The organism is Dermacoccus sp. 147Ba, assembly GCF_004151355.1.
Lineage (GTDB): Bacteria > Actinomycetota > Actinomycetes > Actinomycetales > Dermatophilaceae > Dermacoccus > Dermacoccus abyssi.
Genome location: NZ_SEHL01000004.1, coordinates 172,033 through 229,703 on the forward strand (window position 1 = coordinate 172,033; position 57,671 = coordinate 229,703).

A 57,671-nucleotide genomic window follows, 5' to 3' on the forward strand; every position below is an offset into this window, starting at 1 on the left:
GCGATGGAAACAACCCGCTTCACGGGGCACTCCTTGGGTTAAGCGGCGCGAGGGCCGTCGAGCAGATCGGGCGTCGCAGTCACGACTGCCAACCCACCAAGCGTACCCGCGAGTCACAGGGACAATAAGGGCGGATGACGAGTGGTGACCTAACCGTTATCCACCGCCCGGATTCCTTCGTGTGATAAGTGCTCAGCGACGCACCGGAAGAGGTGGGTCGGCCACGATGAGCAGCGGCGCGGAAGCGTGCGGAACTCCGTCGTCCGACCCCTCCCCCGCAATCGGCCGCCCGGCCTCGAGGTCGTCGCGATGGATGGCAGCGCCCACGCGCTCGTCGAGAACCTCGACGAGCGGCTCGACGAGCGGCTCGGGAATGCGCCACAACCCGCGCAGGCGCAGGACGACGCCGGGCGCTTCGGGGGCCAGATCCGCGAGGCAGTCCGCGAGCGCGTCCCAGTTGTGCCCGAAGTGATCGGGAAGGCCGAGCTGTTCGGCGAGGGTGCGCATCAGCCCCTTCTTGTCGACGACGCCGTTCAACGTCACCTCGGCGAACGCCCACCCGGAGTCGGCGCAGATCGTTCGCAGTTCGTCGGCCGTCGGGCCCACGAGACCGCGCGGCACCCAGCCGCCACGCCCCGCCGTCACGAGGTCTCGCACCGCTGCGGTCGTCATCGCACGACCCTCCTGAACGTCTCGTAATGATCGTCCGTGTAATACATCGTGCCGTCCTTGCCCGTGACGATCCTGCGCGCCCCGCGGTCGGACGAGCCCGGGGTGCTCACCGTGTACTCGTGATACCAGCCGGACGCCTGGCGCGGAAGGATCCGTTCGCGATTGCCGAAGACGACGCCGTCACGGCGGTAGGGGTAGGGCCCACCGTCGTCGATGAGCGCCACCGTCTCTCGAGCCTGACGCGGCAGTTGCGACAGACGCACGGTGGCGAGGCCGTCCTCCCCACCCCTCGCCTGCGACGACGAGGGTGAAGAACTCGAGCCGTCCGACCCGCCCGAGGCGGAAGTGTCGCTGCCGTAGCTCTGCGCTGTGAACGGCGAGGGCGCGGGCCCGGACGATCGGCCGTCATCCGAGCCACGCGAGAGCAACGCGATGGCGGCAATGAGGGCAAGCAGCAACAACGCGATGGTCGCGATGCGCTGACCGAGCCCTGCCTGTGGCAGTTTCGGGCGACTCAGCGCCACCATCTCCTCGTGTCGTCGAACGAGCGGATCAGCACCGGCTCAGAACACATCCTGCGGGACGTACTTGCCCCAGACCTCGCGCAGAGCATCGCTGACCTCGCCACCCGTGGCGCCGGCGACGTGGGCGTCACGCATGGGCCACAGGACGTTGTCGTTGCCCTGCGCGGCCTTCTGCATCTTCTCGAGGGCTGCGTCGACGACGCTCTGGTCACGGTTCTTGCGCAGCTGCGCAAGCCGCTCGCACTGCTCGGCTTCGATGGCCGGGTCGACGCGAAGGGGCTCGTAGGGCTCCTCCTCGTCGAGCTGGTAGCGGTTGACGCCGACGACGACGCGCTCGCCGTGGTCGATCTGCAGCGCCACGTCGTAGGCGCTCTTCTCGATCTCGGTCTTCTGGAAGCCCTCTTCGATGGCCTTGACGGCGCCGCCCTTGTCCTCGACGGCCTGGATGAGCGCGAGCGCCTCCTCCTCGAGGTCGTTCGTCATCGACTCGACGACGTAACTGCCTGCGAACGGGTCGACGGTCTTCGTCACGTCGGTCTCGAACGCAAGGATCTGCTGGGTGCGCAGGGCGAGGCGGGCCGCCTTGGCCGTGGGCAGAGCGATGGCCTCGTCGTAGGAGTTGGTGTGCAGGCTCTGCGTACCGCCGAGCACGGCGCCGAGGCCCTGCAGCGCGACGCGCACGAGGTTGACCTCGGGCTGCTGCGCGGTGAGCTGCACGCCTGCTGTTTGGGTGTGGAAGCGCAGCATCTGCGACTTCGGGTTCTTCGAACCGAACTCCTCGCGCATGATGCGCGCCCACAGGCGCCTGGCCGCGCGGAACTTGGCGACCTCCTCGAGCAGCGTCGTGCGGGCGACGAAGAAGAACGACAGGCGCGGGGCGAAGTCGTCGACGTCGAGGCCGGCCGCGAGCGCGGCGCGCACGTACTCCTTGGCGTTGGCCAGGGTGAAGGCGATCTCCTGCGCGGGCGTCGCTCCCGCCTCGGCCATGTGGTAGCCCGAGATGGAGATCGTGTTCCAGCGCGGAATCTCCTTGTGGCAGTACTCGAAGATGTTCGAGATGAGGCGCAGGGATTCGGCCGGCGGGTAGATGTACGTGCCGCGCGCGATGTACTCCTTGAGCACGTCGTTCTGGATCGTTCCGGTGAGCTTGGCTCCCGGGATGCCCTGACGTTCCGCGGCGAGCTGGTACATGAGCAGCAGGCTCGAGGCGGGCGCGTTGATCGTCATCGAGGTGGAGACCTCGTCGAGCGGCAGGCCGTCGAAGAGAACGAGCATGTCGTCGAGCGAGTCGATGGCGACGCCGACCTTGCCGACCTCACCGTGCGCGAGGGCGGCGTCCGAGTCGTAGCCCATCTGGGTCGGCAGGTCGAAGGCGACGGAGAGGCCGCCGGTGCCGTTGGCGACGAGCTCGTGGTAGCGCTGGTTGCTCTCCCGGGCGGTGCCGAAGCCGGCGTACTGGCGCATCGTCCAGGGGCGACCGGTGTACATCGAGGGGTACACGCCGCGGGTGAACGGGTACTCCCCCGGATTGCCGAGTCGTTCGTCGGCGTTGAACCCCGAAAGATCGTTCGCCGTGTACACGGGCTTGAGCCCGAGCCCCGACTCCGTCATCCGACTGCGATCCGTTGCGCCACTCATAGCCGCACCTTATCCGGCGGACCGGGCGCGAGGGGCCGAAGCTATTGGCCCTGTGGAAGGTTCAGCCGCGGCGGGCTCGCGTGCGCAGGGCTTCGTTGAGATCACGCACGAGGCCCGGCCCCTTGTAGATGAAGCCGCTGTAGACCTGGAGCAGGTCGGCACCGGAGTCCATGAGCGCGAGACCGTCGTCGGCGGACATGATGCCGCCGACCCCGATGATGGGCAGCTGAGTGCGGCTCGCGAGGAACCCGACGACCTCGCGGGCGCGACGCGTCAGCGGGGCGCCCGAGAGACCGCCGGCCTCGGACGCAAGGGTGAGGTCGGCGCGGGCGAGGCCGTCACGCGCGAGCGTCGTGTTCGTGGCGATCAGGCCGGAGACACCCGAGCCGTGGGCCACCTCGAGCACGTCCTCGAGGGCGTCCTCGGTGAGGTCGGGGGCGATCTTGACGAAGACGGGCGTGGGACGCGCGCCGCGTTCGGCCGCGAGGTTGCGCTCGCGTGCGGTGATCGACTGGAGCAGTTCGAGAAGCGGCGCCTTGTCCTGCAGGGTCCGCAGGCCGGGCGTGTTGGGGCTGGAGACGTTGACGGCGAAGTAGTCAGCCAGGCCGCTGAGACGCCCGAGCGACGTGAGGTAGTCGCGTGTGGCTTCCTCGACGGGCGTCGTCTTCGTCTTGCCGAGGCTGACGCCGACGGGAATGGAGAGGTTGCCGCTCGACCGTGCGCGACGCAGTGTGGCCGCGAGCGCCTGGGAGCCGTCGTTGTTGAACCCCATGCGGTTGATGAGGCCGTGACTGGCCTTGAGGCGGAACAGGCGCGGCTGCGGGTTGCCTGGTTGCGCCTCGGCGGTGACGGTGCCGACCTCGACGTGGCCGAAGCCCAGCGCGCCCCAGGAGGTGACGGCGACGCCGTCCTTGTCGACGCCGGCGGCGAGGCCGACGCGGCCCGGGAAGCGGATCCCCGCGATCGTCACTGCGTCGTCGGGTGCGCCGAGGGCTGCTCCGACGACGTCGGCGATGAGCCCGGCGGCGGGCAGCGAACCGAACTGCGCCATCGCCTGGAGGGTCGCGTGGTGTGCGGCCTCGGCGTCTCCCCCGCCGATGCGGAACAGGGCCGGGCGCATGGCGCGCTCGTACCCGTGGGTGAGGGTCGCTCGGCGGACGGCGTCGAGATCGAAGTTCATACGTTCATTGTCCCCGAACGGCCGCGTGTGGCTCCACTCGGTGGATCAGGTGAGGTCTTCGCGGCCCGTCAGTTTGAGCTGTTCGACGACCTGCTTGACGTCCTGCGCCCGCTCGCGGGTGGTGACGAGCACGGCGTCGACGGTGTCGACGACGACGACGTCCTCGAGGCCCATGGCGACGACGGTTCGACCGGAGCGTGGAGCCACGACGCCCGTCGCGTCCTGCATGACGACGAGTTCGCTCTCACCGAGCACCTTGACGCCGGGCGCATCCGCCGATTCGACGAGCAGCGACGCGAGGGACGCGAAGTCGCCGACATCGTCCCAGGAGAAATCTCCCGGAACGGTGGCAACGCGACCGTCGACGGCGGCGGGCTCGGCGATGGCGTTGTCGATGGCGATCTTCGTCAGGCGCGGCCACAGCTCGGCGAGACGGAAGGGGTTGGCGGCGATGATCCGCAGGTACTCGGCCAGGCGGGGCTGGTAATCCTCGATCATCTGCATGAGCGTTGCGGCCTTAACGACGAACATGCCGGCGTTCCAGGAGTACTCGCCGACGGCGACGTACGCCTGCGCCGTGGGGCCGTCGGGCTTCTCGACGAAGGCCTTGACGATCGTCGCGTCGGGGGCGCCTTCGATGCGCAGGTTCGCGCCCGCCCGGATGTAGCCGAATCCGGTGGACGGGTAGGTGGGCTTGATGGCGACGGTGACGAGGTAGTCGTGGCGCGCCACCTCGACGGCTTGGCGCACGGTGGCCTCGAAGATGTCGGTGCCGCCGACGACCTGGTCGGCGGCGAACGAGCCGAGAACCGCGTCGGGGTCGCGCTGGGCGAGGATGGCCGCGGCGAGCCCGATGGCGGGCATCGATTCGCGCGGGCTGGGCTCGACGAGCAGGTCGTCGTCACCGAGTTCGCTGAGTTGCTCGCGCACGGCCTCGGCGTGCGCCGCACCGGTCACGATGAGCAGGTTGTTGCCGCACAGCGGCTTGAGGCGGTCGACCGTGCCCTGAAGGAGCGAGCGACCCGAGCCCGTGAGGTCGTGCAGGAACTTGGGCGAGTTGGCCCGCGAGAGCGGCCACAGGCGCGTGCCGGAGCCCCCGGCAGGAATGACGCCCCAGAAACCTGGAATCGGACCGTGCTGCGCTTCGTGCATGGGCCTAACGGTAATGGACTCGGCATAGAACCCCGCTTCAGGCCTACCGATGAGCTCAGGCGGGTTCACGTGCCGATCACCTTCCGGTGCGCTCATCGTTCATCCCTTCGCCAAGCACGCGCCACGTCACAGGGCTGTCATGAGCATGTGCGCATCGCCATCGTGACCGAGTCGTTCCTTCCCACCCTCAACGGCGTCACCACGAGTGTCTGCCGGGTGCTCGACTGCCTCGCTGCTCAGGGTGGCCACGAGGTGCTCGTCGTGTGCCCCGGCCCTGCGCCGTCGAACTATCTCGGGTTCGCCGTGAAGACGGTGCCGAGCGTCACCGTCCGCGCGTTCCGCGTGGGCTTGCCGACGAAGCAACTCGAGCAGATCCTGCTGCAGTTCGCACCTGATGTCGTTCACGCCGCCTCGCCGTTCGGGCTCGGCGCCCGCGCGCTCGCCGCTGCACGCAACCTCGCGATCCCGAGTGTGGCGATCTACCAGACGGACATGCCGAGCTACGTCGCCCAGCACGGTGGCGTGCTGGGCGACTTCGCGCACCGCACGTCGTGGCGCTGGGTGCGTCACCTCCACTCGTTGGCGGATCTGACGCTCGCGCCGAGCAGCGCAGCCACTGCCGAGTTGGCAGAACACGGCGTACCGCGCGTTGCCCTGTGGGGTCGCGGGGTCGACACGGCGCAGTTCGACGCCACGCTCAAGACCGACCCCCAGGTGCTCGCCCTGCGTGAACGACTCGCGCCCAACGGCGAGGTGATCGTGGGTTACGTGGGTCGACTCGCACCGGAGAAGGAACTGCACCGTCTCGAGGAGATCGCCGGCCTGCCGGGCATCAGCATCGCCATCGTCGGTGAGGGCCCTGATCGCGACGACCTCGAACGGCTCCTGCCAGGTGCCCACTTCCTCGGTCGCCAGGAGGGTGCGACTCTGGCGCGCAGCTATGCGAGCTTCGACGTCTTCGTCCACACCGGCACGAAGGAAACCTTCGGTCAGACGCTGCAGGAGGCGATGGCGAGCGGGCTGCCCGTCGTGGCGCCAGCGGCCGGCGGGCCGCTCGACATCGTCAAGCCCGGCGTGACCGGCCTACTCTTCGACCCGAGCACGCCCGGCGCGCTGCGCCGCAGCGTCGGCTCGCTCGTCGCCGACGAGGCGATGCGCGAGCGCATGGGCGCCTCCGCAGTCCGCAAGATGGCCGACCGCTCCTGGGCTGGCATGACGAACAAGCTGCTCGACTACTACGGCCACGTCACCCGCCCCGCGTGGGCCCGCGCGGCCTGACCTCGCGCCGAGTTTCCGCGGCCCCACCACCGACGCCGAAGGGCGCGACGAGACGTGTCGCCCCGCGCGCCCTTCGGCAGTCATGGAGTCGGGCGTCAGGCGTCCGGCTCGCCGACCTCGAACAGGATGCCTGCGAAGATGACGGCCGAGTTCTCGGGCGTCAACAGGTCGTCGGCGTGCGGGTCACGAATCTGCTTGTCGCTGGCCATGGGTTCCTCCTTGGCTGTCGGCTTTCGCGGTCGCGAAGGCGCTGAATCGGGCGGATCGAGCCGGCCCACGGGGCGGGCCCAACGCCGAAAGCAACGTATCGAGGTCCGCGGCGAGAATGCATCGACACACCAACTGTCACCACCCCGAACGACCTACCAGGCAGAGAGAGCGCCAACCCGCTCGCCGATCACCGGCCGCTCGGGCGCGAATCACACGCCGGTAGGCACGGCAGCTGTTGCGGGCACACCCCACCCGCCGGGGATGTCCTCCACGAGGTGCCAGTGGGGCCGGTGATGGTAGGAACGGCCGCCGTTCGTGCCACGGCTGAACAGCCAGGGCGTCACGACTTCTCGACCAGGATTCAGAGCGTCACCGATGTAGCCGCCCCAGTAAGAGAACGTCGAGTTCGTGATGAGCAGACGGGGAGCGTGAACGATCGCGCGCAGGTCCTGCTGGACGTCACCACCGCCGGCCGTGGTGGGGGCGATGTCCGCCAAGGCACTCAGGTGCGTGGAGCACCAGTCGACATCGTCCGACACGAAGACGAAGCGATCAGGGGCACCGAAGCGCTCGATGGATTCCGTCACCGCCTGCAGGACGTAGCTCCTCGTGTCCATACCGAACTCTCGGCGATGAGCTTCGACCGAGAAGTAGTCACCGCGCCGCACGTTGACGACGAAGTCCCCCGCAGACAGACCCCGCGGCCGGGCGTCGAGACCCGATCCGGGCATCAGGTGGTCGCGGATGTAGGGGGCCAGTGCATCGTCGTCGAAGTGCGGAGGTTGGGTCTTCGGTGCGGGCCACCAGGGCGTCACGCGCTGGTCCGTGAACCGCACGTCCTTCTCACCGATGAAGTACGCGTCGCGCAATGCAGGGAAGAGATCGAGCGCGGGACGACGCGATTCGTGCAGGAGTACGTGCCGGTCCTCCCCCGCAGCCGGCCCCTTGGACGCCCACAGCCCGACGAACAGCAGGTTTCCCAGATTCATCCAGTCCGGCACCCAGGCCACGGGGCGCCCCCTCCGAACGGTCTTGAGCGCTTTGGCCCGGATGCGGTCTCCCATGTGGCAACCCCCACAATCATGTCGGCGACGTCCTGACCGCGCCGCTATCTTGGACGTGATACCCAAACACGTTGCGGCGCAAGAAGATACGTTAGACGAAACACTCGATCACCTAAAGTTGACCGGCGCGCACTAGCCCGCTTCGTCCTTCACGCCGCCGCTCGCCAGACGAACTAGACTGGTCGGCCTGCACCCCAGCCGCTCACACCCAGTGGAGCACCGACCGTTTGGAGCCCCGATGCACTTCGACTCCCGATGGAAAGGGGCCTTCGGAATCGGCCGGTACGCCCATGAAACGAGATCTCGGTTCGCCCAGCCGGTCGAGGACATGAGCGCACCGGGGGACCCCGTCAGCGCTACCGGAATCGCGGCCTGGGAAGCGCGGACCGCGTGCTCCGGCCTGCGACGCAGAGACGAGTTCCTGCTGTCACCGAGCTTCACCCCGTCCGTTTCCTGGCGGGGGCCTCAGGCTGTGACCGTTCACGACCTCATTCACCTGGACATCGCCGAAGAATCCAGCAGCGCCAAGAGGGCGTACTACGAGTACATCGTGAAGCCGACTGTGCGCCGCAACGCTGTCACCTTCACCGTTTCGCACTTCTCCAAGGAGCGGCTCGTGGAGTGGAGCGGTGTTGACCCTGAACGCGTAGTGGTGACCGGGAACGCCGTCGCGGACGCCTTCAGCAGGAAGGGTCCGACACACTCAGCCGGGCACCCCTACGTCCTCTACGTGCGCAACTCGAAGCCCCACAAGAATTCGCCCCGGCTTGTCGAGGCCCTCGCACGCATGCAAGAGCGGGACGTTCACCTGTACCTCAGCGGGGAGGCCGACGAAGCTACGGTGCGCGCAGCCGTCGCGTTCGGCGTCACTGATCGTGTGCTGTTCACCGGAGGTATCCAGGACGAGGAACTGGCGTCCTACTACCGTGGCGCTCTAGTGGCGGTCTTGCCGTCCCTCTACGAGGGGTTCGGGATTCCTGCCATCGAAGCGATGGCCTGTGGCACCGCGGTGGTGGCGTCGGAGACTACCTCGCTCCCCGAGGTAGTGGGCGACGCGGGGCTCCTCGTTGACCCGTTGGACCCCGAAGCAATTGCTGCCGCCCTCGACAAGGTGGTCCGCGACAAGAGCCTTCACCACCGCTTGGTGAGCGCTGGCCTCGAACGGTCGAAGAAGTTCTCCTGGGACGACATCACCCGGCGAATCGAGACTGCGCTCGCGCAGGCTCGGTAGTTACCCGACGTCCTACTAGGACGGCCGATCGTCTGATGGGTCGAGCAAACGTGGTTGCGGCACCTCGCCGTCGCGCACCCATGCCACATGGGCCGCAACGCGCCCCACGCGATTGACCAGTTCCCGAACCAGTGCGCGTGGCGCCGGAAGCTCGCCTCGTCGTGCCAGAGCGATGTGCTCAGGGACGAACAGTGCGAGCTCACGCATCAGATTCCGCAACGGCAGACGCTCAGCGAAGTCTTCTGGGAATCGGTACCAGACGAGGAGTTCAGCCATGGCCGACCGATACATCTTCCGCAGCTGATCCCGCGCGTTTTCCGTCTCGCGGAAGTACAGGAGCATCCCCGGCGCCGAACCTACGCACGCGCCGCTTCTCGCGGCACGGTAGCTGAATTCGATGTCGTCCATTCCGTACGCGGGTAGCGCTTCGTCGAAACCTCCGCATCCGAAGTACGTACGGCGTGTGACACCGAAGTTGCACCCTCGGATGGCCAGGCCCAGCTGACTCGGATAGGTGCCCGTAGCACTGACGAATGCTGAATCTTCCCTGAAGGGGTCATCCAAGCGACGGGTCGGACCTCCCACCAGATCGAACGACTGAAGACCGTCGAAGGCGCCTTGGAGCCAGTTCGGGCCGACAACATCGTCGCAGTCGCAGAAGGCGATCAGCCGACCGCGGCTGGCGATGACTCCGAGGTTACGCGCGCCGGGAAGTCCGCGCCGCGCTCCGGAGTCAACCACCCTTAGCGGAGCGGGGAAACCCTCGGTGCGCGCTTCGACCAGCGAACGAGTGCGGTCCGTGGAGCCGTTGTCCGACACCACGACTTCCCACGCGAAATCGACTACCTGCTGCGCCAGAGCGTCCAACTGCGCCTCGATCGTTGCGGCACCGTTGTAGACGCACATGACGACAGTGAGTTCCACGGGAACCTCGTGCGAACTGTGGGACACAGTTTCCTCCAAGATCAGTCCTCAGCCCTACATCGAGGCACGTGAGCGCTATTTGCCTTCGTCGGCGCCACAGGGAAAGAAGTCGGCCCTGCGCCCACCGATGCGGGCGCAGGGCCGAGGATTCCTACGACTAGGTCAGTGGCGAACCTTGGCCGAACGGAAGTCCTTGTTCAGCTGGCTGATGACGTCGAGCGGAATCTCCTTCGGGCACGCCGCGGCGCACTCTCCGATGTTCGTGCAACCGCCGAAGCCCTCGTGGTCGTGCTGGTTGACCATCGACACGACGCGGGCGTCGCGCTCGGGCTGGCCCTGCGGCAGCTCGCCCAGGTGCGTGATCTTGGCACCCATGAAGAGCATTCCCGATGCGTTCGGGCAGGCCGCGACGCACGCGCCACAGCCGATGCACTTCGCGGTGTCGAACGCGCGGTCCGCCTGCGGCTTCGGCACGGGCACCGAGTGCGCCTCGGGGGCAGCACCGGTGTTGACCGAGATGTAGCCACCGGCCTGAATGATGCGGTCGAAGGCGCTGCGGTCGACGACGAGGTCACGCACGACCGGGAACGCGTCGGCGCGCCACGGCTCGATGGTGATTTCCTCGCCGTCGCTGAACGAGCGCATGTGCAACTGGCACGTCGTGGTGACCTCGGGGCCGTGGGCCATACCCGAGATCATCATTCCGCACATGCCACAGATGCCTTCGCGGCAGTCGGAGTCGAACGCGATCGGCTCCGTGCCCTCGGCCTGCAGCTGCTCGTTGAGCACGTCGAGCATCTCGAGGAACGACATGTCCTCGCTGATGTCCGAAACCTTGTAGGTCTCGAAACGCCCGGCGGTAGCTGCGTTGTCCTGACGCCAGATCTTGAGAGTGAGGTTCACTTGTAGCTCCGCTGCTTCAGTTCGATGAACTTGTAGACGAGGTCTTCCTTGTGCAGCACGGGGTGCTGGGGGGCTCCGTCGGAGTCTTCCCCGTCCATACCCGCGTACTCCCAGGCCGCGACGTAGGCGAACTCGTCGTCGTGACGCAGTGCCTCTCCGTCCTCGGTCTGGCTCTCGGCGCGGAAGTGACCACCACAGGATTCGCGGCGGTGCAGCGCGTCGATGCACATGAGTTCGCCCAGCTCGAGGAAGTCGGCCACGCGGCCGGCCTTCTCGAGCGACTGGTTGAGGGTGTCGGCCGTGCCGAGCACCTTGACGTTGCTCCAGAACTCCTTCTTGAGGTCGCGGATGAGGCCGATGGCCTTCGTCAGACCCTCCTCCGTGCGCTCCATGCCGCAGTACTCCCACATGATGCGACCGAGCTCCTTGTGGAAGCTGTCGACCGTGCGCTCACCGTTGATGGAGAGGAACTTCTGGATGCGGTCCTCGACGGCGCGACGGGCCTCGAGCACGGCCGGGTCGTCGTCCGTGATCGGCTCGAACGGGCCGTCGGCGAGGTAGTTGCGGATCGTGTTCGGCAGGACGAAGTAGCCGTCCGCGAGGCACTGCATGAGCGAGCTCGCACCGAGACGGTTGGCACCGTGGTCGGAGAAGTTAGCCTCACCCGTGCAGTACAGGCCGGTGATCGACGTCTGCAGGTCGTAGTCGACCCACAGGCCACCCATCGTGTAGTGCACGGCCGGGTAGATACGCATCGGCGTCTTGTACGGGTCCTCACCCGTGATCCGCGCGTACATGTCGAACAGGTTGCCGTACTTCTCCTTGACGGCGGCCTCGCCCATGCGCTCCATGGCAGCCGTGAAGTCGAGGTACACACCGCGTCGCATCTGGCGCTTGTTGCCGTGCTCGTCGACCTCGTCGACGAGCGGGCCGACGCCGCGGCCCTCGTCGCACATGTTCTTCGCCTGACGCGACGCGATGTCACGCGGCACGAGGTTTCCGAAGGCCGGGTAGATGCGCTCGAGGTAGTAGTCGCGCGCGTCCTCGGGGATGTCGCGCGGGTCCTTGTCGCAGTCGGCTTCGTTCTTCGGCACCCAGATGCGACCGTCGTTACGCAGCGACTCCGACATCAGCGTCAGCTTCGACTGGTGGTCGCCGGAGACGGGGATGCAGGTGGGGTGGATCTGCGTGTAGCAGGGGTTGCCGAAGTAGGCGCCCTTGCGGTGCGCGCGCCACGGAGCCGTGATGTTGCAGCCCATCGCGTTGGTCGACAGGAAGAAGACGTTGCCGTAGCCGCCCGTGGCGAGCACGACGACGTCGGCCAGGTGCGTCTCGATCTCACCGGTGACCATGTCGCGCGCCACGATGCCGCGCGCACGACCGTCCTTGATGATGACCTCGAGCATCTCGTGGCGCTTGTACTCCTTGACCGTGCCCTTGGCCACCTGGCGCTCCATGGCCTGGTAGGCACCGATGAGCAGCTGCTGGCCGGTCTGGCCCGCGGCGTAGAACGTACGCGCCACCTGCACACCACCGAACGAACGGTTGTCGAGCAGACCGCCGTACTCGCGGGCGAACGGAACACCCTGGGCGACGCACTGGTCGATGATGTTCGTGCTCACCTCGGCGAGGCGGTAGACGTTGGTCTCGCGGCTACGGTAGTCGCCACCCTTGACCGTGTCGTAGAAGAGGCGGTACGTGGAGTCACCGTCGTCGTTGTAGTTCTTCGCGGCGTTGATGCCCCCCTGCGCGGCGATGGAGTGCGCGCGACGGGCCGAGTCCTGGTAGAAGAACGTCTTGATGTTGTAGCCGGCCTCACCCATCGTGGCGGCGGCCGACGCACCGGCGAGGCCGGTGCCGACGATGATGACGTTCAGCTTGCGGCGGTTGGCCGGGTTGACCAGCTTGTTCGTGAACTTGTGCTGGGTCCACATCTGCGCGATGTCGACGTCCGGCGCCTTGGTGTCGCGGATCGGCGCGCCCTCGGTGAAGAAGGCGGAAGCGTCGTTGCGCTTGGCCGAAGTGGTGGTCTGCTCATCCATGGGAGTACTCATGTTTCTCGTGTCTCTCCTAGCTCAGATGATGCCGAAGAGGATGGCAAGCGGCGGAATCAGGAAGCCGATGACGACGATCGCCGCAACGGCGTGCGACACGAGCTTCGCGTTCTTGCGAGCCGACGGGGTGCCCGTGAGGCCCAGCGTCTGCGAGGCGCTCCAGATGCCGTGCATGAGGTGCATGCCGAGGGCCACCATCGCGAGGACGTAGATGAGGGCGACCCACCACAGCTGGAAGCTGTCGTGCACGAGTCGGTAGGGGTTCTCGGTCGTGCCACCGTCGAAGTTCACCTTGGGGAGGGTGAACTGGATGAGGTGGAAGACCACGAACAGCAGGAGGAAGAGCCCGCCCCAGCGCATCGTCGGCGCGGAGATGCCCTCGATGCCGCCCACGCCGGGCTTCTTCACGGCGTACCGCTGCGAACGGGCCTTGCCCGAGCGCTGCCAGAGCTTGACAGCCGAGTACACGTGCGCGACGAGCGCGAGCACGAGGAGCACCTCGGCGAGGATGAGTGCGCCACGGTGCGGGAGCATCGGCTCACCGATCGTGCGCAGGTGATGGGCGTATTCGTTGAACGCGCTCTCGCCCACGAGGAGCTTGAGGTTGCCGTACATATGCCCGAGGACGAAGAGCACAAAGAAGATTCCCGAACCCGCCATGAGGGTCTTCAGGAAGATGGTGCTCCCAGCCTTGCCGGTCCGCTTCGCGGGGAGAGTATTCGTTGCCACGCAGGGCACTTTACGCCCCTGAAACACGCCGGGGACGGCCGGGGTTCCCACCGCAAGCAAATTGTGACCCATTCCACTGATCGGTGAGTGAGCCACGAAGAGGCTGAAAGAGCCCTGGGAGTGGATCAGCCCTCGAGGGCGAATCGCTCCACCGGGGCCCACACGCCGTCCTCGTCCTGCAGGTAGAGGTGGAAAGCGTCGACGACGAAGCTCGCTTCGAAGTGCTTGTTCTCCTCGAACGCCCGGTCCAGGGCGTCCTCGTCGAGGTGGTGGGCGATCGTGACGTGCGGGTGGTAGCGGAACTCGAGTGGACGCTCGACAGGGCCGCTGCGCACTGCGGCTTCGAGCAGCTCGCAACTGCTGACGCCCTGCGCGAGTTGGACGAAGACCACCGGGGAGACGGGCCGGAACGTGCCCGTGCCACGAAGGATCATCTCGAACGGCTCGGTGCGCGCAGCCACGTCACGCAGGTGGGCCGAGAGCGCCTCGAGGGTCGTTTCGCCCTGCTCCCCCAGGTCCGTCGGGGGCATGAGCGTGACGTGCGGCGGGACTGCGTCGGCCTGCGGGTCGCCAACGTCCCGGCGCATCTGCTGCAGCGCCGAGAAGTAGGGCTCCGGGACGGCGATCGAGACGCCGACGGTCTTCACGACCTCGCTCCTCAGCGGGCTGCCGGGACGAGCCCGACTGCGTCGTACGCCCTGGCGAGCGTGGCCGAGGCAACCTCACGTGCGCGCTCGGCGCCCTGCGCGAGCACACGGTCGAGCTCCGCGCGGTCATCCATGTACGTGAGGTAACGCTCGCGGAACGGGCCCTGCACCGACGTGACCACGTCGGCGACCTCACCCTTGAGTGCGCCGTACTTGTTCTCACCGGCGAAGCGCTCGACGAGGACGTCGATGCTCTCGCCCGAGAGCGCCGAGTGGATGCGCAGGAGGTTGGCGATGCCCGGCTTGTTCTCCGGGTCGAACGCCACGTTGTTGTCGAGGTCGGTCACCGCGGACTTGATCTTCTTGAGGTTGACCTTCGGCTCGTCGAGCATGCTGATCGAGGCCTTGGGGTCCTCGTCCGACTTGCTCATCTTCTTCGTCGGATCCTGCAGCGACATCACCTTGGCCGTGCCCTCGGGGATGTACGGCTCCGGCACGACGAAGGTCTCACCGAAGCGCGAGTTGAAGCGCTGCGCCAGGTTGCGCGTGAGCTCGAGGTGCTGACGCTGGTCCTCCCCCACCGGCACGGCCTGCGCGTCGTAGAGCAGGATGTCGGCGGCCATGAGCACGGGGTAGGTGAACAGGCCGACGCTCGTGTTCTCCTGGCCGCGCTTGCCGGCCTTGTCCTTGAACTGCGTCATGCGCCCGGCTTCGCCGAAGCCGGTGATGCAGTTGAGCACCCAGGCGAGCTCTGCGTGCTCACGGACGTGGCTCTGGACGAAGACGGCGGAACGTTCGGGGTCGATTCCACCGGCGAGGTACTGCGCCGCCGTCGCGTAGGTGCGCTCACGCAGCTGCGTCGGATCGGGGTTGACCGTGAGGGCGTGAAGGTCGACGACACAGAAGTACGGAGTGTAGTTCTGCTGCAACGTCACCCAGTTGACCTGCGCCCCGAGGTAGTTACCGAGGTGCAGCGAATCTGACGTGGGCTGCATTCCGGACAGGATGTGCGGGCGCTCCTGGCCCGCCACGAGGGGCGAGGTGTTCTCGGACATGGCGCCATTCTGACACTCGCCGTGAGCGCTGTCGCATCCGAGCAGTGTCGGCAACGGTGTGCGGGCGGATCGCCGGGCGTTCGACTATGTTGGGATCTGTTGGGTCACCCCCGGTTCCAGGGGCACGAGGAGGTCGCATGCTGGCACGCCAACGCCAAGAAGCCATCCTGCGCGGCATTGAGGACGACGGTGGCGTCCGCGTCAGTGAACTCGTCGAGAAGCTCGGCGTCTCCGACATGACGGTGCGCCGCGACATCGAGTTCCTCGCCGGCAAGGGCCTCGTCCTCAAGGTGCACGGCGGCGCCACCGCGATCGGTGACCACACGATCGACGAACCGGGCTTCTCCGTGAAGTCGGCGATGAATCCCGTCCAGAAGTCCGAGATCGCCCGCACTGCGGCGAGCCTCATCGGCCACGGGCAGACCGTCGCGGTGAGCGCCGGAACGACCGCCTATGCCGTCGCCGTCGAGCTGCGCCCGGTCAAACGACTCACCGTCGTGACGAACTCGCCTCGGGTCGCCGAGCTCCTCTACGACCCCTCGCGTGAGGACCAGACCGTCGTTCTCACCGGCGGTGTGCGTACTCCCTCGGATGCTCTCGCCGGCCCCGTGGCCAACCGAGTGCTGGCGGACATGCACGTCGACACCCTCATCCTCGGCATCCACGGCATCGATCTCGACGCCGGCCTCACCACCCCGAACCTCCTCGAAGCCGAGACGAACCGCCTGCTCATCGCGGCGGCCAAGCGCATCATCGTCGTGGCCGACCACTCGAAGTGGGGCGTGATCGGCCTGTGCACCGTCGGTTCGCTCGACCAGGTGGACGTCCTCGTCACGGACGCCGAGTTGGACGTCGAGGCTCGTCGTCTCGTGAGCGACAAGGTCGGGCAACTCATCGTCGCCCAGTGATCCGCTACGTGGCGCCGCACTTCGTGCGGCTGGACGGCGGCCTCAGCGGCGGTTCAACCCGTTTATCCTGAGCGGGTATGTATGACTCTTCACCTCGCCGGCGGCAGCGCCCGCGGCACCAGGAGCTCGTGTGACTGCCCTTGATCTCGTGCGCATCATGCGCGCCAACCTCAAACTGCTCGCTCTCGCTGCCTTGATCGGCACGCTGCTCGCTGCGGGTTACACCCTGACGCGCCCGACGCTCTATTCCGCCAGCTCAACGGCACAGGTCATCGCGGGAAACTCGATCGACGCCAATTCCGCCGTGCTGTCGCAGCAGCTGTCGACGGGCCGCGCCGGCTACTACGCACAGCTCGCGAGCAGTTCGGGTGTGGCGAACCGTATCGCCGAGGAGTCGAAGGGCAGCCTGCGCGCCGGCGAGTTCTCGGTGGTCGGAGCCTCCAGCGAGGGGTCTGCGACCCTCACCTTGACCGCGTCCGCGGCGACGCCCGCCAAGGCTCAACGCGCCGCTGACCTGGCCCGCACAGCGCTCGCCGACGAGGCCAAGTACCTCGAGACGGTCGGCACGGAGGCCAAGACATCGGTCTACCGTGTCTTCCCCCTGACGGCGGCTGCTCGCCCGTCTGCACCGTCGTCACCGAACTGGATGCGCAACCTCATGGCAGGCGCTGCCATCGGTCTGCTTGCCGGGATCGTCCTCGTCGTTCTGCGTAAGCAACTCGACTCGCGCATCCGCCACACGAGCGAGGTCGAAAAGCTCACGGGCTCCGGTGTGCTCGGCGTCATCCCGAAGGCGCCGACGCTCCAGTCGAGGCGTCGTGGTGGGCTCGGTGAACTCGGTACGACGGCCGAGGCATTCCGCATGCTGCGCACGAACCTGCGGTACATCTCCACCGAACGGCCACCGCGCTCACTCGTCATCACATCGGCCATGCAGAGCGAAGGTAAATCGACGGTCGCGGCCAACCTGGCACGTGTGCTCTCCGCAGCCGGCCAGAGCGTGGTGCTCGTCGACACCGACCTTCGTCGTCCCACCGTCCACGAGACGTTCGACCTCGAGAACCTGGTCGGTCTCACCGAAGTGCTCACCGGCCAGGCGCCGCTCGCATCGGCGATCCAGCAGGGCGACCACAAGAACCTCGCCGTGATCACCTCCGGCCGCGTGCCCCCGAACCCCTCGGAACTGCTCGGTTCGCGCCGTATGAGCGCGGTCATCGAAGCCCTGGGCGAGGAGTACTTCGTCGTGCTCGATGCTCCCCCGCTACTACCCGTCACCGACGCCGGCCTCCTCGCCGTCGCCGCCGACGGTGCCGCCGTCGTGTACCAGCACGGCCGCACGCACCGCGAGCAGGTCGGACTGTGCGCCAAGATTCTCGAGCAGGTCGGCGCGCACTACTACGGCTCCATCCTCAACATGACCCCGCCCAAGCAGATGGGCAGCACGATCTACGGCTACGGCGCCGGCAACTACGGCGGCGCCACTTACGGTTACGGCTACGGCAGCAGCGAGGATCCTTCGGCGGCCACGGCGCCCACCCCGTCCCCCGAGGTTCGCGACCTGACTCTGACGGAGGGACGATCGTCCGCGGATCTGCCGGGCAAGGAGGACGCTGCACGTCTGAGGCAGCCTGCTCCTCAGGCCCCGACGCCACCTGAGCCCGCGACTGCGGTTCGCGCTCCGAGCGCCCCTTCCCGAGCGGGAGCCTCCGAGGCGTCCGGGCCGAATGTCGCTCCGCATGGTCGGCAGTCCGGGGAGGCACCCAGCCCCCAGGGGCCCCGCACCCGCCGCGCCCGACGTCGAGCGGATCTCGGCGAGTGACCAGTTCTGCGCCGAGCGTCATCATGAATTGAGGGAGCGGACACCGAACCGGTGTCCGCTCCTTCAGTTTCAGGGCCCCTGTTGTCGGCCCCACCGTGCCGGCTCGGGATGTTGGTCTCAGCTCGTGCCTTACCCGCGTTCGTTCATCATCTCGTCGATGACGGCGTCGAGCTTCGCGTGGAAGTGCGCCTCACCGAAGCTGGCCGCATGGTCGATGATCTCGTCGGCGTCCCAGTCGTGGGCCTCGATCTCGTTGAGCGCTCTGGCGATGTCGGCCGCACGCGCTTCGTCGAAGAACACCCCGGATCGTCCTTCGACGACGCTGTCGAGGTAGCCGCCGGCGCGGAGCGCCGCGACGGGCTTACCGAAGACCCCGGCTTCGAGGGGCGTGAGCCCGAAGTCCTCGAAGGACGGCGCGATAACCGCGCGCGCGTGCCGGTAGGCCCAGCGCAGCTGACGGTCTCCCACGTTGGAGACGATGCGGACGTTGTCGGGGGCCTGCGCCTGCAACTGCGCGTCGAGCGGCCCGGCGCCGACGATGAGGAGTTTGTGGTCACGTTCGCGTACGGCCTCGATGGCCTGGTCGACGTTCTTGTAGGGCATGAGGCGCGAGACAACCAGGTAATACCCGTCGGCCACCCACTCCTCGATGTCAGGAAGCGGCTCCAGCAGCCCGTCCGGGCTCACGCCGAAGGGCGGGAAGACCACCTCGGCGTCGAAGCCGTAGGCATTCTTGATTCGCTCCGCGATGACCGTCGAGTTCGCCAGGTACCGATCAGCGCCGGCAGCGGCGCGCTTGTCCCAACGCGACAGCGCCGGGGTGAGAGCCGCGAGGATCCACCCGATGAGGGAGCGATGGGCGTCGGCACCGAGGTAGTCGTCGCGGCGGTAGAGCCAACGGGCCGGCGAGTGGCAGTAAACGAGCTTCTGCCCCGTGGTCCGGAAGCCGTGCGCCCAACCGCTCGAGGAGGCCACGAGGACGTCCGCGTCGACGCGGACGCGACTCGATGCCCACGCGAGCAACGGCAGCGCCGCGCGGTGGTGAGTGCGCAGGAACCGGATGCGGTTCAGGGGCGACGTGACGATCGTGACGTCACGAAACTCCGGATACGTCGTCTCGGCGTTGTAGAGCGTCGTGTAAAGAACCGCATCGGGGAACATCCGCGTGAGAGCGAGCACGACACGCTCCGCTCCCCCGCGCTGGGTGATGTAGTCGTGCGCGATCGCTATACGAGGGTTGGTCATACGGCCTCCAAGGCTGCAGCCACGGCAGCCGCCGGCTGCACCTTCGGCTGCTGCCAGCCTGTCGTCGGTGGTTCCCCCCACTCTGCAAGGTCATATCGTGCCCAGCAGTCACGCACCCACGTCGGTGGGTTCGGGTGCGTCACCCAGGCGGGGAGGCCGCGCGTGGCGGCCTCGAGAGTGCCCGTCGAGAAGATCGAGACGACCGGGCGGCGCATCTCGACGAGCGGGAGCCCACTCGTCTCGAACGTCACGCCGCGCTGGCGCATGACGCGATGGAGCGCTCGCGAGACGAGGTCCTTCTCGTTCGGGTGCGGGCGGTAGTCGCTCTCGACCTCGCGGGCGAAGCGAAGGTAGGTGGCGAGGGCCTCACGCCGCCCCAACTCGGTGCCGTGCAGCTGGCCCAGGACGACGGGACGTTCGTCCACGACATCAAGGGTCGGTGCGGCCGCTGCCTGCCAGAGCAGTTCGGAGCCGACGACGTCGACGGTCACGTCGGGGCGCCGATGGGTCCACACCTCGGCGTCGGCGTCGCACCACGCCAGAACCCGAGCGCCCGTAGAGGCTGGTGGCGACCAGGGCGTGAGCAGGCCGTGCTGAACGAGGAAGAACGGGACATCTCGCTCGAGCGCCCAGGTCTGGATCTGCTCGCTGAGGGGCAGGTACGCACCGAGGGAGGCCACGGCTCGAATCGTTTTTGGCAGCATGTCCGCAGTCGTGAAGTCGAGGTCCTCACCCGCGTAGGCCGCAGGGATCTCGATGCCCGCGGGGGCCAGACATGCCGTCGTGCTGGGATCGAGGAAACGCAACGGCTCTCGAATTGCGGGGTCATAACTCGGGGTCGACCTGTCGAGGACGACGAGAACGCGCGGATCATCGGGGAGATACAGGCGCGCCGCGAGACCACCCGAAGAGTTGGATGGCCGTGCCGTATTTTTCAGACGTCGCATTCCGCGTTCGGCGCGGCGCTGAGAATCGGACCACCTGCGCCACTCGTGCAGGTCCTCGTGTTGCAGGGTCACCCGGGCATTTTAAGCCCCAACGGACGTCGGCACTACCGCCCAGTTCGGACGTGACGCGGACCGCACCCGCATACTGAACGCGTGATTCTGCCGCCGTCGCGCCCAGGCGTCCTCCTCGAGGCCCCGACGCTCGTTCTTTCGCCGCACCTCGACGATGCCCTTCTCAGCGCGAGCACCTTCGTGCTCGGCCCCCCGTGCGACGTGTGGACGGTGTTCGCCGGTCGCCCCAATCCGCCGCGCACGACGGATTGGGACGTAGCGTGCGGCTTCCCCGACTCGGACGCCACGATGGCCGCCAGGCTTGCGGAGGACATCGCAGCGTTTGCGGGAACGCCCGCGCGCGTTCGCCGGCTCGACGCCTGGGACGGCGCGTATGTCGAGCGCGACGTGCGAGCCAGGCAGCTGGGCGAGGTTCGAGCCCAGATCGAGGAATGGCTGGACACGCAGGCGCGGGACGCGGTCCTCCTGGCGCCTGCCGGCGCCGGCGTCGAGGTGCCCGATGCTCCGTGGGCTGGTCTGCAGCGACGCGTCGGCCGCAGACGCTTGAGTGTCGCCGCCCCGGTCGGCAGCAACGGCAACGGCGAGGAGAACCCACGCCTCGAGCCGACGACGGCGGGGACGGCACAGGCACGCGGCGCCGGCGCGACGCGCCCCGTGAGGTCAGCGGCGCGGACGGTTGGCCGATTGCCTCTCGCCCTGGCGGGACGGGCTCTGCACGCCGAGTACACGCTCCGTCGTCGCCGCGCGACCGCGGGGGGCCGCCTGGCGCCGAACCCCGACCATCTCGCGCTGCGCGACCTCGCCCTGGCCCTCGCGGCGGAGCGCCCCGACACGCAGGTCGTGCTCTACGAGGAGCTGCCGTACCTGTGGCACGGCTCCGCGGACGACGCCGTTGCAGAACTCTGCGACAGTCGCGACCTCGTCGCCACGCCCTGGAGCGAGCAGGTCGACACCGACGCCAAGTTCGCCCGCCTGCGCGCATACACGTCCCAGATGCCGGTGATGGACACCGCCGGCCGTCTGCTCGCCGCGAGGCATCTCCCGACACGAGAGCGTTACTGGCTGCTCACGCCGTCGTCGAGGCCGACGCCGAGCTGAGGCGTGACCGGTCGGCGGAGCACGCGAAAGGTCAGCATGCCGACGGCCTGGCCGAGACGCAGCCCGGTGCGGGAGGCCACCGCGCGTCGGACCTCACCGTCGGTTCCCGGCAGTGCAGCCCTGGCGGCGAGGGCCGGCATCTTCGAGAGGTCGATGAACCAGTTGGGGTCGCGCAGATGTGGCGACGCCGACCACAGCGCGTGGCGCGCGCACAGCGCGATGTGCATGCGCCCGGCGTCGTAGGCACGCTTGAACGCGGCGCCGTCGGAGGCCCGTCGCCGCTCGGCCAGAGCCATGCCGGAGTGGCGCGCGATCGCGCGACCACTGCGGACGATGCGAAGTGCGAGGTCGTTGTCCTCAGCGCCGGGGAAGAACGTCTGGTCGAACCCCTCCAGCTCGAGGAAGACCTGGCGGGTCATCGCACACGCACCGCCCATGAGAATCGGGTAGTCGTGATCGGCGGCATCGATCGTCAGGGCCGGGTCGGAGCCAGCGTCCAAGAGATGCCACAGGTGTTCTCGTCCCCGGTCGAACTCGGCAGCGGGAACAGGACGCACGACACCGTCGACGACCGGGACGGTGTGCAGTGCGTCGACGGCCGAACGAAGGAAGTGCGGCCCGACGCAGTCGTCGGCGTCGACGAAGACGATCACGTCACCCCCAGTGGCCGAGACCCCGACGTTGCGCGCATAGGAGGTGCCCTGCGCACGATGCGCCTCGACGACGCGCACATCGAGGCCATTGCGACGCCATTCGGCCACGATCGACTCGGGCGACCGGCTCGAGCGGTTGTCGACGACGACGACGTCGAAGGCCGGAGCCTCCACCTGAGCGCACAGGGCCTCCAGCTGGAGAGGCAAGGTCGCGTGAGCCTCGTGGAAGGCGATGACGACCGAGAGGCGGGGTGGTTGCGCGCGTTCGGTCGGGCGTGACATGCGCCTAACTTATCCTTGCCGAATGCCTGAGTTCACCCCCGCAGTGATCCCCGCACGGGGCGGATCCAAGGGCGTCCTGCGCAAGAACGTCAAGCCGCTGCAGGGCAAGCCGCTCATCGCCTGGACGATCGAGCAGGCCCTCGCGACGCCCGGTGTCGTGCCCTACGTCTCCACCGAGGATGACGAGATCGCTGCGGTCTCCCGGGCGGCTGGGGCGCGCATCATCGAGCGTCCCGATGAGCTGGCACAGGACGACACCGCCTCCGAGCCCGTCATCGAGCACGCCATCGACGTCGTGACGCGCGAGGAGGGGCGCAAGCCGGAACAGGTGATGTTCCTCCAGGCCACCTCTCCCCTGCGTCTGGCCGGAACGTTGGAGCGCTGCCTGACGGAGTTCGCGGCCTCAGGCGCCGACTCGATGGTGGGCGTCGTTCCGGCGGAGATCTTCCTGTGGAGCGGCGCGCCGGCAGTGCGGGCGCATTATCCGTACGAGGCTCGCCCCCGGCGTCAGGACATCACGCCGGAGCAGATGCGGTACCGCGAAACGGGCTCGCTCTATCTCACACGGACAGAGATCTACGAGCGCCACCACAACCGTCTCGGCGGCCGCATCGAGTTGTTCGTCATGGATCCGCTCGAAGGTATCGACATCGATGCTGAGGAGGACTTCGTCGTCGCCGAGCACCTCCTCCGCCGCGCAGCGGAAGAACGAAGCGTTCCCGAACTCTGAACGGCGCGAAGCCGATTCGGCTCCCCGCCGTCGTGGTCATGCAGCGCTAGGACGCTCGGTAGAATGCACCTCGGGATGCTCGCGGATCAATGTCGCGCATCGCGCGCAGGAAACCCGACGCTTGGAGAAGTATGACGACGATCGACCGCCTCACCGGGCCCTTCGTGGTGGCGGGCCAGGAAACCATCCTGGCGTCGCTCAACAAGATCGGCGAGAACAAGGCGGGCATCGCCTTCTGTGTCGACAGCCGAGGCATCCTCATCGGCTCCTTCTCCGACGGTGACTTCCGCCGGTGGGTGACACAGGCCTCCCCCATCGACCTTCAGCGTCCTGTGTCGGACGCCATGAACCCCGACTGCGTCAAGGTCGCCTACGGTTCCGAAGCCGATCACATCGCTGCGGCCTTCCGGCCGGGCGTCGAGATCGTTCCCCTGGTCGACGAGCGCGGTCATGTCATTGGGGTGGCGCGTGAGGACGCCGGCCCGATGCGTATCGGGCGGCACGTCGTGGGCGAGGGTCACCCTTCGCTCGTCATCGCCGAGATCGGCAACAACCACCAGGGCGACGTGGACCTGGCGAAGCGACTCGTCGACCTCGCCAAGGAATCCGGTGCCGACGCGGTGAAGTTCCAACTGCGTGACCTCTCCACGCTCTATCGCCAGGGAGACGTCGCCTCCAGCGCCGGCGAGGATCTCGGCCCGCAGTACACGATGAACCTGCTGGCCAAGTACTCCCTCACGCCCGAGCAGATGATCGAGGTGCTCGATCACTGCAAGAGCGTCGACATCGATGCGTTCTGCACGCCTTGGGACGAGCCGTCGCTCGAGGTGCTCGCCGACTACGGTCTGCCGGCACTCAAGATCGCGAGCGCCGACCTCACGAACCACACCTTGCTCCGCGCCTGCGCGGCGAAGCATCTGCCTTTGCTGGTGTCCACAGGCATGTCGACCGAGGACGAGATCGCCGCGAGCGTCTCAGTGCTGCAGCGCGCGGGCGCGCAGTTCGTGCTCCTGCAGTGCCAGTCGACCTACCCGGCGCCGTACAAGGACGTCCACCTGCGCTACATGGATCGCCTCGCCGAACTCGGTGAGTGCCCGGTCGGGTACTCGGGTCACGAGCGCGGCATCCACGTGCCGATCGCGGCGGTGGCGCGCGGCGCACACGTCATCGAGAAGCACTTCACGATCGACAAGACGCTCGAGGGCAACGACCACCAGGTCTCGCTGCTTCCCGAGGAGTTCGCCGAGATGGTGGCCCGCATCCGCGAGGTGGAACTCGCGCTCGGTAACGGCGAGACGCGCGCCGTCTCGACGGGCGAGCTAATGAACCGCGCGAACCTCGCGAAGTCGCTCGTCGCCACGCGCCCGCTGTCGGCCGGCGAACAGATCACGCGTGACGCGGTGAGCATCAAGGCGCCGGGGCGCGGATTGCAGCCCAACCGCCTCGAGGAGCTCGTCGGGCGCACCCTGCGTCGTCCGATCGAAGAAGGCGACTTCTTCTACGCCACGGATCTGACGGACGCCGTCGCCGAGGGGCGGGCGTACTCGTTCAACCGCCCGTGGGGCCTGCCTGTGCGCTACCACGACGCGCGCAAGCTGCTCGGCACTGGCGAGCGCGCGACGAACCCGGACTTCCTCGAGTTCCACCTGTCCTACCGCGACGTCGAGATGGACGAGCGGGCCATCGGCGAACTGTTCGGCTCGAAGTTCACGGGCATGTTCCACACCGTCCACTGCCCCGACCTGTACGCAGGCGACTTCATCATCGACCTCGCGAGCAGCGACGATCAGGTGTGGGAGCGCTCGATCCACGAGGTGCAGAAGGTCGTCGGGATCACCCGCGACCTCGGTCGCTGGTTCGACGGCACGGACGAGCCGGTCGTCATCTGCACGATGGGCGGCTTCACGCGGGACGCCTTCGACGCTCCCGAGGCACGCACGGCGAAGTACGAACGCATCGCGCAGGCGCTCGAGCGCATCGACGACGACGGCGTGCGCCTCACCGCGCAGACCTTGCCGCCGTACCCGTGGCTCATGGGCGGCCAGCAGCACCACAACCTGTTCATGGACGTCGACGACACCGTGTGGTTCTGCGAGCAGTTCGGCCGACGCCTCACGTTCGACCTGTCGCACTCGAAGCTCGCGGCGAACTTCACGCGCAAGCCGTTCAGCGAGTACCTCGAGAAGCTCGCGCCCCTGACGGAGCACCTGCACATCGTCGACGCCGAGGGCGTTGACGGCGAAGGCCCCCAGATCGGTGACGGCGAGATCGACTGGCCCACCACGGCGCAGCAGCTGGACCGCCTCGCGCCGGGCGTGCCGTTCATCCCCGAGATCTGGCAGGGTCACGTCAACAACGGCGAAGGCTTCTGGACGGCGCTCGAGCGCCTGGAGACGTGGTTCTGAATGACTGACGGCCCTCCCCCCACGGCCAGCGGCCACGTGGAACCGTTGGCGCTGTGGATCGCCCCGGTCTCCAACCTCGCCGGGGTGGCCAGGCACATCATCGACACCGCTCGCGCTGGATTGCCGGGATGGCGGCTCGTCGTCGCAGCGCCGGAGGGGCCTTTGCTCGATGAGTTGCGCGCGCTCGGCTGCCCTGTCGTGCCGTTCGAGGTCGACCAGCCGGTTAACCGGGCCGTGGCTGACCTGCGCGACATCATCGGCAAGCTTTCGCCGACGATCGTGCACTCGCACCTGGCCAAGGCGGACTTCCTTTCCGCCATGGCGACTGTCGGCATGCCGGTGACTCTCGTGTCGACCGAGCACCACATTCCCGAGGACCCTTCGGCCCTTCACAGTTCGCGAACGAAGGCCGTCACCCGCCAGATGGCGCACCACGCGCGTATCCGACGCTTCACCCACCTTCTCGCGGTGAGCGACTCGACGAAGCGTGACATGCTGCGCTACTGGAAGCCGAGCGTGCCCATCACGGTCGTCAAAAACGGCGTCGACCGGCCTGACGCCGTGCTCGAGCGCCGACCCGGCCTGCGGCTGCTGTCGCTCACTCGGCTCGACCGTGAGAAGAACCTCGAGATGACGCTGCGTGTCTTCGCCGGCGTCCTCGCGAAGCACCCCGAAGCGACGCTGACGATCGGCGGTACCGGGCCCCTCGAGAACGAGCTTCGCGCTTGCGCCCGCAAGCTGGGCGTCGACCACGCCACGACCTTCGCCGGATTCATCGACGCGAACCGTGCGATGGCGGAGCACGACGTTCTGCTCCAGCCTTCGCGAGCCGACAATCTCTCCTACACGCTGCTCGACGCCGTGGCCGCAGGCATGGGCGTCGTGGCGAGCAACATCGGTGGCAATCCCGAGATCCTCCCCGGGCACGCGCTCGCTTCCCTCGATGACGACACGGCGATGGTCGATGCCGTCGTCGAGCAGGGTCTCGATCTGTCGCGGCGTCCCTGTCTTCCGGAATCCATCCCGACGGTCCGAGAGATGGCGGATCAGGTTCTGCAGGTCTACGCGGGCCTTCAGAGCAAGAAACTTCCGAGCGATCCCCCTCCCGGCGGGCGCCGCATCGCGCTGCTGTCCAACCAGGGCGAAATCGGCGGTGGCGAAGTCATGCTCCTCGCCATCGCGGAAGCCGCCCGAGAGTTGGGTCACGACGTCACCGTCGCCGCACCCGCGACTCCGTCCAAGGTCGCCGACACGGCCCGCGCGGCCGGCTTCGTGGTCGAGCCCATCAGGGGCGAGGGCGCCCGCTCGTACGCCCAAAATCTTCGTTCGTGGGCGCGTCAGCATGACGCGAACCTCCTCTGGTGCAACGGCCTTCGACCGGCGTTCGCCACGGCCGGCCTCCCCCGCCGTGTGGTCCACCTTCACCAACTGCCCGCAGGGAAGACAGCGTTGGCTGCCCGTGCCGCGCGGCACGGAGCACTCGCGACAATCGTGCCGTCCCACTTCGTGGCCGAACGGCTGCCAGGCTCGAAGGTCCTCGAGAACTGGGTCGCGCCAGTTGAGGTGGTCCGTACAACGCCACCCCGGGTTCCTCGCGTCATCGGCTACCTCGGGCGCCTGTCCGATGACAAGGGCGTGGGCGTGCTCGCCGAAGCGGTCGAAAAGGTGATCGCTGACGGCCATGATGTCCGGCTACTCGTCGCCGGGGAGGCGCGCTTCGTGGACAGAGCAACGGCAGCACGCATCGAAGCCAGCCTCAACCGACTCGGTGACCGCGTCGAACGACGCGGCTGGATGGATCGGGCAACGTTCTTCAGTGAGGTCGACTTGGCCGTATTCCCCTCGGTTTGGGAAGAGACGTTCGGTCTCGTCGCTGCGGAAGCCATGGCCGCGCGGTGCCCGTTCGTCGTCTCCGACGCGGGCGCCCTGCCTGAGGTTGTCGGCGCCGACTACCCGTTCGTCGCCCGCGCCGGGAACCCCGATGCACTGGCGGATGCACTCGTTCGCGCGTTGGGAACAGATGGAACGTCGGTGACCGAAAGCTCTTACGTTCGGTGGTTTGAGCGCTACTCACCCGAAGCCGGGCGAACACGCCTCTCCGTGCTCTTGGACTCCGTTCTCGGGGAGGTGCAGCGCTCATGACCAGCGCCTCCCTCGTCATCCCCACACGCGGTGGCGCCCAGCGGCTACCCATCCTCTTCGACGCCCTTCGCCACCAGACCCACACCGATTGGGAGGCCCTCGTCGTCATCGACGGCGACATCGACGACTCGGCGGCCGTCGTCGAGCGTTACGGCGACCTGCCGCTGCGTGCCGTCGTGCTTCCGGAGAACCGGGGACGCGTTTCCGCGCTCAACGCCGGCTTCGAGGCAGCCGAAGGTGATGTGCTCATCCGGTGTGACGACGATTTCGAGCCGGCCCCCGGCCATGTCGCAGCCCACGTGGCTGCCCACGAAGCACACGTCTGTGGTGCCATCGGCCTGCCCCTCAACATCGCGCCCGAGAATGCGTACATGCGTGTCTACGGACGTGACGCCGACGAGCGCAGCCGACGCGACGCCTATGCCACCGCGCCGGACGAGCGCTGGAAACTGTGGGGCGGTAACACGTCCGTGCGGCGCGAGACCTTTGCCGAGCTCGGCGGTTTCGACACGCGCTATCGGGGATACGGTTGGGAGGACGTGGATTTCGGTTACCGGCTCCACAGTCTCGGGCTTCCGATCGAACTGGTGCCCGACGCAGAAGTGCGTCACCACATGGCGTCGGTGAACACCGTCGCTCGCGCGAACCGTGCTCTGATGTCGGGCAAAGCCCGCCACACCTTCGACCGCCTTCACGGGCAAGGGTCGTCCGGCTCGTCCCTGCGGGCACTCTCCTCGCCGTGGAACGCGGCCGTCGTCGCTGCGTCGCGAACGATGACACCCACCACCACGCCCGTCATCGCCGAGGCTGTCGACCGCCTCATCGGCCCGCTGCCGAACAGCATCGGCCGCAAGCTGGTCGCCCTGACGGTCGAGGCTGCCGGGGCGTCCGGCTACCGCTCGGGTCAGGACCGAACATGACCTCGGCAACAGGCCCGGCAACCCCGGCAAAGCGCTCGATGATCCAGGACGTTCGCTACCTCCTCGGCACGTTCACCCCTGCCGATCGACGACGCTTCGTCCTCACCGGCCTCGTACAGTTCGTGCTCGCAGCGATGGACCTCCTCGGCGTCGCGGCGATCCTCCCACTCATGCAGATCATGATGGGAGCGCCCCTCGACGAAGGAACCCTCGGCGCCCTGCATTCGCTGCTCGGCAAGCCTTCCCAGCACACCTTCGTGCTCCTCCTGGCCGGCGGGATGATCGCGACCTTCGTCCTGAAGGCCGTGCTGGCCCTCTGGCTCACGTGGTGGAGCGCGCGGTACGTGGCCCGGCTGCAGACACAGACTGCTCGTCGGCTTCTCGGTGCCTACATGTCGGAAAGCTTCCTCACGCACCGTCGCCGCAACACGGGTGAGCTCATCCGGAACGTCGGGACCGCCGTCACCGACGCTCACGCGCGTGTTCTCGGCGGGTTCCTGTCCGCCCTGAGCTCGTTGCTGTCCATCGTCCTCATCGTGGTGCTCTTGCTCGTGGTCTCCCCTGTGCCGACGCTGGTCGCCGTGCTCTACTTCGGTACCGCGGTTCTCCTCCTTCAGCGTCTTCTCGGACCCGCGAACCGCAGAGCGGGCAAGGAAGCCCAGCACACCTCCTGGGTGAGCAGCCACGCTCTCGTCGATGCGATGCACGGCTTCCGCGAGGCTGTTCTCCACAACGCCCGCGGGTACTTCGTCGACAAGTTCGACGTCGCGAACCGCCGAACCGCAGAGGCATCGATGCGGGCCAACTACTACTCGACGCTGCCGAAGTACGTCCTCGAACTCGTGACGATGGTGGGACTCACAACCTTCATCGTGGTCACGATCCTCACCGGTTCTGCGGATCAGGCGATGCCGACGATGAGTCTCTTCGTCGCGGCGACGGTCAAGATGTTGCCGCTCATGGTCGCTCTGACCGCGACTTTCGGCTTCATCCGTGTGGGCAGAGAGGGTCTCGCCATCACCGTCGACTCGCTGCGGAGCCTCGACGACGGCGTCGCGCGGGCTCCCCGACGTCAAGGCTCTGCCCCGGCCATGGCCCGGGGAGGTGGAGCCATCGCGGTGCATGACGTGAGCTTCCGCTACCCCGACGGTGACGCCGATGTCCTTTCCCACATCTCGTTGCGAGTGCCTTCCGGCTCGTCCCTCGCCCTGTGCGGTATCAGTGGTTCGGGCAAGACGACTCTCGTCGACATCATCCTCGGCCTCATCACCCCCACCTCGGGGACGGTGACGTTCAACGACGTGCCGACCGACACGGCAGGTGACGCGTGGCACGACATCGTCGCTTATGTCCCTCAGGACGTCTACATCACCGATTCGACGTTGGCGGGCAACGTGGCCTTCGGCCTTACGGCGGAGGAACGTGACGAGGCGAAGGTGCGCGAGTGTCTCGAGCGTGCGGCCCTCGGTGGCCTGCTCGACAGCTTGCCCGAGGGCTTGGAGACGCTCGTCGGCGAACGCGGTACGCGCCTCTCGGGCGGTCAGCGCCAGCGCATCGGCATCGCCCGTGCCTTGTACCGTGACCCGCAGGTCCTCGTGCTCGACGAAGCCACCTCCGCTCTCGACAACGAAACGGAACACCAGATCACGGCCACGCTTTCCGCTCTGCACGGACACATCACCACGATCCTCGTGGCGCACCGCCTGTCGACGGTGCGCGATGTCGATGCCCTGGCCTTCCTCAGCGAGGGGCGGGTCGCCGCGCTCGGAACCTTCCGGGAGGTCGTGGAGGCCTCGCCCGAGTTCGCGCGACTCGTCGCTCTGGGCAATCTCGACGGTAACGGCGCGCGCGACGACAGCGCCTCCACCTCGTAGGACTACGCCGAGGCCACGTCGCGAGTCGCCTGTAGGTACGCGTGCCCGAACTCGTTCGACGGCTCGAGCACTGCGCCCTCGGCCCACTCGTTCCACGCGTTGATGAAGACAATGCGCTCGTGGACGGTCCGCTCTGACACCGCCTCGGCCGCAGCGAGGAGCCACCGTCGGTAGAGGTAGGGGTTCGCGCCGACCCACAGGTGTGCCGACTCCTGGCGGCGAGGTGTGTTGTCCCACGCCGTCATGACCCCGGGGAAATGGTGATCCGCAATGTCCGGAAGCCGCCGGATGTCGTGTCTCACCATGCCCCAGTACGACAGGAGTTGCCCGGTGAATCGTCGGGAGACCTTCGCGCTGACGCCGCGGGCGCCCACGTATTCCTTCGAGTGCGGTGGGAACGACATGGTGCCGTCCAGGCATTCACGCGTCGGCCCTTCGAGCGCACCGTACTCGACCCCGACAACGAAGAGCTCCAGCCCGTGCTCACGCGCCGTCGCACGCCACTGCTTGAGCACCGACACGAAGTTCGGGATCGAATCAGGTCGGTAGACGCTGACGAGCTTCTTGCCCTGGACCGTCATGTAGTCGTTGTGCAAGAGATACGGCAGAGCATCCTCGACGAAGCGTTCAGCGGGCACGTTCGCGTAGTCCTGTTCCAGGAGAACAGACCGGGTGTCCCCGTCCCACGATCGTGTCCAGTTCTCGTTGGCCCACATGATGCTGAACGGCTGCTCGAGCTCACCCGCCTTGATGTGCAGGTCCAGCGGGAGATCGAGAACGCGACGCCCCGAGAACCAGTAGTGGTAGTACATGAATGCTTCGACGCCCGCTTCCTTGGCCAAGCGCGACTGAGCGGATCGCGTGCCGTCGAGGCGGAGATCGTAGAAGCCGAGGTCCTCCGGCAGCTTGGGCTGAAAATGCCCCGGATAATTGGGAACCGCAGATGCGACGTTCGTCCACTCGGTGAAGCCCGGACCCCACCACTCGTCGTTCTCGGGAGTGATGTGGAACTGCGGCAGGTAGAAAGCGACCAACCGAGGGTGAAGTCGTTTCTGGGGTGCGGATCGGACCTCGCACGACTCGACGATCGGAGCGTCACCCGCTTGCGCCAAAGTGGCCAGCAAGGTGAGGAAATGGAATTCGTCCGGGACGAGCTCCGGCGACATGCCCAGCCCGCGCAACCCCTGGAGCAGGAAAGCTCGACACGTTAGGTTCAACGACTCAGGCCGACGCTCCGCGATGCCCGACGTTTCCCACTGGCGATCGCGAAGCACGCTCCGCACCCAACGCCGGTGGGCGGACGACGAACTGACGAGGGCACGAGTCACGCCTCCGACGTGCGGATCGGCGCACGCCTCCAGAGCGTGGGCAGCCTCGCCCTTGGCGGCGTCGAGAACGACTGTGGCTGTCTCGTATCCGTTCAACAGCCCCGAGTTGGCTGCGGCCAGCAGGATCTGGGTAGGCGACCAGCCGTCGGGCGTGAAGCGTGCCCAAGGTGAGGACGAGGTCACGAGGTCCACCACGTCCACATCGCCACGCTCGGCTGGCGCCGGCATGCCGCGGTCGAGCCAGATGATGACGTGGGCGTGCCGAGGCGTCCGCTTCACCGTCCGCCATCCGGCAGGAGCCAAGGACGAGCTCCGCCGCTGAGGAACAAACATCAGACGGCTCGCCGAGCGCCCCCGGAGGGCCAATAGCTTCGCCCTGCGGGCGGCCGCGTTCCGGGTTGCGCGCTCGTTCCGCGGGTTTACAGCGTCACGAATCAGCCCAAGGCTCTCGCGTACACTACCCATGGGTTCTCCGTCCCCTCGAGGAGTTGTCAGTCACCACAAACTTTCCAGCTGCTTCGCACGGTGGGTGAGTGTGTGCTCGGCGAGGGTGCGACGACGTGCCGCTTCCCTCAATGCAACGAAGCCTTCCGGTCTTGCCTCCGCTCGGCGGGCGATCTCAACGAGTTCCTCGGCGTTCTCGAACACCAACACTTCCTCGCCAGTAACGTAAACCTCGCTGACGTCGGCTCGGTCCACGAGCTGCACGCCGCCGCTGCCGGCAGCCTCGAACGTGCGCATCGTGAATCCGTCCTGGTCGCCGTGAATGTTGAGCGTGGCAATCGAGTTCCGCATGATCGCGTGTGCGACGGGTCCCGGCGTGTCACGACCGTTCGGCAAACCACTGGAGGAAAGGCGCCACGTACGAGCACGATCGAAGGGATGGTCCGACCACCCGCGTCCCCACGCACGCACCGGGATTCCTGCCTCGTGCAGGGCAAGAAGCGCGCCGTGACGCTTGGGAGATGGCGCGCCGAGAAAGCTCACGACACCGATTCCCTCGGTGCTCGCATTGGGCTCGGCCGTGTCGTCATAGCCGAGCGGAACGTGGAGTGCCTCGATCCCCTCGGCCACCAAAGCCTGCACGTCGAGTGGGCTGTAGCTCGCGATGCGCGCGTACTTCGAAACGAGCGAAGCATCGAACGCCGTCCTCCGCATCTCGTCGTACATCCACACGACCACGGGTCGCCCACCTGCGGACGCGACCTGCCAGAACTCCTCCGTGAGCGTGTCGCCGCGAACGACGAGGACGACGTCCGGCGCCACGTCGCGGACGCGCTCGGCCGCCCGCCGTGAAGAGGTGTCCGCGGATTGGTGCGCGTCGCCCCCGACGAGCTTGGTCGGCAGCTCGTAGCGCAGCTTGTTCCAGACCTTCTCGGCCGTCGAGTCAACCGCGTCGTAGCAGTACGTCACGGCGTCGTAACCGAGCTTCTCGAACGCTCGCGCGATCGCTGCGTGGTAGCCGTGGAAGCTCGGCGACACGATGAGCATTCGCCGCGTCATGCGGTCACTCCCAATTCACGCGCGGGCACTCCCCCGACAACAGCGCCCGCAGCAACGTCACTAATCACCACGGCACCAGCGGCGACCGTGGCCCCGTCCCCGATCGAGACACCGCCCAGCACGACGACGTTCTGGCCCAGGAACACGTCGTCACCAATGGTGATCGGTCCCGTCCCGTGAACCTGGTGTCGGTCGCGGCGGTCGTGGTCGGTCGTCGAGACCATGACGTTGTCGGCGAAGACGCAGCCGCGTCCGATGACCACGGGGTCGATCGAATGCAGGTGTGCGCGGTGTCCGATGTAAGTGTCGTCTCCGATCCGCAAGGCCGAGACCTCGTTCTCCGTGGCAAGCCACGCACCGTCACGCACCAGCACGTCGTCGCCGAGGTGGATGCGATCAACGCCCCGGAGATACAGGGGTGCCATGATCACGCTCCCCGCACCGAGCCCGCCGAATGCTCGACGCAGAATCGGCGCCCGGAGTTGGGCCCGGCGATAGCGCAGGCCGGCGCCCTTCTCCACGAGAAGTTGTGCCACGTTCATCGACGGTTCCTCCAGGCATGACGGACAAGAGAGATCTGACGCTCGTAGCCGCCGCGGGCGTCCACGTGGCGCCCAGCGAGCGCACGCGCCGAGTTCCACGCAAGGTTGACCACGGCCGCGGAGCCGAGCCCGAGGGCGAGGCCGGGCCCGCCGTGCCACTTCTCGTGGTAGCGCAGACGCGCGTCCATGAGCCACTGCGAGCGCCGAGCAGAATCGGACGATCCGCCACCGATGTGGCGAATGAGTGGGGCGGGCAGAATGACGGTTGGGAGGCCGCGACGATGCAGGCGGCGCTGGAGGTCGACTTCTTCACAGTTCATGAAGAAGTCCTCGTCGAAGCCACCGACTGCGCGGAAGGCATCCGCCGGCATGAACAGGCAAATGCCCGTTGCCCAGTCCGTCGGCATGGCCACTGGCGCGTCCCACGAACTGAGGTCGTTACCGAGTTGCTTCTCGAACCACGGCCGACCGTGGAAGCGCGCAAGCGGCTCGAGGTTCTCGAGGACGACGTGGCGTGGGCGCGGCCAGAGCCGTCCGACGCAGCGCGAACCGAACGGCTCCTCCACGCGGGTGGCGACGACGGCCGGCATCCATGGCTCCGCGCCGTCGACCAGCTCGGCGAGGAAGCTCTCCTCGATCGTGATGTCGCTGTTGAGTACGAGCAGGAGATCGTGCTCGGCAACCGCGACGCCGGAGTTGACCGCCGAGCCGAAACCCCCGTTGCGGTCGCGACGAACGACGTCGCACCCGTCGGCTGTGAAGGGCTCAGGGGACGCGTCATCACTGACGATCACCTGAACGGCTCCTTCGTAACGCTGTGCGGCGAGCTGCGCGAGGAGATCACGCGTCGGTTCCGGGGCGCCGTAGTGCGGCACGACGATGCTGAGCGCCGGTCTCACAGTGTGGCTCCTCGGCTCGGTGACGGCTGGTGCTTCTTGGGTGAGGTCTGCTCCGGATCGACGAACTCGAGATGCTGCCAGGCCCACACGTCGTCACGCTCGATCGGTGTGCCGAGGCGGTACGCGACGGCGATGCCGAGGATGAGGAAGGCAGCAGGCGTCATGAGGGTCTCACCGAGCTTCCACGCGCAGACCATCATGGCGATCGTCGCGCCCTCGGCGACGAGCAACTCGCGACTGATGTGCAGGCGACGATCGAGGAGCCCGACGCCGAGCAGGAGGAACGCCCCTGTGACGATCCACAGGTTCGGATAGCCACCCTCGACGAAGGCCTGGACGTAGGAGTCGTGGAACCACTGCGGTCGCGTTCCGATGACGACCTGGCCCTCGTTGAGCCCGAGTCCGTACCAGGGAGTGATGTCAGCCTTTGACTGCATCGCCAGTTCGACCTGTTCGCGATACCAGTCACTTCCCGTGCGATCACCGAACACCTTCGACTCGGCCAGGTTGTTCACCGCCCACGTCAGGGTGACGAGGCCGAGGGCCGCGTAGATGAGCCGATAACTGACGCCCACCCGATTGCGGAACGCCAACCAGGCAAGTGCTCCCAGGTAGGCAGCGATGGACGTGCGCGATCCCGTGGCGAACAGAAGCCCGAAGGAGACGACGATCCATGCGAGGCTCGTGAAGCGACCTCTCAAGGCCAGGAGCCCGAGAATGCCCCAGACGACGTAGTACAGGCCCGCGACGTTCTTGTCGCCGTAGAAGCCGGTGAGATACGGGGGATAGTTGTTCGGTGTGAGGCCGGCGTAGAAGAGCGGAACGTTGACCACGGCACCCAGGCACCCGCCGATGACGAGCGAGCGCACGTTGATGCGCCCCGTGGCCAACACGGAGCACAGGAGCAGAAGCAGGGCGAACTTGCCGATGCGCTGCGTCCAGGGCTGGCCGTTGAGCATCGACACGACCACGAGGAACACGAGCAGCGCCATGCCGAGGAGAAAGAGCAGGCTGCCCCATTTCACCTTCAACGTCGAGGGCCGAAAGACACCCACGGCGATGACCGCCACCGCCGCGGCCACACCGCCCGGCAGCGTCGCGGTGATCGGGTAGCCCGCCCACATGAAGAGGAACCCGAGAAGGCAGTCGAGCAGCACGATGGGGCCGGCGAAGGTGCGCACGCTGTGCCCGACGGCCAGGAGACGCCGCTCGAGGGCACCGGATGGGGCGTCGTGGACGGACCTGTGCTCCTCCATCGCGCCCGGCTCTGCTGGGTCGCGCACGCCTGGGCTATCACCCCTGACGCCGCCGCGGACGTTCGCACCGCCTCCGTCTGAGAGAAGGCGGCCCCACGCAGACTCCTGCTCGAAACGGGTCATGCCGTCACCTCGTCGAGAAGGCGGACATCGAGCAGATGCGGCACGAAGGCCTCGACATCGCACCGGACAGCGGTGACATCGACTTCGTGTTCTCCTGCGATGCGGTCCGCGACCTGCTCCGTCGAGGCCGCCCCATCGGCTGCCTGCCAGATGACGTAGCCGTGGACGGACAGGCCGTGCGGCTCGCGGCTTCCGACGCGAAGGGCCCAGAAGCGCTCGTGGGTTTCGTCGTAGGTGACGGCGACGTCACCAGGGATTCGCCAGGTCATCGTTGCCCCTGCTTGCGTCGTCGTCGCGCGGAGCTGACGAGGTCGCCGACGGCTGTGCGCAGACGGAGGCGGTAGGCGTGGGCGTACTCACGGGTCGTCGGTTCGTGCCCCAGATCGAAGCGCAGCAGGTCTGCGTTGACGGAGACGAGACCCCGAAGAACGAGCATCTTGGCACGCACTCCTGTGGCTGCTTCGTAGCGGCCCCACCACTCCTCCCAGCGGCTCTGCTCGCCACGGACGAAGTAGCGCCACAGTGCGTACCCTGGTCGGCTGCGGAAGTTTTCGAGCTGGCCCAGGGCAGCCGCGAGCGCGAGCTCGGCGTCGAATTGCTTCGCGAGGTCACGGATACGACGACGGGTGGCCTCGTCGGAGTCGGCCCAACCCGCCTCGAGGTCACGTGTCGAACCAGACCCGCTGCGTGCGTGGTGAAGAAGGAGAATGAGTCGCTGATCGTCCAAGGAGGGCACCGGACACGGAACCTCGGCGATCGACATCTCCTCGTGCCGACTCCAGAGGGTTTCGAAGGCTTCGACAGGCGACACCTCGAAACCAGGCCAATGCCGGTGCAGGTCGATGAGCCCCAGTTCGTGGCGCATGTTGGTGGCGTGCCCGAACGCCGAGCCCTCCTCGAAACCGGTCAGCCTCTCCCACCCCAGGGTGGAAAGGGCGTCGAGGAACGGAGCCACGTCGTCCGGATGAACGAGGACGTCGACGTCGAAGCTCGTTCCGTGCCCACGCCGAAGACCCTCGTGCACCGCTGCGCCCTTGAGGTGCAGCACGCGGACACCGCACTCCTGCGCCACGAGTTGGACGTAGCCGTGCAGCAACTCGAGGCGCACCCGATCAGGCACGTCGACTGCTGCGCCCGAGGCCTCTGCGCCCTTGCCGTGACCTATCTGAACCATGCCGGTCCAGCGCAAGAGGTGAGGCCGCGGCGGCCGAGCTCGTCGAGAGCAGAATCCCAGGCGCTCGAGTCTGCCCCCGGCACCTCCCACGAACGAGTGATGAAGTCGGTGACAGCGTCCTCACTCGAGAGGGAGGGTAAGGGCGCACCCGAGGAACGCAGCGCCGTGAGGTCAGCGACAGCGTGGTCGATGTCTCCTGCGCGGTGGACGTCCACATGTTCCGGAGGCGGACTCTCCAGAGGCGCTGCACGCCGTGCCGTCTCAGCCAGGTGGGTGAGGGTCATCCGTTCTCCCGTGCCGGAGTTCAGCACGCGCGGCGTGCCAGGCGCGGTCGGATGTTCGACCAGCCAGGCGATGAGCGCTGCGACGTCGCTCACGTGGACGAAGTCGCGCGTTGACGTTCCGTCGCCGTACACGGAGAGGGGACGCCCTTCACGCAGGCGCGCAAGGAAGGCTGCAAGCACGCCGGTGTACGGGTTGTGGAGGGCTTGCCCGAACCCGACAACATTCTGCGGGCGAACGACGTCCACAGGAATCTCGCGGGCGTACTCGCCGAGAAGCTGCTCGCCGAGCGACTTCGTCTCGCCGTAGACGGAGACGGGGCGGTGCGGGTCGCTTTCACGCGACGCGGCCGGCACCGCCTTCGCACAACACGGCTCGGCATAGGAGTCGCCGTGTTCCGGGCAGGAGAAGCGTCCGTTGCCGTAGACAGCTCGCGAGGACATCGCAACGAGGGGCACGCCCCAGGCGCGCGCGGCCTCCGCTGCGCGTCGGGTGCCTTCGACGTTGACGAGCCGGTAACGATCCTGCTCGTACATCGACTGGCCGGTACCGGTCTCAGCGGCGAGATGGACGACCGCCTCGGGGCGATCGAGCCGGCCCCAGGCATCCGGGTCACTCACGTCAGCGCGGATCACTTCGCCGGGAAAGCGCGACGCGGCCGCGTCAGGGTCCGCGTGAACCTGTGCACTGAGCAGATCGAGCGCAACCACGTCGTGCTCAGGCGTGAGCGCCCGAACGAGGTACTGCCCGATGAAACCGGTGCCTCCGGTGATGAGGATCGCCATGGTGCCTTCCGGTCTGACGTACGGGAGAGTCCAGTTTAGGCGTCGTCGAACCACTCCGAAACCAACGGTCTCAAGCGCGGCGCAGGCTTTCCGCGAGCGCGAGGCAATCGTCATAGTTCGGGAGCAGGCCCTGAGCAGCAGCTTCCTCGAGATTCGGCGCCGCGGCGTCCTTGGCCGAGACCACAGGCTCCAGGTCGGCAGGGAGGTCGAGGCCCACGCGGGGATCGAGCGGGTTGATGCCGTGTTCCCCCGTCGGGTTGTACGGCTGCGAGCACAGGTACACGGCCGTCGAGTTGTCTTCAAGGGCGACGAGGCAGTGCCCGAGACCCTCGCTCAGGTACACCGCCACACGGGAGTCCGTGTCGAGTCTCACGCTCTCCCATTCACCGAACGTCGGTGAGCCGACGCGGATGTCCACGACGAAGTCCAGGAAAGAGCCACTCACCGCAGTGACGTACTTGGCCTGTGACGGGGGAACGTCGGCGAAGTGGATTCCACGCACCGCCCCGCGGGAGGAGACGGAGATGTTCGTCTGCACGACGCGCATCTCGTGGCCGATGTGTTCGGCTAGCTTGTCGCCGCGGAAGCCTTCCATGAAGACACCGCGGTCATCGGGGAACTGGCGTGGAGCGACGCGGTAGGCGCCTTCGATTCGCAGCGGCGTGATTTGCACGGGTCAGTACACCTTCGGCATGGGTCGGGGGTCGGACGCGATACGGGTGAGGTACGTGCCGTACCCGCTCTTCTCCAAGGGCGCGGCGAGATCGAGCAGCTGCTCGGTGGTGATCCAGCCGTTGCGCCAGGCGACCTCCTCGATGCAACCGATCTTGAGGCCCTGTTGCTGCTCCACGACGGAGACGAACTGTGAGGCGGTCATGAGGCCCTCGAACGTACCCGTGTCGAACCACGCCGTACCGCGCGGCAGCACCTCGACGGTGAGTGTTCCCTCGTCGAGGTAGGCCTCGTTGAGCGACGTGATCTCGAGCTCTCCTCGCGGGCTGGGCTCCAGCGCCTTCGCGCGCTCGACGACTGTGTTGTCGTAAAAGTAGAGGCCCGGGACGGCGAAGTCCGACTTCGGCTCCTTCGGCTTTTCCTCGAGAGAGATCGCTGTACCGCTCTCGTCAAATTCGACAACGCCATAGGCGGTCGGGTTGGTCACGTGGTAGGCGAAGATGAGGCCCCCCTCGGAGGGGATACGGCGCTGGAGCGCCGTCCCCATTCCCGCACCGTGGAAAATGTTGTCGCCGAGCACGAGGCCGGCACTGTCACCGTCGAGAAATTCCTCGCCGAGGATGAATGCTTGCGCAAGCCCGTCCGGCGAAGGCTGCACCGTGTACTGGATGTTCATTCCCCAGGTGGTCCCATCACCCAGGAGCCGCTGGAACTGCTCCGCGTCATGCGGCGTCGTGATGACGAGGATGTCGCGGATGCCCGCCATCATGAGCGTCGAGAGCGGGTAGTAAATCATCGGCTTGTCGTAGACCGGCATGAGCTGCTTGCTGATGCCGCGGGTGATGGGGTGAAGCCGTGTGCCCGAGCCCCCGGCCAGAATGATGCCCTTCATGCGGTTGAGCATACTGGCCCGGCGATGCCGAAGTCCTCGAAGATCGGGATGGCGCCCGCCCCCCGTATACTTCCCGCCATGCGAGTTCTCGTCACCGGTGGAGCCGGATTCATCGGCAGCAACTTCGTCCACCTCACCCGCACGGAGCGACCCGACGCGCAGATCACGGTGCTCGACAAGCTCACCTACGCGGGTACGACGCGCTCGCTCGACGGCGTCATGGACGACATCACCTTCGTCGAGGGTGATGTGGCCGACCGCGAGCTCGTCGACCGCCTCGTTGCTGACTCCGACGTCGTCGTGCACTTCGCGGCGGAGAGCCACAACGACAACTCGCTCGCCGACCCGTGGCCGTTCGTCGACACGAACGTGCTCGGCACGGTCTCGCTTCTCGAAGCGGCGCGCAAGCACGACGTGCGCTATCACCACATCTCCACCGACGAGGTCTACGGCGACCTCGAACTCGACGACCCGGCGCGCTTCACCGAGGCCACGCCCTACAACCCGTCGAGCCCCTACTCCTCGACGAAGGGCGCGAGCGACCTCCTCGTGCGCGCCTGGGTGCGGTCTTTCGGGGTCAAGGCCACCATCTCGAACTGCTCGAACAACTACGGCCCTCGCCAGCACGTCGAGAAGTTCATTCCCCGCCAGATCACGAACATCATCGACGACGTGCGCCCGAAGCTCTACGGCGACGGTCTCAACGTGCGCGACTGGATTCACGTGGACGACCACAACTCGGCCGTATGGGCCATCATCGAGCGCGGTCGTATCGGCGAGACGTACCTCATCGGCGCCGACGGCGAGGAGAACAACAAGACCGTCGTCGAGTCGATCCTGACGACGATGGGCAAGGACGCCGGCGACTACGACCACGTCACCGACCGTCCTGGTCACGACCGGCGCTACGCGATCGACCCGACGAAGCTGCGTGACGAATTGGGTTGGGTGCCGAAGTACACGACGTTCAGCGATGGACTGTCCGCCACCATCGACTGGTACCGCGAGAACGAATCCTGGTGGCGTCCGATGAAGGACGAGACCGAGGCGAAGTACGCGAAGACGCAGAAGATCGAGAAGCGTTGAGCCGCTGGGTCATCACCGGCGGAACGGGGATGTTCGGCACCGACCTCGCCGCGGTGGTTCGCGAGAGCGGGCACGAGGTCACGGCTTTGGGCTCGGCTGACTGCGACATCCGTGACCTCGAGGCCGCGCGAGCAGCCGCGGCCGGCGCTGATGTCGTCGTCAATGCGGCCGCCTACACCGCCGTCGACGCCGCTGAGTCCGACGAAGCCGCCGCCTTCGCCCTGAACGCCGTCGGTGCGCGCAACGTGGCCCGCGCCGCCCGCGGGGCGGGGGCACGTCTCGTGCACATCTCGACCGACTACGTCTTCGACGGCGGGGACAGCGAGCCCTACGCCGAGGACGCCCCCCAGGCCCCGCGCTCGGCCTACGGAAGGACCAAGGCGGCCGGCGAGTGGGCTGTGCGAGCCGAACATCTCGACGCCCTCATCGTGCGTACCGCATGGCTCTACGGCGAGCACGGCCCCAACTTCGTGGCGACGATGCTCCGCCTTGCGAAGACGCACGAGACGCTGAACGTTGTAGATGATCAGCATGGTCAACCGACGTGGACCCGCGACCTCGCGCGCTACGTCATCGACCTGATCGAGGCCAAGGTCCCGGGCGGGTACTACCACGGCACGAGCAAGGGCTCGACGACGTGGTACGAGTTCACGCGCGAGATCTTCCGCCTGAGCGGCCTCGACCCCGAGCGCGTCAACCCCACGACGAGCGAGGCATTCCCTCGGCCCGCGCATCGACCTGCGAACAGCGTGCTGGCGCATTCAGGCGGTCCACCTCGTCCGGAGTGGCACGTTTCCCTCGCGGCCTACCTCCGGTCGACCTGCCGAGTCGGCGCACGCTAGGCCAGGGTCGCCATCGACCCTCCCACCGGCCGGATGTGACAAGAAACACATCGTTCTCGGAACCGTTCCAGGAGAGACCACTTGAGCCGGGAGCTCCCCTCCCGTCGCCCATTTGGTCGGACGTCATGCTTAACGCGCCCTACAATAGGGACGCAGCTACGACTATCGCGAGGAGCGTAATGAACGCGTCACACCACGGCATCACACGCAGGAGGGTGGTACGAGGCAGCGCCTGGGCTGCGCCGGCCATCGTGGTGGGCGCGGCCGCGCCACGGGCGGCTGCATCCCCGTGCCCGCCGGTCAGCTACACGGTCAACTGGTCGAACCCGAGCTTCGTGCGAACGTCGAGCACAAAGGCGAGCGTCCGGGCCACGAGCCAGAATGCGTCCGCGCCACCAATCACGTTGACGGTCACGGCTTCCTACACAGGCGCGATGAAGTCCGGAACCGAGACTTCCGGTGACGACAGCCTCAGCGCAGTTGGTCAGGTCGGCGGCTCATTCGCCAACGGCCTGAGGATCCAGCAGACCGTCACCACACCGGTTTATTCCACGCCTAAGCGCGCGGCCCGCGGTGCGTACACCTTCGCGTTCACTGGACCCGACGGCAAGCCGGTCAGCGTGTCCAACCTAGCGTTCACCGTGACGGACATCGATAGCACGGCGGGCGATTTCTGGGACGTCGTCGAACTGTCAGGCACCTTCTCATCCACTGCCGCCTCTGGCGTCACTGGCACGGGCACTACCGACTCCCCAGCCACGGCCGCCTCGAGCAACACCGCCTTCGCGGACACGACGTCGAGCGCCGGTAACCTCAACGTCACATACCAGGCACCCACGAGCAGTGTGATCCTCACCTACTGGAACAACGCGCAAAAGTTCTCGGGCGTCGACCGCAGCCAGGGCATATACATCGCGGGCATGACGTTCTCCGCCATCGCGAACAACTGCTGACGCCCCTCGGGGATCGAGTGCCTCACTCCGGTGCTCGGCTGCATAGCCGCCCCGCAATGCGAACGAGAAGGCGGCCCACCACCCTGCACGGGTAGTGGGCCGCCTTCTCGTATGGCGCATCCTGCGTCAGGCCTGCTGCATGGCCTTCGTCAGGTTCTCGTCGATGGCGGCGAGGAAGTCCTGCGTGTTGAGGTAGGGCTGGTCCTTGCCGATGAGCAGGGCCAGATCCTTCGTCATCTTGCCGCTCTCGACGGTCTCGATGCACACACGCTCGAGCGTCTCGGCGAACTTCGTCACCTCGGGCGTCTCGTCGAGCTCACCGCGCTTGGCGAGGCCACGCGTCCAGGCGAAGATCGACGCGATCGGGTTGGTCGACGTCTCCTTGCCCTGCTGGTGCTGACGGTAGTGACGCGTCACCGTGCCATGCGCAGCCTCGGCCTCGACGGTCTTGCCGTCCGGCGTCATGAGGACCGACGTCATGAGGCCGAGCGAGCCGAAGCCCTGCGCGACGATGTCGGACTGCACGTCACCGTCGTAGTTCTTGCAGGCCCAGACGTAGCCGCCCTCCCACTTGAGCGCCGCAGCGACCATGTCGTCGATGAGGCGGTGCTCGTAGGTGAGGCCGCGCTTGTCGAACTCGTCCTTGAACTCGCGCTCGAACACGTCCTGGAAGATGTCCTTGAACGCACCGTCGTACGCCTTGAGGATGGTGTTCTTCGTGGACAGGTAAACCGGAACGTTCCGCTCGAGGCCGTAGTTGAACGACGCGCGGGCGAAGTCCTCGATCGACTTGTTGTAGTTGTACATGCCCATCGCGACGCCGCCCTCCGCGGGGAACTCGGCGACCTCGTAGACGACCTTCTCGCCGCCGTCGGCAGGCGTGTAGGAGATCTCGACCTTGCCGGCGCCGGGAACCTTGAAGTTCTGCGACTTGTACTGGTCGGCGTGAGCGTGGCGACCGATGATGATCGGCTTCGTCCAGCCCGGCACGAGGCGCGGCACGTTGCTCATGATGATCGGCTCACGGAAGATGACACCGCCGAGGATGTTGCGGATCGTGCCGTTCGGGCTCTTCCACATCTCCTTGAGGCCGAACTCCTCGACGCGCGCCTCGTCGGGCGTGATCGTGGCGCACTTGACGCCGACGCCGTACTCCTTGATGGCGTTGGCCGCGTCAACGGTGACCTGGTCGTCCGTGGCGTCGCGGTTCTCGATGCCGAGGTCGTAGTACTTGAGGTCGACGTCGAGGTACGGGTGGATCAGGCGGTCCTTGATGAACTGCCAGATGATGCGCGTCATCTCGTCACCGTCGAGTTCGACGACGGGGTTCTTGACCTTGATCTTCTCCATGCCTGTTTGGCTCCTGACTCTGCGACGTGGATGGTGATACCTCGCCCAGGCTATCCCCTCGACGAGAGTGGCAGAAAGGCGAGCGCGTTCGGCGGCGTGCGTCGGGTTGACGGCGCCACCTCGCACCCGGGCGCGGCGGGATCTTGGGCGGCTGAACCGCCAGCCCCTCCCGGGCGTAATACATAGTTGCACGAGCGTAATTCGTCACCTCAAAACTTTGGCGACCGATCAGTTCGTTCCGTACTCTCTTACTCGACTGTCAGCCCGCGTGGAGGTTCTGTGCGGGGAGGGAACGGCTGAGAAGGACAATCGTCGGTGGAACTTCAGAGTTATTTGCGCGCGCTGCGCAAGCGGTGGCGCATCATTGTCGGCTGCACGCTCATCGCGTTGTCCTTGGCCGCGCTTCTGACGCTTCTCACGCCGAAGACCTACAGCTCGAGCATCCGCTTCTTCGTCTCCACAGCCGATGCGTCGGACAACTCCCAGCTCGCGCAGGGCGGCACGTTCACCCAGGCGCGTGTCAAGAGCTACACCCAGCTCATGACGACGCCGCAGGTGCTCGGCCCGGTGGCCAAGGAGGTGGGCATCAAGGACGGCGCATCCAGCATCGAGCCGAAGGTCGCCGCGAAGGCCGCGCCCGACACCGTCATCATCGACACGACGGTGACGGACACGAACGCCAAGCGCGCCACCGCCATCGCGACGTCTCTCGGCAAGCAGTTCCCGAAGTCGGTCGACGAACTCGAGCGCGTCTCCGCGTCCAAGCCCAGCCCGGTCAAGGTCTCCCTCGTGCAGACACCCACCAAGGGGGTAAAGGTGGGGCCGAGCTGGCCCATGAACCTTCTCCTCGGTGCGCTGCTCGGCCTCCTGGGCGGCACGGCGCTGGCTCTCCTGCGTGACCGCCTCGACACAAAGATCCGCAGCAAGGACGACGTCGAGGCGGCTGCCGAGGACGTCACCGTGCTCGGCGCGATTCCCTACGACAGCGACGCCCCCAAGCACCCCCTCATCCTCCAGGCGAACCCGCACTCCTCGCGCGCCGAGGCCTTCCGTTCGCTGCGCACCAACCTGCAGTTCGTCGACGCGACCGACCACCCTCAGGTGCTCACCGTCACCTCCTCACTGGCCGGCGAGGGCAAGACGACGACGACGGCCAACCTGGCGTTCGCGCTGGCTAACTCCGGCTCAAGCGTGTGCCTCATCGAGGGCGACCTGCGCCGCCCCCGCCTGCTGAGATACCTAGGCCTCGAAGGCGGTGTCGGCCTCACCGACGTCCTCATCGGCCGAGTGGCCCTCAAGGACGTGGCCCAGCGCTTCGGCGAACACCGCCTCATGGTCATCGGTTCCGGCGCCACTCCCCCTAACCCCAGCGAACTGCTGGGCTCCGAACCGATGAAGGCCGTTCTCGACGATCTGCGGGGCCGCTTCGACTACGTCGTCATCGACGCTCCGCCGTTGCTTCCGGTGACGGACGCCGCCGTCCTCTCGCGCCGCACGGACGGCACTGTGCTCGTGGCCGGCGCCGGCATCGTCAATCGCGACCAGATGCTGGAGGCTCTCGACACTCTCGACGCAGTCAACGCGAACGTTCTCGGCATCGTCCTCAACCGCGTGCAACGCGGCAGCCGCGGCAACTACTACGACTACCGCTACGAGTCGTTCGAGAACGAGGAAGCTCCCCAAACCGACCCGGAGGCCAAGGCCGTTGTCGAGGCAACCAGGAGCGGCGCAGGACGCACCGGCGGTGAGCCCGCACCGCTACGCCGTCGGGAGCGCCTGGGCCGATGAGCCAGAGCACGGACACGAAGAGTGCGGCACCCGTTCGCCGCACCCCCCGCGAGCGCGATCGTGCTGTGCGGTACGGGTGGTTCGTCGTCGACCTTCTCGTCGTGCTCATTTCCGCCTACATGGCCGCGTGGGTGCGCTACGACCTCGACGCCACCGCGTCGACGACCCGAGAGATCGCTCTCTTCGGTCTCCTGGCGGTCGTGGTGTATGCGGCCGTCGGCATGGTGATAGGTCCGTACCGTATCGGCCACATGCGAGGTTCGTTCGAGGAGACGTCCGATCTCATCCGCGCGATCCTCGTCACCGCCCTCGTTCTGGCCGTGGTGCGCCTCGTGTTCGGCGCACCCGATGTGCCACGCAGCCTTCCTTTCACCACACCGGTGTTCGCACTGCTTGGCATGTTCACGCTCCGCTTCCTCGTGCGTTCGTGGCGTTGGGGGCGCCAGACCGTGCGCGAGCAGGACGTGCGGGCCATCGTCTTCGGCGCGGGCCACATGGGGCGTCAACTCGTGCGCAATCTCCATCGCGACACGACTGAGGGAGACAGGTACATTCCTGTCGCTCTGCTCGACGACGACCCCGGCAAGCGTCGCCTCAGCATCGACGGTCTTCGCGTCAGCGGCACGCGGGACGACATCACCGATGTAGCCGAGCGCACCCAGGCGAAGGCCCTCATCATCGCGGCGACGACAATGCCCGGTGAAGACCTGCGTGAGATCAGTGACCTCGGCCGCCTGGCCGGCCTCGACGTTCTCATCCTCCCCCCGGTCAATGAACTCTTCCACGCGCCGCGAGGGGCTGACCTGCGCCACCTCAACCTCGAGGATCTCCTGGGTCGTCAACGCATCGAGCTCGATCAGACGGCCATCCGCAACTCCATCGCCGGAAAACGCGTCCTCGTGACGGGCGCAGGTGGCTCCATCGGTTCCGAGCTGTGCCGCCAGATCGACCGGTACGGACCCGCGAAGCTCGTCCTTCTCGATCGCGACGAGTCGGCCATGCACGCGGCCCAGATGTCGATGACGGGCCGGGCACTGCTCGACGACGGCACGCTGGCGCTGTGCGACATCCGCGACCCCGACGCCCTGCGCGTCATCTTCGAGCGCGAGAAACCGCAGGTCGTCTTCCATGCAGCCGCACTCAAACACCTCACGCTCCTCGAGCAGTTCCCAGCCGAGGCCTGGAAGACGAACGTGCTGGGCACGCTCAACGTGCTCGAGGCGGCCCGCGCCGTCGGTGTCGAGACCTTCGTCAACGTCTCCACCGACAAGGCGGCCTGGCCCTCGTCCGTGCTCGGTTACTCCAAGCGCCTGGCGGAGCGCCTGACCGCATCGTTCGCCTCTGCCGGGGACGAGGAGACGTACGTGAGCGTGCGCTTCGGCAACGTGCTCGGCTCGCGCGGTTCGGTCATCACCGCCTTCACCGCCCAGATCGAGCGTGGCGGCCCGGTGACCGTGACCCACCCCGACGTCGAGCGGTTCTTCATGCTCATCCTCGAGGCGTGCCAGCTCGTGCTGCAGGCCTCGGCGATCGGCACCGACGGCGAGGTCATGGTGCTCGCCATGGGCAAGCCGGTAAAGATCGTCGAGGTGGCCCGCACTCTCATCGAGATGTCGGGCAAGCACGACGTGGAGATCCAGTACACGGGGCTGCGCCCGGGCGAGAAGCTCTCGGAGCAGTTGTTCACTCCGGGCGAGCAGATCCAGACCTCCGAGCACCCGCTCGTCTCGCACGTCGAGGTGCCTGCGATCGACGCAGGTGACGTGCGCGGCCAGCGCTTCGACACACCGGCCCAGGCGCTCAACTGGATGGTCGAGCAGTCGGGCGGCCACCGCGATCACGACCCGAGTGCGGACATCGACATCACCGCTGAGGGACCCAATCTGGGCCCCGACACCGCGACGAACGAGCACGAAGAGAGCATCCGATGAACGAGCGCATCCACCTGTCCAAGGCCACCGTCACGGCGCGTGAAGAAGAACTGGTGGTCGAGGCCCTGCGCTCGGGGTGGGTTGCCCCACTCGGGCCGATGGTCGACCGTTTCGAGGCCAAGATCGCCGAGTACACCGGCGTCGCGGGCGCACTGGCGCTCTCGTCGGGCACCGCCGCACTCCACCTGGCGCTGCTCCACCACGGCGTCGCCCCCGGCACGGTTGTTGTCGTCCCGACCATGACGTTCGCCGCTACCACGAACGCCATCAAGTACACCGGCGCAGAGCCCGTCTTCGTCGACGCCCAGGCGAGCGACGCCAACGTCGACGTGGCTCGCCTGATCGAAGCTGTCGATACCCTCCGGGCCGAGGGTGAGAACGTTTCGGCCGTCGTCACGGTGGATCTGTACGGCCGTTCGGTCGACTACACGGCGCTCTCCCCCGCCCTCGCCGAACGAGGCATTCCGCTCGTGGAGGACGCCGCCGAGGCGCTCGGCGCTTCGCTCGACGACACCTCGTGCGGCGCCTTCGGCTCGTGCGCGGCCGTCTCGTTCAACGGCAACAAGATCATGACGACCTCCGGCGGCGGAATGTTGCTGAGCAACGACACCGACCTTCTCGCCCGGGGCCGCTATCTCTCGACCCAGGCACGTCAGCCTGCGCCCTGGTACGAGCACACCGAGGTGGGCTACAACTACCGGATGTCGAACCTGCTCGCTGCGTTGGGCATCGGCCAGCTCGAGCGGCTCGACGCGATGATCGCGCGCCGCCGCGAGATCCGTGACCTCTACTCGGAGGGCTTCTCCGACCTCGACAACGTGCGTCTCCTCGGCCGCGGCGAGGGTCTCGACGACAGCCACGACAACTGCTGGCTCACGGGCGCCATCGTCGAGGGTCGCGAGCCCGGTTTCATCGACCACGTCGTCGAGGGCTTCAACGCCGCCGACATCGAGGCGCGTCACCTGTGGAAGCCGATGCACCTGCAGCCCATGTACGCGGACGCTCGCGCCTTCGGTGGCCAGGTGAGCGAAGGCCTGTTCCACTCGGGGCTGAACCTGCCGTCCGGTGTCGACCTCTCCGACGACGACGTCGCCCGCGTCATCGCCACCTTCCGGGAACTGGTGGCCGGCTGATGCGCCGTCAGCCCCTCCTCAAGCGCGCCACGGACCTGGCCTTGACCGTGCCGGTATTCGCTGCGTCGTTGCCGGTCCAGGCGGGTATCGCGCTCGCAGTGCGCGCGAAGCTCGGCTCCCCGGTGCTCTTTCGTCAGGAACGCCCGGGGCGTGACGGCAAGCCGTTCACGATGATCAAGTTCCGCACGATGCTGCCCGTCGACGAGTCGCGCGGGTGGGTGACGGATGAGCAGCGAATGACATCGTTCGGCGCCTTCCTCCGTTCGACCAGCCTCGACGAACTCCCGACGTTGTGGAACATCGTCAAGGGCGACATGTCGCTCGTCGGCCCCCGCCCGCTGCTCATGGCCTATTTGGAGCGCTATTCCCCCGAGCAGGCGCGCCGCCACGAGGTGCGGCCCGGCCTGACGGGCCTGGCCCAGGTGAACGGACGGAACGCGATCTCGTGGGAAGAGAAGTTCGCCTACGACGTGCGATACGTCGATGACCACGACTGGCGCATGGATCTCGACATCCTGCTCAAGACCCTCAAGAGCGTCATCCGTCGCGAGGGCATCTCCGCCGATGGCGTCGTGACGATGCACGAGTTCTTGGGCCCGACGGTCCCCGCATCATGAGCGCTATGCCGGCGATTGATGGGCGCCGCCGAGGGCAGGTCAGGGGTACCCAGAGGGCGGACGCGCTCGGCCCCCCGGAATGGCTCATTCTTGTCGGTTGGGTCTTTTGCTTGTGGGCGCCCGTGGGGCACGGAGCTCTCACTTATTTGTTCCTTGCGCTGATGACCCTGGCCAGTCTTGCGAGTTGGCAGAGCAAGCGAACGACACCCCCGCTCTGGTTCATGGCCGCCTGGATGATCTTGCTGCTCACAGTCGTGGCCGCGTCTCTCGTCGGAAACCTTCGCCACAACCCTGGGGTTGACCAGCAGACCGTTCAGTGGTTTGGCTCCGTGGTGATCTGGGGAACGGTAGCAGCGTCATTCACTCCGAGGTTTGCGCGCGCCGCCGTCCGTGTCACACTTTGGGCGACCATCTTCTGCTCATTTCTGATGTTCATCTACTCCGCAAGTCGTCTCGGGCTTCCGCAAGTCATACCTTCCGCGATCCTCGACTTTCAGGACGCTGGCATCAGTGACGAGCCAGGCTCGACAGCCATCCGATGGTACGGGCTGTCAACGCTGGCCGCCGGGGCTCCTTTCGCCTTCGCAGCGTTCATGTACGGTGCGGACCAATATCTGCCCTCCAGGAAGATCACTGGACCTGCCGCGCTGTTATGCGGCGCCACAGCGCTGCTAGCGGGTCGACGTGCCATCTTGCTCGTCGTCGTGCTGACCCCGGTGCTGTTCTGGATCCTGCAGAGCGTGGCTCGTCGTCGGCTTCCCCAGAACGCCGGGAGAAACCGCAGCATCCCCTTGAGTGTGGCTCTCGGAGCGCTCGCGCTCCCGCTGGTGGGCATCGCTGTCGCGCGCACGAGTGCCGGAGACATCATGAAGAGCGCAGCAAACGCTGCAATGACGACCTACCTCGGGGTAGGAGACACCTCAGCGCTGACTCTTGACGATGCGGTTCGAGTCACGCAGACACAGGCCATGCTGGAGGCGTGGACGCAGGCTCCTTTGATCGGCCATGGCCTCGGAGCGAGCATCCCGGGCTTCAGCCGCAGCGAAACCAGACCATGGCTGTTTGAACTGCAGTACCACCAACTGCTGTTCAATTTGGGCCTACTCGGTGTGGTGGCCGTCCTCGTCGTTGCGCTCTTGTTCCTCAGCGCCTTCGTTCGCGCGTACCGCAGCGCCCCGGCCCTGCGGGGCACGCTTCTCGCGTCGACCACGGCCGGGGTTGCTCTCCTGATCGCTAACGCCTCCAACCCCTACTTGCAGGCGGTCGGGCACGGCTGGGGTGTAGCTCTCATGGTCGGATCGGTTTGTGCTGCAGAGAAGGTAGGGCAGCGAAGCTCCCCACCGCCAGCACCGAATAGCTCATCACGCTCGCCCAAGCGGCTCCATTCGCCCCCACCAAAGGGATCAGGACGAAGCACGCGACGGTGAGCGTCAGGGCGCCTGCGCCAGCCAGACGAGCCGCGCGCCCCAGATTGCCCGCTCCGTTGATCACTGCCACGTTCAACTGATATACGGCGAACGGAATCGCTCCGATGGCAAGGATCCGTAATGGCCCCACTGCACTGTGGTATTCCTCCCCCAGTGTGATGTCGATCAAAGTTGGTCCGGTAATCCAGAGTGCCGCCGCACCTAGGGCTGTCGCGCACCCCACTACCGCATGGCACTTGAGGAGATGGCCCAACGTGAGGCCCCGTGCAGCCTGCCGGAACAAGATTTGGGACGCGCCAGCCGCTAGAAGCGTGAGTGTCTCGGCCAAGGATGCAGCAGAGCCGTAGACACCCGCGCTGGCGCTGCCGATCGCTACTCCCAGAAACAGCCGGTCAGCGCGCAAGGTGTATTCCTGGCCCACGGTCGTGGCCAGTGCAGGAACGCTGAAACCCACAAGGCTCCTGAGGTCACCGCGTTCGTGTTCTGCGGCGTCCAGTTCACCGGGGAACAGGTACGGGGTCTGGTACGCCACCTGAGCCAGAATGCCCACTGCCATCGCCGCGACAGCGACATATACATTCAGATGCCCCGCCAGGTGGGCTGCTGCCACGAGGCCGAGCTGGATGATGACTGAGCAAACCTCGCCACGTACGGCTTCCCGGTGACGCCCCAACCCGTGTAGCAATTCCCTGCGGAGGTAGGCCCACAGCATTGAACACGCATAGACCGCGAACAGAGCGCAGACACCCCAGTCCACGTGCCCGTCCACCAACCACAGCGTCAGGCTCCCTGCCACGGTGGCGGTTCCAACGTGGGCGAGAAGCAAGGGTCTGGTGGAACGCAGAACACGTCGGGGAGTCAGGCGCGTTCCGTCCTCGCGGCCGACGAGAACACGCGCGCCCGTAGCGGTGCCCAGACTTCCTACCAGCATCAAGATGCTGCCCAGGAAGGTGACGATGACGACGATGCCCCGGTCGGCCGGCCCCAACCACCTGGCGCTGAGGAGAGCGAGAAGCATCGCTGTTCCCGACTGGAGGATCATGGTGCCCACGACACGCGTTTCGGGCCGCGCAGCGAGACCCCTAAGCATCAGGCATCACGCAGGCCTTCCACGTCTCCGCCCAGGCGCGGAAACTGTAGTGCTCCTCAACTGCCTCTCGCGCCCTAGCACTGCGGGCAGCGCGACGGGCGTCGGACCCATCGAGCACCTCAGTCACGGCCTCATACCAGCTGTCTTCGCGCCCCACGGCGATCCCGTCGAGACGCTGCAGCGCAAGTTCGTTGGCGCCCACCGGGGAGCCGACAGCCGGGACGCCTGCGGCACCATACTGCAGAAGCTTGTACGCACACTTGCCCCGGGCGAAGAGCGTGTCTTGCAACGGGGCGAGAGCCACATCTGCCTGCGCCAACTCACCAACGGCCGTCGAGAACTGCCATGGAACGCGGTCCATCATGTTCTGCAGCGGTTCGAGGGCAGGATTGTGCTGAGCCGAGCTGACGAGGCGCAGCCGGGCACCTCGTCGTTCATGGAGTCGCAGCAGATCGTCGATGAGCGGCACGAGATACGCCTCCGTAGAAGCCGATCCCACCCAGATCATTCGTTCCGGTTCCTCACCTGCGGTACCCGTGGAAACCCGATAGTCACGGGGCTCCACGCATGACGGGATGAGCTCCACCCTCCGCGCGTGAGTCGCCGCCCACTCCGCGATGTACTGGCTGCCTGCCACGAAGACGTCCGAGGCCGCAGCGGCTCGCTCGAACTTGGCGGCGCCCCCGAAGAGTCTCCGGTGTGGCGATGAGTCATGAAACAGGGCGTCATCCATGTCGAGCACGCCGTGCCTGGCCTCACGAAGGAGTCGCTCTTCGACCTGCCCCCGGCTCAGCGGTGAGGCCTCCCTGGAGATGAGTACGTTGTCGCGGCTGGAGGCGCGCTCGCGCAGGGACCGTTCGGCCCGGGCCACGGCGATGGGCCTGGAGGCCACGTCCCTGACGCCGGCCGTCGGCAAGCCCAGATATTGATGTGCGTCGGCATCCAGGCCCAGGTGTTTCAACCAGTCGTAGATTCGCACGCGCGTACTGCCGGCCTGAGGCGCGTACGTGGAGTAGACGCTCAGTCTTCGTGTCACGGCAGACACCTCACGTCAGTGCTCGGTCGGCCTCGATAGATGCTGTCCAGACCGTCCCAGATCCGATCGGATCGAAAACGGGAGCGGACGCGATGCATGCCAGCGGTGGCAAGGCGCTGCCGGAGAGCGTGGCTGTTCACAAGTTGCTCGATTCTATCCGCCAGCGCATCGGCGTCGCCGTAGTCCACCAAGAGACCGTCGACGGTGTCCTCCACCGCATCGACGGCACCGGTCGCGCGGGTGGTGATCACGGGCACTCCGGCCGCATTCGCTTCGAGCACCACCAGCGGGTAACCCTCACGCTTCGTCGGAAGGACGAGGACATCCATCAGGGGCATGTACGTCATGGGCTCGTCCACCCACCCGGTGAGAGTGGCTGACACGCCAGAGGCGCGCAGGATCTCTTCAGCACCCTCGGCCTCGGCGTCCCCGATTGCCAACAATTGCACCCGGACGTCCCTGCCCTCCAGGGTCTTGAGCGCTCCGGCCAGTTGATCGAGACCCTTGTCGTGCGTGAGTCGCCCCACGAAACCGACGACGAATGCGTCACGTTGGATGCCAAACGCGGCTCGGCTTGCTCCCACGTCGACAGCGTCACAGATAGCACGAGCCGATTCACTGTCCATCCCATTGCAGGATCCCTCGCCGATCAGGTAGAGCGGTCGCTTGACGCCCGCGCCGCGCAGGCCCCGGCCCACGGAAGGACTCACCACGACGACATGCGTCGCACACGCGATGGCGAGCTTCTCCATCGCCAGGAGAAGGCGGCGCTGCCGTCCTACTGCCCCCTCGAACCGAAGCCCATGAACCACATATATTCTGCGTGGCACTCGCGTGGTCTTGGCAGCGAGGCCCCCCAACAGGCCCGCTTTTGGCGTACCGAGGTTGATGACCGCCGGACGCCATCGACCAAGCCGAACCACCCATTGACCTAGGGCCGTCAGATCTCGCAGAAGCGAGATCTCTCGAGACATCCCAACCGACCCGTGGCCCACGCCCTCGCGAGCAGCCACCGCTTCAAGGTACTCATCGTCGTCTGACACGGCCATGACGTTCCAGCCGCGCTCGCGCATCCCTTTGAGTTGCCCTGGGTAGAACGCCCATAAACTGAGTCCAGACGTGGTTCCGTACACGAGTCGGCGGCCACGCCTTTCCACACGCCCCGCACGGCGGTCAGAAAAGCTCACTCATACTCCTTAATTCCTCACACAACACCGGAGCGCAATCAGTCACGAGCGGCACTGTAGGTTTGCTTCACGCGTCCCGGTACGAGACTAGCGGCAGGGGAAGACCACCATGAAGGCCGTGCACTACCCACGAATCGGCATCATCGGTGCTGGCGGCCACGGGCGCGAAGTCGCGCAGACGGTCGCTCGCGTGAACGGTGCGGACGATCGTTCCCCACGACGTGAACTCGCCGGTTTCTTCGACGACAACTGTGACGACGCGCGCGTCAAGCGCCTAGGGTTCGAGATCCTCGGGCCCTGTGCGTCGGCGGACCTCCCGTGCCTCGTCGGAATCGGCTCCGGAGCAATCCGGCGCACCTTCGACGAGGTCGTCGAGACAGCTCCTCCTACGATCGACATGAGCGCTCTGGTGGGTGACGACGTCACGATCGGGCCAGGCGCCGTGGTGTTCGCGAATGCAATGGTCACGACGAACATCAGCCTCGGTCGCCACGTGCACATCGGCCGGGGCGCTTCGATCGGCCACGACAGTGTCGTGAGGGACTATGCATCGGTCATGCCCCTCGCCTCGATCTCTGGCGGCGTCACGATCGGCGAGGCAGCATTCATTGGCACCGGCGCGCTCATCCGACAAGGCCTGACGATCGGGGCCGGGGCCACTGTCGGGATGGGGGCTGTCGTGCTTCAGGATGTCGCGCCCGGCGCGACCGTGGTCGGTAACCCCGCACGTCAGATCGGCTGACTCACGGCCCGCAATCGGTCGACGACAGCGTCGAGGGACGGCGTGATCTCACGCTCCATCTGGGCGAACACCTCGGGCCCCATCTTGAACGGGTCGACGATGTCTGCGTCGTCGTCCTCGGGGCGTGCATGCACGAGGTGGCGGCGCGCCCCAGCCGCGGCGACGAGCTTGCCCACGCCCGAGCGGCCGCGAGCTGCCTCGACCTCCTGAGGCTGAACGTCGGCGACGAGATCGGCGAAGTCGACGAGCGCGAACGTCTTGCGCAACCCCAACGGCGCCTCCTGCACCACCGCCCGGCGGTGCGCGCGTGTCGCGGTCAGCACGAGGTCGGCGTCCTCGATCATGTCCACGGTGAGTTGCCGCGCCCGGAATGCCGTCGAGTCGATGCCTGCTGCGACGAGGAGCGCCACGGAACCTGGGTCAACCGGCCACCCTGCCAGGGCTCCGGTTCCGGCACTCGTCACCTCGATACCCAAGCCGTCCAGCTCGGCGGCGAGGCGCAGGTGAATGTACGGCGAGCGACACACGTTGCCGGTGCAGACGACGAGGATGCGACCGCCCGGCGCCGGGGGGGAGGGCTCGCTCCCCTGCCCCGCTCCGCGATCCAAGGTCAACGACGCGTCGTCGCCCTGCCACATCCCACCGAGACCGGGCGCGTCGGTCGGGAGCTCCAGACCGTGACGACGCCGCGAAGCCCGGGTCGGCAGATCCGCCCACGGGTCGAACGAATGCGGTGTCTGCTCCTGCTCGTTCTCCCGCCGGGACGAACGCGAACGCGGCTCGTCGTCGAACGGGTCGAAGTCGTCGCTCACGCGTCGGCCTCCCGAGGCTCGACGCCCTCACTCTGAGCCGCCATGCGCTCTGGGGAGAACTCGTGCACGAGCGGTACGACGTCTGCGATCGAATCGCACACGCGGGTCGGCACGAACGGGTAGCGATCCACCTGATCCGGCCTCGTCGAGCCAGTCAGCACGAGAATGCTGCGCAACCCGGCTTCGAGGCCGCTGCGCACATCCGTATCGAGACGGTCACCGATCATGACGGTCGACTCCGAGTGCGCGTCGATGCGGTTGAGTGCGCTACGCATCATGAGCGGGTTCGGCTTGCCGACGTAGTAAGGCTTGACGCCGGTGGCCGCCGTGATCATGGCGGCGATCGCGCCCGTCGCCGGCAGCGGCCCCTCGGCGCTCGGGCCTGTGACATCCGGGTTCGTCGCGATGAAGCGCGCACCGCCCTCGATGAGCCGGATGGCCCGCGTGATCGCGGTGAAGGAGTACGTCCGCGTCTCCCCCAGCACGACGTAGTCGGGGTTGCGCTCACTCATCGTGTACCCGACGTTGTAGAGCGCCGTCGTCAAGCCGGCTTCCCCGACGACGTACGCCGAGCCGCCCTCTCGTTGATCGTGGAGGAACTGCGCCGTCGCGAGCGCCGACGTCCAGATGGCCTCTTCGGGGATGTCGATACCGCTGCCCTGCAGGCGGGCACGCAGATCGCGCGGGGTGTAGATCGAGTTGTTCGTCAGGACGAGGAAGCGTCGACCGGTCTCCTGCAACGCCTGGAGGAACTCCGCCGCCCCCGGAATGGCGTGCTCCTCATGAACGAGCACGCCGTCCATGTCGGTCAGCCAGCACTCCACAGGACTCTTGTTCGTCATGGTGTCATCCTGTCACGCGCAGGCGACGTGAAACCGTCGCCGCGACGACCAGGAGGCGTGGTGCCCAGCACGTCACAGCGTCGTCAGGTCGTAGTCGACGATGACGGCCGCGTGATCGCTCCAACGCTGGTCGTACGCGTCGGCTCGGCCTACCCGCGGATCACGAGCGACGGCCGCGAGCGCCGGGCTCGCGAACTGGTAGTCGATGCGCCATCCGGAGTCGTTGTCGAACGCCTTGCCGCGCCACGACCACCACGTGTACGGCCCCGCGACGTCGCCGTGATGCTCGCGCATGACGTCGACCCACCCACTCTCGGTGAACCGCGTGAGGTAGGCCTGCTCCTCGGGCAGGAAGCCCGCCTTGCCGCGGTTGCCCTTCCAGTTCTTGAGGTCGTTCGGGCCGTGCGCCACGTTGAAGTCACCCATGACGAGGGCCGGGCGGTCGACGAGCTGCGCCATGCGCGCCTCGACGGCGTCGAGGAAGCTGTACTTGGCCATCTGCTTGTCGGTGCCGACCTCCCCGCTGTGCGCGTAGACGCTCACGATCGTCACGGTGTGCCCGTCGATCGTCACCTCGGCCTCGACCCAGCGGCCGACCTCGTCGAATCCCTCGATGACCGTGACGGGCTCAGCCATCGCGTGGCGCGTCAGGATGGCGACCCCCTCACGCCCGGCCGTCGCCGATTCGGCGTGGGCCAATGCGTACTCCTCGAGCGCCGAGCCGCCGAGCGCGGTGGCGAACTGCTTCGGCGTCGCGCGTACCTCCTGCATGGCGACGACATCCGCGTCCTGCTCCGCGAGCCACTCGAGCCCACCTCGACGCTGTGCTGCTCGGATTCCGTTGACGTTGGCCGTGACGACTCGCATACGGTCATCGTTTCAGGTATGCGCGAGGGGTGTCGAACGCGCGAAGGCCCCACCGAAACCGGTGGGGCTTTCCTCGGGGGTCTGCTCAGCGCGCCTCGACGACGGGCCGTCCGAGCGAGTGAACGGTGAAACCCGCATCGGCCCACCTCGCACCGT

The 57,671-nt window shown here is 66.8% G+C and carries 52 protein-coding genes (2 of these 52 only partly in view); 18 read left to right on the top strand and 34 right to left on the bottom strand.

Annotated features, from left to right (window positions below):
* The 6 genes from EVU97_RS07075 to EVU97_RS07100 all read right to left on the bottom strand — a co-directional run.
* A protein-coding gene (locus tag EVU97_RS07075) for a BMP family protein (RefSeq protein WP_129664624.1) crosses the window boundary here: on the bottom strand, positions 1-23 show its start. Its footprint begins 1,033 nt before the window's first position; only the first 23 of its 1,056 coding nucleotides appear in the window; it begins with the start codon at positions 21-23; the stop codon falls past the left edge of the window.
* A 169-nt stretch (positions 24-192) separates the two neighbouring features.
* The gene (locus EVU97_RS07080; RefSeq protein WP_129664626.1) at positions 193-672 is read right to left on the bottom strand and encodes a barstar family protein; all 480 of its coding nucleotides are present in this window, start codon (positions 670-672) and stop codon (positions 193-195) included.
* Positions 669-1,196 carry a ribonuclease domain-containing protein gene (locus tag EVU97_RS07085; RefSeq protein ID WP_240730152.1) on the bottom strand — a complete coding sequence of 176 codons (528 nt, stop codon included), beginning with the start codon at positions 1,194-1,196 and terminating at the stop codon, positions 669-671. The genes EVU97_RS07080 and EVU97_RS07085 overlap by 4 nt, the downstream gene beginning before the upstream one ends.
* Positions 1,197-1,235: 39 nt before the next feature.
* Complete coding sequence (locus EVU97_RS07090; RefSeq protein WP_129664630.1) at positions 1,236-2,834, bottom strand: methylmalonyl-CoA mutase; 1,599 nt, start codon at positions 2,832-2,834, stop codon at positions 1,236-1,238.
* 61 nt (positions 2,835-2,895) lie between these two features.
* On the bottom strand, positions 2,896-4,014 hold the full coding sequence (locus EVU97_RS07095) for a quinone-dependent dihydroorotate dehydrogenase (RefSeq protein WP_129664632.1): 1,119 nt from the start codon (positions 4,012-4,014) through the stop codon (positions 2,896-2,898).
* Positions 4,015-4,059: 45 nt separating this feature from the next.
* The gene (locus tag EVU97_RS07100) at positions 4,060-5,166 is read right to left on the bottom strand and encodes a mannose-1-phosphate guanylyltransferase (RefSeq protein ID WP_129664634.1); all 1,107 of its coding nucleotides are present in this window, start codon (positions 5,164-5,166) and stop codon (positions 4,060-4,062) included.
* A 147-nt stretch (positions 5,167-5,313) separates the two neighbouring features.
* Here EVU97_RS07100 and EVU97_RS07105 point away from each other — a divergent pair, with 147 nt between their 5' ends.
* On the top strand, positions 5,314-6,444 hold the full coding sequence (locus EVU97_RS07105; protein ID WP_129664636.1) for a glycosyltransferase family 1 protein: 1,131 nt from the start codon (positions 5,314-5,316) through the stop codon (positions 6,442-6,444).
* Between the two features lie 419 nt (positions 6,445-6,863).
* Here EVU97_RS07105 and EVU97_RS07110 read toward each other — a convergent pair whose 3' ends face one another.
* Entirely contained in the window at positions 6,864-7,718 is an 855-nt protein-coding gene (locus EVU97_RS07110; RefSeq protein ID WP_129664638.1) for an alpha-1,2-fucosyltransferase, read from the bottom strand.
* 238 nt (positions 7,719-7,956) lie between these two features.
* Here EVU97_RS07110 and EVU97_RS07115 point away from each other — a divergent pair, with 238 nt between their 5' ends.
* On the top strand, positions 7,957-8,949 hold the full coding sequence (locus EVU97_RS07115) for a glycosyltransferase family 1 protein (protein WP_129664640.1): 993 nt from the start codon (positions 7,957-7,959) through the stop codon (positions 8,947-8,949).
* A gap of 15 nt (positions 8,950-8,964) precedes the next feature.
* On the opposite strand, the gene EVU97_RS07120 is transcribed toward EVU97_RS07115, so the two are convergent.
* From EVU97_RS07120 to trpS, 6 genes are all read right to left on the bottom strand, one after another.
* The gene (locus tag EVU97_RS07120; protein WP_047311842.1) at positions 8,965-9,873 is read right to left on the bottom strand and encodes a glycosyltransferase family 2 protein; all 909 of its coding nucleotides are present in this window, start codon (positions 9,871-9,873) and stop codon (positions 8,965-8,967) included.
* A gap of 162 nt (positions 9,874-10,035) precedes the next feature.
* Complete coding sequence (locus EVU97_RS07125) at positions 10,036-10,776, bottom strand: succinate dehydrogenase/fumarate reductase iron-sulfur subunit (protein WP_047311841.1); 741 nt, start codon at positions 10,774-10,776, stop codon at positions 10,036-10,038.
* Entirely contained in the window at positions 10,773-12,818 is a 2,046-nt protein-coding gene (locus EVU97_RS07130) for a fumarate reductase/succinate dehydrogenase flavoprotein subunit (RefSeq protein WP_129664642.1), read from the bottom strand. Before EVU97_RS07130 ends, EVU97_RS07125 begins: the two co-directional genes overlap by 4 nt.
* Positions 12,819-12,851: 33 nt before the next feature.
* Positions 12,852-13,559 carry a succinate dehydrogenase cytochrome b subunit gene (locus EVU97_RS07135; RefSeq protein ID WP_240730153.1) on the bottom strand — a complete coding sequence of 236 codons (708 nt, stop codon included), beginning with the start codon at positions 13,557-13,559 and terminating at the stop codon, positions 12,852-12,854.
* Positions 13,560-13,684: 125 nt separating this feature from the next.
* Positions 13,685-14,206: a 2'-5' RNA ligase family protein gene (locus tag EVU97_RS07140; RefSeq protein ID WP_129664646.1), complete on the bottom strand. Its 522-nt coding sequence runs from the start codon at positions 14,204-14,206 to the stop codon at positions 13,685-13,687.
* An 11-nt stretch (positions 14,207-14,217) separates the two neighbouring features.
* A complete protein-coding gene (trpS, locus tag EVU97_RS07145; protein ID WP_129664648.1) occupies positions 14,218-15,261 on the bottom strand; it encodes a tryptophan--tRNA ligase in 1,044 nt (347 codons plus the stop codon).
* 137 nt (positions 15,262-15,398) lie between these two features.
* On the opposite strand from trpS, the gene EVU97_RS07150 reads away from it, so the two are divergent.
* Positions 15,399-16,169, top strand: coding sequence for a DeoR/GlpR family DNA-binding transcription regulator (locus tag EVU97_RS07150; RefSeq protein ID WP_047311836.1), 771 nt, complete (start codon positions 15,399-15,401; stop codon positions 16,167-16,169).
* 130 nt (positions 16,170-16,299) lie between these two features.
* Positions 16,300-17,988 (top strand): polysaccharide biosynthesis tyrosine autokinase, encoded by a 1,689-nt coding sequence (locus tag EVU97_RS07155; RefSeq protein WP_129664650.1) that lies wholly within the window; start codon positions 16,300-16,302, stop codon positions 17,986-17,988.
* Between the two features lie 129 nt (positions 17,989-18,117).
* Here the strand turns inward: EVU97_RS07155 and EVU97_RS07160 are convergent, their stop codons facing one another.
* Both EVU97_RS07160 and EVU97_RS07165 read right to left on the bottom strand, forming a co-directional pair.
* The gene (locus tag EVU97_RS07160) at positions 18,118-19,233 is read right to left on the bottom strand and encodes a glycosyltransferase (RefSeq protein WP_129664652.1); all 1,116 of its coding nucleotides are present in this window, start codon (positions 19,231-19,233) and stop codon (positions 18,118-18,120) included.
* The gene (locus EVU97_RS07165) at positions 19,230-20,252 is read right to left on the bottom strand and encodes a hypothetical protein (protein WP_047311834.1); all 1,023 of its coding nucleotides are present in this window, start codon (positions 20,250-20,252) and stop codon (positions 19,230-19,232) included. The genes EVU97_RS07160 and EVU97_RS07165 overlap by 4 nt, the downstream gene beginning before the upstream one ends.
* An 81-nt stretch (positions 20,253-20,333) precedes the next feature.
* On the opposite strand from EVU97_RS07165, the gene EVU97_RS07170 reads away from it, so the two are divergent.
* Positions 20,334-21,350: a hypothetical protein gene (locus tag EVU97_RS07170; protein ID WP_129664654.1), complete on the top strand. Its 1,017-nt coding sequence runs from the start codon at positions 20,334-20,336 to the stop codon at positions 21,348-21,350.
* Here the strand turns inward: EVU97_RS07170 and EVU97_RS07175 are convergent.
* Positions 21,308-22,285, bottom strand: a complete 978-nt coding sequence (locus EVU97_RS07175; RefSeq protein WP_129664656.1) for a glycosyltransferase family 2 protein — start codon at positions 22,283-22,285, stop codon at positions 21,308-21,310. The two genes, EVU97_RS07170 and EVU97_RS07175, sit on opposite strands and share 43 nt — an antisense overlap.
* Positions 22,286-22,307: 22 nt before the next feature.
* Here EVU97_RS07175 and EVU97_RS07180 point away from each other — a divergent pair, with 22 nt between their 5' ends.
* The 5 genes from EVU97_RS07180 (at position 22,308) to EVU97_RS07200 (ending at position 30,356) form a co-directional block, all read left to right on the top strand.
* Positions 22,308-23,015, top strand: a complete 708-nt coding sequence (locus tag EVU97_RS07180; protein ID WP_129664657.1) for a cytidylyltransferase domain-containing protein — start codon at positions 22,308-22,310, stop codon at positions 23,013-23,015.
* Between the two features lie 131 nt (positions 23,016-23,146).
* Entirely contained in the window at positions 23,147-25,420 is a 2,274-nt protein-coding gene (locus EVU97_RS07185; protein ID WP_129664659.1) for an N-acetylneuraminate synthase family protein, read from the top strand.
* Positions 25,421-27,562 (top strand): glycosyltransferase, encoded by a 2,142-nt coding sequence (locus tag EVU97_RS07190; protein ID WP_129664661.1) that lies wholly within the window; start codon positions 25,421-25,423, stop codon positions 27,560-27,562.
* Positions 27,559-28,482: a glycosyltransferase family 2 protein gene (locus EVU97_RS07195; RefSeq protein WP_129664663.1), complete on the top strand. Its 924-nt coding sequence runs from the start codon at positions 27,559-27,561 to the stop codon at positions 28,480-28,482. The genes EVU97_RS07190 and EVU97_RS07195 overlap by 4 nt, the downstream gene beginning before the upstream one ends.
* On the top strand, positions 28,479-30,356 hold the full coding sequence (locus EVU97_RS07200) for an ABC transporter ATP-binding protein (protein WP_129664665.1): 1,878 nt from the start codon (positions 28,479-28,481) through the stop codon (positions 30,354-30,356). The genes EVU97_RS07195 and EVU97_RS07200 overlap by 4 nt, the downstream gene beginning before the upstream one ends.
* Before the next feature lie 2 nt (positions 30,357-30,358).
* Here EVU97_RS07200 and EVU97_RS07205 read toward each other — a convergent pair whose 3' ends face one another.
* From EVU97_RS07205 to rfbA, 10 genes are all read right to left on the bottom strand, one after another.
* The gene (locus tag EVU97_RS07205) at positions 30,359-31,963 is read right to left on the bottom strand and encodes a glycoside hydrolase family 99-like domain-containing protein (protein WP_165357905.1); all 1,605 of its coding nucleotides are present in this window, start codon (positions 31,961-31,963) and stop codon (positions 30,359-30,361) included.
* Between the two features lie 216 nt (positions 31,964-32,179).
* Positions 32,180-33,187: a glycosyltransferase gene (locus EVU97_RS07210; RefSeq protein WP_129664669.1), complete on the bottom strand. Its 1,008-nt coding sequence runs from the start codon at positions 33,185-33,187 to the stop codon at positions 32,180-32,182.
* Positions 33,184-33,708 carry a DapH/DapD/GlmU-related protein gene (locus EVU97_RS14960; protein WP_165357906.1) on the bottom strand — a complete coding sequence of 175 codons (525 nt, stop codon included), beginning with the start codon at positions 33,706-33,708 and terminating at the stop codon, positions 33,184-33,186. The genes EVU97_RS07210 and EVU97_RS14960 overlap by 4 nt, the downstream gene beginning before the upstream one ends.
* A 17-nt stretch (positions 33,709-33,725) precedes the next feature.
* Positions 33,726-34,628 (bottom strand): glycosyltransferase family 2 protein, encoded by a 903-nt coding sequence (locus EVU97_RS07220; RefSeq protein WP_165357907.1) that lies wholly within the window; start codon positions 34,626-34,628, stop codon positions 33,726-33,728.
* Positions 34,625-35,911 (bottom strand): O-antigen ligase, encoded by a 1,287-nt coding sequence (locus EVU97_RS07225; protein ID WP_129664673.1) that lies wholly within the window; start codon positions 35,909-35,911, stop codon positions 34,625-34,627. The genes EVU97_RS07220 and EVU97_RS07225 overlap by 4 nt, the downstream gene beginning before the upstream one ends.
* 92 nt (positions 35,912-36,003) lie before the next feature.
* Positions 36,004-36,276: a PqqD family protein gene (locus EVU97_RS07230; protein WP_129664675.1), complete on the bottom strand. Its 273-nt coding sequence runs from the start codon at positions 36,274-36,276 to the stop codon at positions 36,004-36,006.
* The gene (locus EVU97_RS07235; protein WP_129664677.1) at positions 36,273-37,181 is read right to left on the bottom strand and encodes a nucleotidyltransferase family protein; all 909 of its coding nucleotides are present in this window, start codon (positions 37,179-37,181) and stop codon (positions 36,273-36,275) included. Before EVU97_RS07235 ends, EVU97_RS07230 begins: the two co-directional genes overlap by 4 nt.
* On the bottom strand, positions 37,169-38,248 hold the full coding sequence (locus EVU97_RS07240; protein ID WP_129664679.1) for an NAD(P)-dependent oxidoreductase: 1,080 nt from the start codon (positions 38,246-38,248) through the stop codon (positions 37,169-37,171). The genes EVU97_RS07235 and EVU97_RS07240 overlap by 13 nt, the downstream gene beginning before the upstream one ends.
* Positions 38,249-38,318: 70 nt before the next feature.
* A complete protein-coding gene (locus EVU97_RS07245; protein ID WP_129664681.1) occupies positions 38,319-38,921 on the bottom strand; it encodes a dTDP-4-dehydrorhamnose 3,5-epimerase family protein in 603 nt (200 codons plus the stop codon).
* Positions 38,922-38,924: 3 nt separating this feature from the next.
* Positions 38,925-39,812, bottom strand: a complete 888-nt coding sequence (gene rfbA, locus EVU97_RS07250; RefSeq protein ID WP_047312156.1) for a glucose-1-phosphate thymidylyltransferase RfbA — start codon at positions 39,810-39,812, stop codon at positions 38,925-38,927.
* Positions 39,813-39,890: 78 nt separating this feature from the next.
* Between rfbA and rfbB the strand changes: the two genes are divergently transcribed.
* The 3 genes from rfbB to EVU97_RS07265 all read left to right on the top strand — a co-directional run bounded on the left by rfbB (position 39,891) and on the right by EVU97_RS07265 (position 42,693).
* Positions 39,891-40,898: a dTDP-glucose 4,6-dehydratase gene (gene rfbB / locus EVU97_RS07255; RefSeq protein ID WP_129664683.1), complete on the top strand. Its 1,008-nt coding sequence runs from the start codon at positions 39,891-39,893 to the stop codon at positions 40,896-40,898.
* Positions 40,895-41,740 carry a dTDP-4-dehydrorhamnose reductase gene (rfbD, locus tag EVU97_RS07260; RefSeq protein WP_129664685.1) on the top strand — a complete coding sequence of 282 codons (846 nt, stop codon included), beginning with the start codon at positions 40,895-40,897 and terminating at the stop codon, positions 41,738-41,740. Before rfbB ends, rfbD begins: the two co-directional genes overlap by 4 nt.
* Positions 41,741-42,174: 434 nt before the next feature.
* A complete protein-coding gene (locus EVU97_RS07265) occupies positions 42,175-42,693 on the top strand; it encodes a hypothetical protein (protein WP_129664687.1) in 519 nt (172 codons plus the stop codon).
* A 126-nt stretch (positions 42,694-42,819) separates the two neighbouring features.
* Here EVU97_RS07265 and EVU97_RS07270 read toward each other — a convergent pair whose 3' ends face one another.
* Positions 42,820-44,043, bottom strand: coding sequence for an NADP-dependent isocitrate dehydrogenase (locus EVU97_RS07270; protein ID WP_129664689.1), 1,224 nt, complete (start codon positions 44,041-44,043; stop codon positions 42,820-42,822).
* Between the two features lie 315 nt (positions 44,044-44,358).
* Here EVU97_RS07270 and EVU97_RS07275 point away from each other — a divergent pair, with 315 nt between their 5' ends.
* From EVU97_RS07275 to EVU97_RS07290, 4 genes are read left to right on the top strand one after another with little or no spacing between them, the layout of a single operon-like run.
* Positions 44,359-45,831, top strand: coding sequence for a polysaccharide biosynthesis tyrosine autokinase (locus EVU97_RS07275; protein WP_129664691.1), 1,473 nt, complete (start codon positions 44,359-44,361; stop codon positions 45,829-45,831).
* On the top strand, positions 45,828-47,762 hold the full coding sequence (locus EVU97_RS07280) for a nucleoside-diphosphate sugar epimerase/dehydratase (RefSeq protein ID WP_129664693.1): 1,935 nt from the start codon (positions 45,828-45,830) through the stop codon (positions 47,760-47,762). Before EVU97_RS07275 ends, EVU97_RS07280 begins: the two co-directional genes overlap by 4 nt.
* Positions 47,759-48,895 (top strand): aminotransferase class I/II-fold pyridoxal phosphate-dependent enzyme, encoded by a 1,137-nt coding sequence (locus EVU97_RS07285; protein WP_129664695.1) that lies wholly within the window; start codon positions 47,759-47,761, stop codon positions 48,893-48,895. The genes EVU97_RS07280 and EVU97_RS07285 overlap by 4 nt, the downstream gene beginning before the upstream one ends.
* Complete coding sequence (locus EVU97_RS07290; RefSeq protein WP_129664697.1) at positions 48,895-49,512, top strand: sugar transferase; 618 nt, start codon at positions 48,895-48,897, stop codon at positions 49,510-49,512. Before EVU97_RS07285 ends, EVU97_RS07290 begins: the two co-directional genes overlap by 1 nt.
* Before the next feature lie 1,287 nt (positions 49,513-50,799).
* Here the strand turns inward: EVU97_RS07290 and EVU97_RS07295 are convergent.
* From EVU97_RS07295 to EVU97_RS07305, 3 genes are read right to left on the bottom strand one after another with little or no spacing between them, the layout of a single operon-like run.
* Positions 50,800-51,981 (bottom strand): lipopolysaccharide biosynthesis protein, encoded by a 1,182-nt coding sequence (locus EVU97_RS07295; RefSeq protein ID WP_240730158.1) that lies wholly within the window; start codon positions 51,979-51,981, stop codon positions 50,800-50,802.
* Positions 51,982-52,021: 40 nt separating this feature from the next.
* A complete protein-coding gene (locus tag EVU97_RS07300) occupies positions 52,022-53,008 on the bottom strand; it encodes a glycosyltransferase (protein ID WP_129664701.1) in 987 nt (328 codons plus the stop codon).
* 53 nt (positions 53,009-53,061) lie between these two features.
* Positions 53,062-54,252: a glycosyltransferase family 4 protein gene (locus EVU97_RS07305; protein ID WP_129664703.1), complete on the bottom strand. Its 1,191-nt coding sequence runs from the start codon at positions 54,250-54,252 to the stop codon at positions 53,062-53,064.
* Positions 54,253-54,370: 118 nt separating this feature from the next.
* On the opposite strand from EVU97_RS07305, the gene EVU97_RS07310 reads away from it, so the two are divergent.
* The gene (locus tag EVU97_RS07310; RefSeq protein ID WP_165357909.1) at positions 54,371-54,994 is read left to right on the top strand and encodes a NeuD/PglB/VioB family sugar acetyltransferase; all 624 of its coding nucleotides are present in this window, start codon (positions 54,371-54,373) and stop codon (positions 54,992-54,994) included.
* On the opposite strand, the gene EVU97_RS07315 is transcribed toward EVU97_RS07310, so the two are convergent.
* The 4 genes from EVU97_RS07315 to EVU97_RS07330 form a co-directional block, all read right to left on the bottom strand.
* Positions 54,982-55,806 (bottom strand): hypothetical protein, encoded by an 825-nt coding sequence (locus EVU97_RS07315; RefSeq protein ID WP_129664707.1) that lies wholly within the window; start codon positions 55,804-55,806, stop codon positions 54,982-54,984. The two genes, EVU97_RS07310 and EVU97_RS07315, sit on opposite strands and share 13 nt — an antisense overlap.
* Positions 55,803-56,648 carry an HAD-IIA family hydrolase gene (locus EVU97_RS07320; protein WP_129664709.1) on the bottom strand — a complete coding sequence of 282 codons (846 nt, stop codon included), beginning with the start codon at positions 56,646-56,648 and terminating at the stop codon, positions 55,803-55,805. The genes EVU97_RS07315 and EVU97_RS07320 overlap by 4 nt, the downstream gene beginning before the upstream one ends.
* 72 nt (positions 56,649-56,720) lie before the next feature.
* Positions 56,721-57,515 (bottom strand): exodeoxyribonuclease III, encoded by a 795-nt coding sequence (locus EVU97_RS07325; RefSeq protein ID WP_129664711.1) that lies wholly within the window; start codon positions 57,513-57,515, stop codon positions 56,721-56,723.
* 85 nt (positions 57,516-57,600) lie between these two features.
* Positions 57,601-57,671, bottom strand: partial view of a UDP-glucose/GDP-mannose dehydrogenase family protein gene (locus tag EVU97_RS07330; protein WP_129664713.1) — the 3' portion only. Its footprint extends 1,267 nt past the window's final position; the window shows 71 of its 1,338 coding nt (coding positions 1,268-1,338); its start codon lies off the right edge, out of view — the gene reads right to left on this strand; the stop codon is at positions 57,601-57,603.

What these genes read in the sequence shown, in the direction of transcription:
- EVU97_RS07080 (WP_129664626.1), bottom strand. Translation starts at nt 672, where the DNA reads ATGACGACCGCAGCGGTGCGAGACCTCGTGACGGCGGGGCGTGGCGGC.
- EVU97_RS07090 (WP_129664630.1), bottom strand. Translation starts at nt 2,834, where the DNA reads ATGAGTGGCGCAACGGATCGCAGTCGGATGACGGAGTCGGGGCTCGGG.
- EVU97_RS07095 (WP_129664632.1), bottom strand. Translation starts at nt 4,014, where the DNA reads ATGAACTTCGATCTCGACGCCGTCCGCCGAGCGACCCTCACCCACGGG.
- EVU97_RS07100 (WP_129664634.1), bottom strand. Translation starts at nt 5,166, where the DNA reads ATGCACGAAGCGCAGCACGGTCCGATTCCAGGTTTCTGGGGCGTCATT.
- EVU97_RS07110 (WP_129664638.1), bottom strand. Translation starts at nt 7,718, where the DNA reads ATGGGAGACCGCATCCGGGCCAAAGCGCTCAAGACCGTTCGGAGGGGG.
- EVU97_RS07115 (WP_129664640.1), top strand. Translation starts at nt 7,957, where the DNA reads ATGCACTTCGACTCCCGATGGAAAGGGGCCTTCGGAATCGGCCGGTAC.
- EVU97_RS07130 (WP_129664642.1), bottom strand. Translation starts at nt 12,818, where the DNA reads ATGGATGAGCAGACCACCACTTCGGCCAAGCGCAACGACGCTTCCGCC.
- trpS (WP_129664648.1), bottom strand. Translation starts at nt 15,261, where the DNA reads ATGTCCGAGAACACCTCGCCCCTCGTGGCGGGCCAGGAGCGCCCGCAC.
- EVU97_RS07150 (WP_047311836.1), top strand. Translation starts at nt 15,399, where the DNA reads ATGCTGGCACGCCAACGCCAAGAAGCCATCCTGCGCGGCATTGAGGAC.
- EVU97_RS07160 (WP_129664652.1), bottom strand. Translation starts at nt 19,233, where the DNA reads ATGACCAACCCTCGTATAGCGATCGCGCACGACTACATCACCCAGCGC.
- EVU97_RS07175 (WP_129664656.1), bottom strand. Translation starts at nt 22,285, where the DNA reads ATGTCACGCCCGACCGAACGCGCGCAACCACCCCGCCTCTCGGTCGTC.
- EVU97_RS07180 (WP_129664657.1), top strand. Translation starts at nt 22,308, where the DNA reads ATGCCTGAGTTCACCCCCGCAGTGATCCCCGCACGGGGCGGATCCAAG.
- EVU97_RS07185 (WP_129664659.1), top strand. Translation starts at nt 23,147, where the DNA reads ATGACGACGATCGACCGCCTCACCGGGCCCTTCGTGGTGGCGGGCCAG.
- EVU97_RS07190 (WP_129664661.1), top strand. Translation starts at nt 25,421, where the DNA reads ATGACTGACGGCCCTCCCCCCACGGCCAGCGGCCACGTGGAACCGTTG.
- EVU97_RS07195 (WP_129664663.1), top strand. Translation starts at nt 27,559, where the DNA reads ATGACCAGCGCCTCCCTCGTCATCCCCACACGCGGTGGCGCCCAGCGG.
- EVU97_RS07200 (WP_129664665.1), top strand. Translation starts at nt 28,479, where the DNA reads ATGACCTCGGCAACAGGCCCGGCAACCCCGGCAAAGCGCTCGATGATC.
- EVU97_RS07210 (WP_129664669.1), bottom strand. Translation starts at nt 33,187, where the DNA reads ATGACGCGGCGAATGCTCATCGTGTCGCCGAGCTTCCACGGCTACCAC.
- EVU97_RS07230 (WP_129664675.1), bottom strand. Translation starts at nt 36,276, where the DNA reads ATGACCTGGCGAATCCCTGGTGACGTCGCCGTCACCTACGACGAAACC.
- EVU97_RS07235 (WP_129664677.1), bottom strand. Translation starts at nt 37,181, where the DNA reads ATGGTTCAGATAGGTCACGGCAAGGGCGCAGAGGCCTCGGGCGCAGCA.
- EVU97_RS07240 (WP_129664679.1), bottom strand. Translation starts at nt 38,248, where the DNA reads ATGGCGATCCTCATCACCGGAGGCACCGGTTTCATCGGGCAGTACCTC.
- rfbA (WP_047312156.1), bottom strand. Translation starts at nt 39,812, where the DNA reads ATGAAGGGCATCATTCTGGCCGGGGGCTCGGGCACACGGCTTCACCCC.
- rfbB (WP_129664683.1), top strand. Translation starts at nt 39,891, where the DNA reads ATGCGAGTTCTCGTCACCGGTGGAGCCGGATTCATCGGCAGCAACTTC.
- EVU97_RS07265 (WP_129664687.1), top strand. Translation starts at nt 42,175, where the DNA reads ATGAAGTCCGGAACCGAGACTTCCGGTGACGACAGCCTCAGCGCAGTT.
- EVU97_RS07270 (WP_129664689.1), bottom strand. Translation starts at nt 44,043, where the DNA reads ATGGAGAAGATCAAGGTCAAGAACCCCGTCGTCGAACTCGACGGTGAC.
- EVU97_RS07280 (WP_129664693.1), top strand. Translation starts at nt 45,828, where the DNA reads ATGAGCCAGAGCACGGACACGAAGAGTGCGGCACCCGTTCGCCGCACC.
- EVU97_RS07285 (WP_129664695.1), top strand. Translation starts at nt 47,759, where the DNA reads ATGAACGAGCGCATCCACCTGTCCAAGGCCACCGTCACGGCGCGTGAA.
- EVU97_RS07290 (WP_129664697.1), top strand. Translation starts at nt 48,895, where the DNA reads ATGCGCCGTCAGCCCCTCCTCAAGCGCGCCACGGACCTGGCCTTGACC.
- EVU97_RS07295 (WP_240730158.1), bottom strand. Translation starts at nt 51,981, where the DNA reads ATGATCCTCCAGTCGGGAACAGCGATGCTTCTCGCTCTCCTCAGCGCC.
- EVU97_RS07320 (WP_129664709.1), bottom strand. Translation starts at nt 56,648, where the DNA reads ATGACGAACAAGAGTCCTGTGGAGTGCTGGCTGACCGACATGGACGGC.
- EVU97_RS07325 (WP_129664711.1), bottom strand. Translation starts at nt 57,515, where the DNA reads ATGCGAGTCGTCACGGCCAACGTCAACGGAATCCGAGCAGCACAGCGT.